The 55,369-nt window shown below is 66.3% G+C and carries 57 protein-coding genes, 1 tRNA gene and 1 pseudogene (1 of these 59 running past the window's edge); 29 read left to right on the top strand and 30 right to left on the bottom strand.

The features are described 5' to 3' along the window. From ACHQ4I_RS16180 to ACHQ4I_RS16145, 8 genes are all read right to left on the bottom strand, one after another. Positions 1–327, bottom strand: the beginning of a protein-coding gene (locus ACHQ4I_RS16180) for an SMP-30/gluconolactonase/LRE family protein (RefSeq protein WP_420772523.1). Its footprint begins 624 nt before the window's first position; 327 of the gene's 951 nt are visible here — the first part of the coding sequence; the start codon lies at positions 325–327; its stop codon lies beyond the left edge, outside the window. Next, the gene (locus ACHQ4I_RS16175) at positions 324–1,178 is read right to left on the bottom strand and encodes an SDR family NAD(P)-dependent oxidoreductase (protein ID WP_420772522.1); all 855 of its coding nucleotides are present in this window, start codon (positions 1,176–1,178) and stop codon (positions 324–326) included. The genes ACHQ4I_RS16180 and ACHQ4I_RS16175 overlap by 4 nt, the downstream gene beginning before the upstream one ends. Then, a complete protein-coding gene (locus ACHQ4I_RS16170; protein WP_420772521.1) occupies positions 1,175–2,389 on the bottom strand; it encodes an alpha/beta fold hydrolase in 1,215 nt (404 codons plus the stop codon). The genes ACHQ4I_RS16175 and ACHQ4I_RS16170 overlap by 4 nt, the downstream gene beginning before the upstream one ends. 150 nt (positions 2,390–2,539) lie before the next feature. Next, on the bottom strand, positions 2,540–3,289 hold the full coding sequence (locus ACHQ4I_RS16165) for an ABC transporter permease (RefSeq protein WP_420772520.1): 750 nt from the start codon (positions 3,287–3,289) through the stop codon (positions 2,540–2,542). After that, positions 3,286–4,041, bottom strand: a complete 756-nt coding sequence (locus tag ACHQ4I_RS16160) for an ABC transporter ATP-binding protein (RefSeq protein ID WP_420772519.1) — start codon at positions 4,039–4,041, stop codon at positions 3,286–3,288. The genes ACHQ4I_RS16165 and ACHQ4I_RS16160 overlap by 4 nt, the downstream gene beginning before the upstream one ends. Further along, the gene (locus ACHQ4I_RS16155) at positions 4,038–5,696 is read right to left on the bottom strand and encodes a fatty acyl-AMP ligase (protein ID WP_420772518.1); all 1,659 of its coding nucleotides are present in this window, start codon (positions 5,694–5,696) and stop codon (positions 4,038–4,040) included. The genes ACHQ4I_RS16160 and ACHQ4I_RS16155 overlap by 4 nt, the downstream gene beginning before the upstream one ends. Continuing rightward, positions 5,693–6,772, bottom strand: coding sequence for an alpha/beta fold hydrolase (locus ACHQ4I_RS16150; RefSeq protein WP_420772517.1), 1,080 nt, complete (start codon positions 6,770–6,772; stop codon positions 5,693–5,695). Before ACHQ4I_RS16150 ends, ACHQ4I_RS16155 begins: the two co-directional genes overlap by 4 nt. A gap of 37 nt (positions 6,773–6,809) precedes the next feature. Further along, positions 6,810–8,051, bottom strand: a complete 1,242-nt coding sequence (locus ACHQ4I_RS16145) for a cytochrome P450 (protein WP_420772516.1) — start codon at positions 8,049–8,051, stop codon at positions 6,810–6,812. Between the two features lie 380 nt (positions 8,052–8,431). Between ACHQ4I_RS16145 and ACHQ4I_RS16140 the strand changes: the two genes are divergently transcribed. After that, a complete protein-coding gene (locus tag ACHQ4I_RS16140; protein ID WP_420772515.1) occupies positions 8,432–9,031 on the top strand; it encodes a TetR/AcrR family transcriptional regulator in 600 nt (199 codons plus the stop codon). Between the two features lie 271 nt (positions 9,032–9,302). Here the strand turns inward: ACHQ4I_RS16140 and ACHQ4I_RS16135 are convergent, their stop codons facing one another. The 4 genes from ACHQ4I_RS16135 to ACHQ4I_RS16120 form a co-directional block, all read right to left on the bottom strand. Continuing rightward, the gene (locus tag ACHQ4I_RS16135; protein ID WP_420772514.1) at positions 9,303–10,682 is read right to left on the bottom strand and encodes a DUF1731 domain-containing protein; all 1,380 of its coding nucleotides are present in this window, start codon (positions 10,680–10,682) and stop codon (positions 9,303–9,305) included. Between the two features lie 83 nt (positions 10,683–10,765). Further along, entirely contained in the window at positions 10,766–11,680 is a 915-nt protein-coding gene (locus ACHQ4I_RS16130) for a M23 family metallopeptidase (RefSeq protein ID WP_420772724.1), read from the bottom strand. A gap of 412 nt (positions 11,681–12,092) precedes the next feature. Continuing rightward, positions 12,093–12,341 carry a hypothetical protein gene (locus ACHQ4I_RS16125; protein ID WP_420772513.1) on the bottom strand — a complete coding sequence of 83 codons (249 nt, stop codon included), beginning with the start codon at positions 12,339–12,341 and terminating at the stop codon, positions 12,093–12,095. 318 nt (positions 12,342–12,659) lie between these two features. Further along, on the bottom strand, positions 12,660–13,886 hold the full coding sequence (locus tag ACHQ4I_RS16120; protein WP_420772512.1) for a M23 family metallopeptidase: 1,227 nt from the start codon (positions 13,884–13,886) through the stop codon (positions 12,660–12,662). 528 nt (positions 13,887–14,414) lie between these two features. Here ACHQ4I_RS16120 and sucC point away from each other — a divergent pair. Continuing rightward, complete coding sequence (gene sucC / locus ACHQ4I_RS16115; RefSeq protein WP_420772511.1) at positions 14,415–15,581, top strand: ADP-forming succinate--CoA ligase subunit beta; 1,167 nt, start codon at positions 14,415–14,417, stop codon at positions 15,579–15,581. An 11-nt stretch (positions 15,582–15,592) separates the two neighbouring features. After that, positions 15,593–16,507, top strand: a complete 915-nt coding sequence (gene sucD / locus ACHQ4I_RS16110; RefSeq protein ID WP_420772510.1) for a succinate--CoA ligase subunit alpha — start codon at positions 15,593–15,595, stop codon at positions 16,505–16,507. A gap of 59 nt (positions 16,508–16,566) precedes the next feature. Here the strand turns inward: sucD and ACHQ4I_RS16105 are convergent, their stop codons facing one another. Next, positions 16,567–17,508, bottom strand: coding sequence for an undecaprenyl-diphosphate phosphatase (locus ACHQ4I_RS16105; protein WP_420772509.1), 942 nt, complete (start codon positions 17,506–17,508; stop codon positions 16,567–16,569). 88 nt (positions 17,509–17,596) lie between these two features. Then, a complete protein-coding gene (locus tag ACHQ4I_RS16100) occupies positions 17,597–18,184 on the bottom strand; it encodes a Uma2 family endonuclease (protein ID WP_420772508.1) in 588 nt (195 codons plus the stop codon). A gap of 327 nt (positions 18,185–18,511) precedes the next feature. Between ACHQ4I_RS16100 and ACHQ4I_RS16095 the strand changes: the two genes are divergently transcribed. The 5 genes from ACHQ4I_RS16095 (at position 18,512) to ACHQ4I_RS16075 (ending at position 25,292) form a co-directional block, all read left to right on the top strand. Continuing rightward, complete coding sequence (locus tag ACHQ4I_RS16095) at positions 18,512–19,552, top strand: DUF5336 domain-containing protein (RefSeq protein ID WP_420772507.1); 1,041 nt, start codon at positions 18,512–18,514, stop codon at positions 19,550–19,552. Positions 19,553–19,700: 148 nt separating this feature from the next. Next, a complete protein-coding gene (locus ACHQ4I_RS16090; protein ID WP_420772506.1) occupies positions 19,701–21,200 on the top strand; it encodes a cell division protein PerM in 1,500 nt (499 codons plus the stop codon). Positions 21,201–21,357: 157 nt separating this feature from the next. After that, the gene (gene purN, locus ACHQ4I_RS16085) at positions 21,358–21,990 is read left to right on the top strand and encodes a phosphoribosylglycinamide formyltransferase (protein ID WP_420772505.1); all 633 of its coding nucleotides are present in this window, start codon (positions 21,358–21,360) and stop codon (positions 21,988–21,990) included. Continuing rightward, positions 21,987–23,561 (top strand): bifunctional phosphoribosylaminoimidazolecarboxamide formyltransferase/IMP cyclohydrolase, encoded by a 1,575-nt coding sequence (gene purH, locus ACHQ4I_RS16080; RefSeq protein ID WP_420772504.1) that lies wholly within the window; start codon positions 21,987–21,989, stop codon positions 23,559–23,561. Before purN ends, purH begins: the two co-directional genes overlap by 4 nt. Before the next feature lie 159 nt (positions 23,562–23,720). Next, positions 23,721–25,292 (top strand): family 20 glycosylhydrolase, encoded by a 1,572-nt coding sequence (locus tag ACHQ4I_RS16075; RefSeq protein WP_420772503.1) that lies wholly within the window; start codon positions 23,721–23,723, stop codon positions 25,290–25,292. On the opposite strand, the gene ACHQ4I_RS16070 is transcribed toward ACHQ4I_RS16075, so the two are convergent. After that, complete coding sequence (locus tag ACHQ4I_RS16070) at positions 25,289–25,744, bottom strand: hypothetical protein (protein ID WP_420772502.1); 456 nt, start codon at positions 25,742–25,744, stop codon at positions 25,289–25,291. The two genes, ACHQ4I_RS16075 and ACHQ4I_RS16070, sit on opposite strands and share 4 nt — an antisense overlap. Before the next feature lie 251 nt (positions 25,745–25,995). Between ACHQ4I_RS16070 and ACHQ4I_RS16065 the strand changes: the two genes are divergently transcribed. Further along, a complete protein-coding gene (locus tag ACHQ4I_RS16065) occupies positions 25,996–26,565 on the top strand; it encodes a LysM peptidoglycan-binding domain-containing protein (RefSeq protein ID WP_420772501.1) in 570 nt (189 codons plus the stop codon). 64 nt (positions 26,566–26,629) lie between these two features. Here the strand turns inward: ACHQ4I_RS16065 and rpsR are convergent, their stop codons facing one another. The 4 genes and pseudogenes from rpsR to rpmB form a co-directional block, all read right to left on the bottom strand. Continuing rightward, entirely contained in the window at positions 26,630–26,884 is a 255-nt protein-coding gene (rpsR, locus tag ACHQ4I_RS16060) for a 30S ribosomal protein S18 (protein WP_355176510.1), read from the bottom strand. 33 nt (positions 26,885–26,917) lie between these two features. Continuing rightward, positions 26,918–27,223, bottom strand: a complete 306-nt coding sequence (gene rpsN / locus ACHQ4I_RS16055; RefSeq protein ID WP_420772500.1) for a 30S ribosomal protein S14 — start codon at positions 27,221–27,223, stop codon at positions 26,918–26,920. Then, positions 27,223–27,393 (bottom strand): 50S ribosomal protein L33, encoded by a 171-nt coding sequence (gene rpmG, locus ACHQ4I_RS16050; RefSeq protein WP_420772499.1) that lies wholly within the window; start codon positions 27,391–27,393, stop codon positions 27,223–27,225. Before rpmG ends, rpsN begins: the two co-directional genes overlap by 1 nt. 175 nt (positions 27,394–27,568) lie before the next feature. After that, positions 27,569–27,784, bottom strand: a pseudogene (gene rpmB, locus ACHQ4I_RS16045) (50S ribosomal protein L28); the annotation flags it as partial. Between the two features lie 140 nt (positions 27,785–27,924). Between rpmB and mrf the strand changes: the two are divergent. Genes mrf through rpmF form a run of 3 tightly spaced genes read left to right on the top strand, consistent with a single transcriptional unit; the run spans position 27,925 to position 29,700 of the window. Then, positions 27,925–29,244 (top strand): ribosome hibernation factor-recruiting GTPase MRF, encoded by a 1,320-nt coding sequence (mrf, locus tag ACHQ4I_RS16040; protein ID WP_420772498.1) that lies wholly within the window; start codon positions 27,925–27,927, stop codon positions 29,242–29,244. Beyond that, positions 29,241–29,522 carry a type B 50S ribosomal protein L31 gene (locus ACHQ4I_RS16035; RefSeq protein WP_420772497.1) on the top strand — a complete coding sequence of 94 codons (282 nt, stop codon included), beginning with the start codon at positions 29,241–29,243 and terminating at the stop codon, positions 29,520–29,522. Before mrf ends, ACHQ4I_RS16035 begins: the two co-directional genes overlap by 4 nt. Before the next feature lies 1 nt (position 29,523). After that, positions 29,524–29,700: a 50S ribosomal protein L32 gene (gene rpmF / locus ACHQ4I_RS16030; protein WP_420772496.1), complete on the top strand. Its 177-nt coding sequence runs from the start codon at positions 29,524–29,526 to the stop codon at positions 29,698–29,700. Between the two features lie 275 nt (positions 29,701–29,975). Here rpmF and ACHQ4I_RS16025 read toward each other — a convergent pair whose 3' ends face one another. Then, positions 29,976–31,001, bottom strand: a complete 1,026-nt coding sequence (locus ACHQ4I_RS16025) for a glycoside hydrolase domain-containing protein (protein ID WP_420772495.1) — start codon at positions 30,999–31,001, stop codon at positions 29,976–29,978. Positions 31,002–31,127: 126 nt separating this feature from the next. On the opposite strand from ACHQ4I_RS16025, the gene ACHQ4I_RS16020 reads away from it, so the two are divergent. Next, the gene (locus ACHQ4I_RS16020; protein WP_420772494.1) at positions 31,128–31,940 is read left to right on the top strand and encodes a VOC family protein; all 813 of its coding nucleotides are present in this window, start codon (positions 31,128–31,130) and stop codon (positions 31,938–31,940) included. Positions 31,941–31,966: 26 nt separating this feature from the next. On the opposite strand, the gene ACHQ4I_RS16015 is transcribed toward ACHQ4I_RS16020, so the two are convergent. From ACHQ4I_RS16015 to ACHQ4I_RS15995, 5 genes are read right to left on the bottom strand one after another with little or no spacing between them, the layout of a single operon-like run. After that, positions 31,967–32,776, bottom strand: coding sequence for an MHYT domain-containing protein (locus ACHQ4I_RS16015; RefSeq protein ID WP_420772493.1), 810 nt, complete (start codon positions 32,774–32,776; stop codon positions 31,967–31,969). Beyond that, positions 32,769–33,410: a GTP-binding protein gene (locus tag ACHQ4I_RS16010; RefSeq protein ID WP_420772492.1), complete on the bottom strand. Its 642-nt coding sequence runs from the start codon at positions 33,408–33,410 to the stop codon at positions 32,769–32,771. Before ACHQ4I_RS16010 ends, ACHQ4I_RS16015 begins: the two co-directional genes overlap by 8 nt. Further along, positions 33,400–33,774, bottom strand: coding sequence for a DUF742 domain-containing protein (locus tag ACHQ4I_RS16005; RefSeq protein ID WP_420772491.1), 375 nt, complete (start codon positions 33,772–33,774; stop codon positions 33,400–33,402). The genes ACHQ4I_RS16010 and ACHQ4I_RS16005 overlap by 11 nt, the downstream gene beginning before the upstream one ends. A 7-nt stretch (positions 33,775–33,781) precedes the next feature. Then, positions 33,782–34,189, bottom strand: coding sequence for a roadblock/LC7 domain-containing protein (locus ACHQ4I_RS16000; RefSeq protein WP_420772490.1), 408 nt, complete (start codon positions 34,187–34,189; stop codon positions 33,782–33,784). Then, entirely contained in the window at positions 34,186–37,032 is a 2,847-nt protein-coding gene (locus ACHQ4I_RS15995; RefSeq protein WP_420772489.1) for a sensor histidine kinase, read from the bottom strand. The genes ACHQ4I_RS16000 and ACHQ4I_RS15995 overlap by 4 nt, the downstream gene beginning before the upstream one ends. 348 nt (positions 37,033–37,380) lie before the next feature. On the opposite strand from ACHQ4I_RS15995, the gene ACHQ4I_RS15990 reads away from it, so the two are divergent. The 9 genes from ACHQ4I_RS15990 to ACHQ4I_RS15950 all read left to right on the top strand — a co-directional run bounded on the left by ACHQ4I_RS15990 (position 37,381) and on the right by ACHQ4I_RS15950 (position 45,463). Beyond that, positions 37,381–38,067 (top strand): response regulator transcription factor, encoded by a 687-nt coding sequence (locus ACHQ4I_RS15990; RefSeq protein WP_420772488.1) that lies wholly within the window; start codon positions 37,381–37,383, stop codon positions 38,065–38,067. A 7-nt stretch (positions 38,068–38,074) separates the two neighbouring features. Next, positions 38,075–39,556: a HAMP domain-containing sensor histidine kinase gene (locus tag ACHQ4I_RS15985; protein WP_420772487.1), complete on the top strand. Its 1,482-nt coding sequence runs from the start codon at positions 38,075–38,077 to the stop codon at positions 39,554–39,556. 70 nt (positions 39,557–39,626) lie between these two features. After that, on the top strand, positions 39,627–41,057 hold the full coding sequence (locus ACHQ4I_RS15980) for a S1C family serine protease (protein WP_420772486.1): 1,431 nt from the start codon (positions 39,627–39,629) through the stop codon (positions 41,055–41,057). Between the two features lie 80 nt (positions 41,058–41,137). Beyond that, positions 41,138–41,632 (top strand): MogA/MoaB family molybdenum cofactor biosynthesis protein, encoded by a 495-nt coding sequence (locus ACHQ4I_RS15975; protein ID WP_420772485.1) that lies wholly within the window; start codon positions 41,138–41,140, stop codon positions 41,630–41,632. Then, positions 41,632–41,820: a hypothetical protein gene (locus ACHQ4I_RS15970; RefSeq protein WP_420772723.1), complete on the top strand. Its 189-nt coding sequence runs from the start codon at positions 41,632–41,634 to the stop codon at positions 41,818–41,820. Before ACHQ4I_RS15975 ends, ACHQ4I_RS15970 begins: the two co-directional genes overlap by 1 nt. A gap of 507 nt (positions 41,821–42,327) precedes the next feature. Further along, positions 42,328–42,996, top strand: a complete 669-nt coding sequence (locus ACHQ4I_RS15965) for an MspA family porin (RefSeq protein WP_420772484.1) — start codon at positions 42,328–42,330, stop codon at positions 42,994–42,996. A gap of 63 nt (positions 42,997–43,059) precedes the next feature. Continuing rightward, positions 43,060–43,731 carry an MspA family porin gene (locus ACHQ4I_RS15960; protein WP_420772483.1) on the top strand — a complete coding sequence of 224 codons (672 nt, stop codon included), beginning with the start codon at positions 43,060–43,062 and terminating at the stop codon, positions 43,729–43,731. A 309-nt stretch (positions 43,732–44,040) separates the two neighbouring features. Beyond that, on the top strand, positions 44,041–44,715 hold the full coding sequence (locus ACHQ4I_RS15955; protein WP_420772482.1) for an MspA family porin: 675 nt from the start codon (positions 44,041–44,043) through the stop codon (positions 44,713–44,715). 76 nt (positions 44,716–44,791) lie between these two features. Beyond that, positions 44,792–45,463: an MspA family porin gene (locus ACHQ4I_RS15950; protein ID WP_420772481.1), complete on the top strand. Its 672-nt coding sequence runs from the start codon at positions 44,792–44,794 to the stop codon at positions 45,461–45,463. Between the two features lie 134 nt (positions 45,464–45,597). On the opposite strand, the gene mscL is transcribed toward ACHQ4I_RS15950, so the two are convergent. The 4 genes from mscL to ACHQ4I_RS15930 all read right to left on the bottom strand — a co-directional run bounded on the left by mscL (position 45,598) and on the right by ACHQ4I_RS15930 (position 47,908). Beyond that, positions 45,598–46,002, bottom strand: a complete 405-nt coding sequence (gene mscL / locus ACHQ4I_RS15945) for a large conductance mechanosensitive channel protein MscL (protein ID WP_420772480.1) — start codon at positions 46,000–46,002, stop codon at positions 45,598–45,600. A 109-nt stretch (positions 46,003–46,111) separates the two neighbouring features. After that, positions 46,112–46,801, bottom strand: coding sequence for an SAF domain-containing protein (locus tag ACHQ4I_RS15940; RefSeq protein WP_420772479.1), 690 nt, complete (start codon positions 46,799–46,801; stop codon positions 46,112–46,114). Positions 46,802–46,954: 153 nt separating this feature from the next. After that, positions 46,955–47,251 carry an FmdB family zinc ribbon protein gene (locus ACHQ4I_RS15935; protein WP_420772478.1) on the bottom strand — a complete coding sequence of 99 codons (297 nt, stop codon included), beginning with the start codon at positions 47,249–47,251 and terminating at the stop codon, positions 46,955–46,957. A gap of 69 nt (positions 47,252–47,320) precedes the next feature. After that, the gene (locus ACHQ4I_RS15930; RefSeq protein ID WP_420772722.1) at positions 47,321–47,908 is read right to left on the bottom strand and encodes a 5-formyltetrahydrofolate cyclo-ligase; all 588 of its coding nucleotides are present in this window, start codon (positions 47,906–47,908) and stop codon (positions 47,321–47,323) included. A gap of 86 nt (positions 47,909–47,994) precedes the next feature. Here ACHQ4I_RS15930 and ACHQ4I_RS15925 point away from each other — a divergent pair, with 86 nt between their 5' ends. The 5 genes from ACHQ4I_RS15925 to ACHQ4I_RS15905 all read left to right on the top strand — a co-directional run bounded on the left by ACHQ4I_RS15925 (position 47,995) and on the right by ACHQ4I_RS15905 (position 52,763). After that, positions 47,995–48,951: a UTP--glucose-1-phosphate uridylyltransferase gene (locus tag ACHQ4I_RS15925; RefSeq protein ID WP_420772477.1), complete on the top strand. Its 957-nt coding sequence runs from the start codon at positions 47,995–47,997 to the stop codon at positions 48,949–48,951. Between the two features lie 206 nt (positions 48,952–49,157). Next, complete coding sequence (gene glp / locus ACHQ4I_RS15920) at positions 49,158–50,417, top strand: molybdotransferase-like divisome protein Glp (protein WP_420772476.1); 1,260 nt, start codon at positions 49,158–49,160, stop codon at positions 50,415–50,417. Positions 50,418–50,429: 12 nt separating this feature from the next. Continuing rightward, entirely contained in the window at positions 50,430–51,089 is a 660-nt protein-coding gene (locus ACHQ4I_RS15915) for a GNAT family N-acetyltransferase (protein ID WP_420772475.1), read from the top strand. A gap of 358 nt (positions 51,090–51,447) precedes the next feature. Next, a complete protein-coding gene (gene sepX, locus ACHQ4I_RS15910; protein WP_420772474.1) occupies positions 51,448–52,554 on the top strand; it encodes a divisome protein SepX/GlpR in 1,107 nt (368 codons plus the stop codon). A gap of 136 nt (positions 52,555–52,690) precedes the next feature. Then, a tRNA-Ala gene (locus ACHQ4I_RS15905) sits at positions 52,691–52,763 on the top strand. Positions 52,764–52,922: 159 nt separating this feature from the next. Here ACHQ4I_RS15905 and ACHQ4I_RS15900 read toward each other — a convergent pair. Then, positions 52,923–54,140 (bottom strand): epoxide hydrolase family protein, encoded by a 1,218-nt coding sequence (locus tag ACHQ4I_RS15900; protein WP_420772473.1) that lies wholly within the window; start codon positions 54,138–54,140, stop codon positions 52,923–52,925. A 103-nt stretch (positions 54,141–54,243) separates the two neighbouring features. Between ACHQ4I_RS15900 and ACHQ4I_RS15895 the strand changes: the two genes are divergently transcribed. Beyond that, positions 54,244–54,813: a CGNR zinc finger domain-containing protein gene (locus tag ACHQ4I_RS15895; protein ID WP_420772472.1), complete on the top strand. Its 570-nt coding sequence runs from the start codon at positions 54,244–54,246 to the stop codon at positions 54,811–54,813. 116 nt (positions 54,814–54,929) lie between these two features. Continuing rightward, a complete protein-coding gene (locus ACHQ4I_RS15890) occupies positions 54,930–55,238 on the top strand; it encodes a hypothetical protein (protein WP_420772721.1) in 309 nt (102 codons plus the stop codon). The last annotated feature ends 131 nt before the right edge of the window (positions 55,239–55,369 follow it).

Here is a 55,369-nt window from a genome sequence, read left to right as displayed (position 1 = left end):
GAGCATCGGCTTGCCGAACGCTGATTCGGCGAGCGGACGCACCGCACCGGTCGAGATGGTGATGGCCAGCAGTCCGCGGGCGGAGGCGGTGGCGATGAGTTCGTCGTCACCGTGTAGCTCCAGACCCAGGGTGCGATCCGGTGTGCGGGCGATGGTTTCGATCGTGCGGCCGTCATCGGTGATGCGCAGGATGCGTCCGTCGGCCAGGCCGGTGTAGATGCGGCCCGCGGAGTCGACGACGATATCCTCCGGCCCGCTGCCATTGATCGGAATAGTCCGCGGTGCGGCGAATTCCATTCCGAGCGCCTTCGCTTTCGACAATGTCATCCTCGGCCCCGCTGTTCGGCGACACTGCGGAAGAAGCTCGTTATCCCCAACCATACGAGCAGCCGCGACGATAGCGCGGGGAACAGTTCCCCGAGTGCCAGCAGTGGCCGCATCGGCCTCGAATTGACCAGGATCTCGGGTCGGCCGGTCAGCACGGCGTCGAGTACGGCATCGGCGCACGCCGTCGCCGTCGCGGTGCCGAAGGTACGTGGCGCGCGCAGGCCCGCACGCTGCATCCGGACATACATTCCGTCGCTCGCCTCGGTAATGAAGCTGGGACACACCACGCTGAAAGAGACCGGGCGACTGTGGAATTCGGCCCGCAGTGAGCGCGCGAGCCCGACCAGTCCGGCCTTGCTCGCGGCGTAGGCCGCCCCGTAGGGGTTCGGTCCCTTACCGGACAGCGAGGAGACGAGAACGATACGCCCGCTGCCCCGTTCGAGCATGCCGGGCAGCGCGCTGCGCACCACGAGCATCGGCGCGAGCAGGTTGACGCCGATGGTCGCCTCGAGTTCGGCGCGGACGTGTGTGGCGTAGCCGGCGTAGATCTCGATGCCCGCATTGCTGACCACCACGTCCAGTGGCCCGAGCGCTTCTTCGGCCCTGGGGACCAGCCCCTCGGCCTCCTCGGCTCGGCTCAGGTCGGCGACCACGATTTCCGCGCGAGATCCGGATCGGCCGAGTTCGTCGCGCAGCGTCGTCAATGCGGCGCGATCACGTCCCGACAGCACCAGGCTCGCGCCTTGGCGCGCGAGCGTAACGGCGATCTGCCTGCCCAGCCCACCCGCGGCGCCGGTGAGCAGAATATTCTTGCCCTGCAATGTGATTCGATCGTTGGATGCAGCGCTCATCGGACTGCCTCCGAGTTGTCGGCGTGCTGCGGATCGACAGTGGCGAGCCAGGCGAGGACCGTGCGGGTGACGAGTGCGAGGTTGCCGATCTGACAGTGACTGCTCGCCGATTCGGCCGCGGTGAACAGCCGGGTGGTCACCGAGCGCGCGCTGGTCAGTGCGCGGGCTTGCCGGTGCAGTTGGCGCACGGGCACATAGTGATCGTCGGCGCCCGCCAGCAGCAATACGTCGGCGGTGACTGCGGCGGAGATGCGGCGCGTTGTGGTGCTGCGTGCCGCGGCGAGGAAGTCGTAGGGGTCACTCGCTCCGGTCACGTGCAATCCCTGGGCGAGCCCCCACTGCGCGATCGGCCGCCGGGCCCGCACCCTGGCGAGCGCGTTGACTACCCGCCGGGCCCGCAACGTCAGCAGCAGACGGAGCAAAGGTGTTGTGCCGTGGCCGATTTGGCGTCCGACGACCTCGAGTTCGTCGTCCAGGATGTCGTAGGCGATGACGCGGTGAATTCTGGGCTCGAAGGCCGCGGCGCGAATGACAAGGCCGCCGCCGAGTGAGATGCCGATGGCGGTGACGTCATCGAGTCCGTAGTGGTCGAGTACCGCGCTGACGGGCTGCTCCCATTCCGAAATAGACGGCAGGCCACCGTCTTCCAGCGTGCTGCCCTGTCCGGGCCCTTCGAATGCGATGACCCGATATCCATGTCGCACGATGCCGGTGAGGATCGGCAGGAACTCCTCGATATAGCTGTCGTAGCCACCGAAGACGATGATGTCGCCCAGCGCGGGCCGATCCGGCCGCAGGTCGTAGCAGGACATGCCACCCCCGTTGTACGGAATCCGTTCGGGCACAATGGCATAGCTCTCGCGCATGGCGGTGAGGAAACGCATGCGGGCCGGTGTCTTGCGGTGATCCTGCGGCGACATGAAGAACTCCGCGGCTCGGTCGTAGTAGGCGGCGGCCAGCGGCCTGTTCTGGCCACGGGCTCGCGCGGCCAAGGCCAGAAAGGCGTCGATCCACTGCGGATAGGAGTGGGCCGCGTGAGCGGTGGCCATGATTTCGTCGTAGCTGTCCGGGCCGATCCAGTTGAACCATCGATTGCATTGGAAGTTGATGCTCGTGTCGGGATGGAATCGGTGGTATCCGACCGGAGGCGAATAGTCCGCTCCCACCGGTTCGGTCGGCTCGGGGGATATCGAAGGTGCGGCCATGCTCATGTCGGCTCCATCGGCGCAGGGGTATCTGCGTCAACGGTAGAAGCGCGAGTCGCTGTAACGCAAGGGTTACTGCGTTACAACGTCCCTGAGTTAGGTGGTCATCTGCTTTTTGTCCTCCATTTCGTGCGATCAACCTTGCGATCGTGCGGACTAGTCGGCGGTTCGGCGCAGCGTGGACGCACCCGCGAATACCGCCCCGATGGCGAAGAGGGCGACGACGATGACCGAATGCCACATCGTCCAAGTGGTGCCGGGGTGCACGCTGACCTCCTGCAACGCATCCACCGCATACGGCAACGGCAGCCCGTTGCTGATCGTGTGCAGCCAACCGGGCATGCGGTTTCGTGGCACGAGCAGGCCGCATACGAACAGCTGGGGAATCAGCACGATCGGCGTGAACTGCACGGCTTGGAACTCACTGCGGGCGAACGCGCTGAAAAACAGCCCCAGCGTGACGCCCAGTATCGCGTCCAGGATCGCGATCGCGAACACCAGCAGCGGACTGCCCTGGGTGTGCAGGTGCAGCAGCTCGAACGCGACCACCGTCACCACCGTGGCCTGGGCCATCGCGGCCAGCGAGAACGCGGTGCTGTAGCCGGCGAGCAATTGCAGTTTGGTCAACGGGGTGGTGAAGATCCGTTCGAGGGTGCCATTGGCGCGTTCGCGGCGCATACAGATCGCGGTAATGGCGAACATGACCGCGCACGGCAGCACTCCGAGCTGGATGACGGCGAGTCGATCGAATGGCCTTCGCCCGTCCAAACCCCTTGGCTGCAACGACAATACGTAATACAGCAGTATGGTGAGCACCGCGGGTACCGCGACGATCATGAATACCGAGCGTCGATCGCGACGCAGCTGGCCGAGGATGCGGACCACGGTGGCCGAGTAGATTCTCATAGCTCCGCCAACAGGTGTGGCTGGGTGGTGCGTTGGATCAGAGAGAGGAAGGCCTCCTCCAGATCGGTGGTGTGCGTGTCGGCGCGCAGTTGATCGGGGGTCGAGTGCGCGAGCACCGCGCCCTCACGCAGCAGTATCAGGTCATCACAACGGGCGGCCTCGTCCATGACGTGGCTCGAAACCAGGATGGTGGTGCCGCGCTCGGCGAGTTCGCTGAAATGCGACCACATCTCGATCCGCAGCACCGGATCGAGGCCGACCGTTGGTTCGTCCAGGATGAGCAGATCCGGGGAGGCCACCAACGCGCAGGCCAGTGATACCCGGCCGCGTTGGCCACCGGAGAGCGTGCCCGCCAACTGGCGGGCCTGCCCCGTGAGACCGACCGCGGCGATCGCCTCGTCCGCGGCCGCGCGTTCGACGCCGTAGAGCGCGGCGAAGTAGCGGACGTTCTCGATGGTCGTGATGTCGGGATAGATACTGGGGCTCTGCGTGACATAGCCGACGCGTTTGCGCAGCGCGCGGGAACCGGCCCGCAGGCCGAATACCCGTACTGATCCGGCGGCGATCGGCTGGGTGCCGACGATGGTGCGCAGCAGGGTGGTCTTACCGCACCCCGACGGACCGAGTAGGCCCGTCACGATGCCCGGTGTCACGGCGAGCGTGATCGAGTCGAGCACGGTGTGTCCGCCTCGATTGACGCGCAGCGCAGTAATGTCGATCGCCGGAGAACGCGAAGCATGCGTGGTCGTCATGGTTTTGCGTTCCCTTCCGGCGCGAGCGTGGTGACCAGTTCAGCGGCCGCGCGACGGCGCGGTTTGCCCGAGGGCGTCTTCGGCAGGGTGCGCGGAGCGACGACGAAGACCTGGCGTGGGCTGTAGCCGACCTCTCTGCGCACGGTCCTGGCGATCTGAGCCTGTAGTTGCCCGGCCCGCTGCGGGTCGTCGGCGTGCATGGATTCGGCGATGACCGTGAAGCTTTCGCGGACCTCGCCCGCATCGATGCGGACGGCGACGGCATTGCCCGCCCGAACACCGTCGACCGTGCAGACGACGCGTTCGATATCGGTGGGATAGAGGTTCTTACCGCCGATGATGATCACATCCTTGACGCGTCCACAGACGTACAGTTCGTCCGCTTCATCGCGATAGCCGAGGTCACCGGTGTCGAGCCAGCCGTCGGCATCCTGTGCGGGCACCCGGCCGTCGACGGTGACATAGCCGCGGGTCACCATCGGACCGCGGACCTGGATCCGCCCGATGTGCCGGGCGGGCAGCGCCATCCCGTCGGCATCGGTGATCCGGACTCGCATACTCCGCACCGGTCGCCCGCACGAGACGATCGACCGGGTCGAACCGTCGGTGCCGGGCACCGCGCGGCCGTGCGTCTCCAGGTCCTCGCGCGCCACCACATCCACACCGGGAGCCTGCCGGGGCGAGTCGAAGGAGGTGCACAGGGTGGTCTCGGCCATGCCGTAGGCGGGGACCACCGCTTCCGGAGCGAGCCCGAAACGGCTGCCCGCGATCGTCATTCGCTGTATGTCACGGGAGTCGATGGGTTCGGCGCCATTGAGCGCGACCCGTAGTGAGGACAGATCGAAGGCGCCCTCCGGAGCGGATTCCAGACAGCGGGCCAATAACGCGTAGGAAAAGTTGGGCCCGGCCGTCACGGTCCCGCCGTAGGTGCTGATCATCTCCGGCCACAGCGCGGGGCGGCGCATGAACCGGTCCGGCGTGGTGGCGATCAGTTGCGCGCCGATCTGCATCGGAATCGTGAGGAATCCGATCATGCCCATGTCGTGTGACAGCGGCAGCCAACTGACCACCACATCGCGCTCGGGAACGCACTCGGCGGCGGTGACAAGCGCGGTGGTGTTCGCGGCCAGATTGGCATGGGTGATCTCGACGGCCTTGGGGGTGCCGGTGGATCCGGAGGTCAGCTGAAGCAGTGCGATGTCCTGCTCGCCGACATCGAACGGCGCGACGGGTGAGCCGTCGCGGAGTGTCTCGATGGCGATCACCGGCAGTTCACCGTCGCGCAGCCGCGCGGCCGCGCGGTCGAACGGCGCTCCGACGACCACTGTTTCGGCATCGATCATGGTGAGGGCGGTCGCGATATCGGCGAACCATTTGTTCAGGTCGGTGCGCGCGGTCGGTTGGTGCAGCATCGTCAGCGCCGCCCCGCGCATCCAGATCGCTTGTGCGAGTGGGGCAACGTCGGCGGGATCGGCCGCGAGCACCCCGACTGTCGTCCCCGGGCCGACACCCGCGCTTGCCAGCGCGCCGGCCATACACCGCGCCTGGCGGTGGATTTCTTGCCAGGTTGCGCTGCGGGAGCGATTGTCGCCCACCGTGATCAGGCCGCGGCTGGCGTCGGCCGCGTGATACATCGCCTCGGTGAACTCACTCATCGGTGGTCCACCAATCGGTCGTCGTGAGCCGCCGGACCGGTCCACGGGACGCCGTCGAGCCGCGCGCGGACGAAGGCGACCGCGTCATCGACCGTGTTGATCTCGAGGTCCTCATCGCCGAGTGCGGTGATGCCGAGTTCGTCCTCGCAGGCCAGGATCAGCTCGACCGTGCCCAATGAGTCCAGGCCCAGGTCATCGAGCGCCTTATCGCCCGCGACCTCCTCGAACGGCTGGTGGGTGTAGTCGGCGATCAACGTGCGCACCGCCACTTCCACATCGATCTCGGCCGCGCCGCCGGCCGGTCGGTCCAGCGCCGAGTCGAGGAAGGAGAGCAATTCGGTGGTCAGCAGTGCCGGTTGTTCGATCATCGGCGAATGTCCGGAGCGTGGGATCGCGACGAACCGGGCCTTCGGGAACGAGGCGGCGGCCTCGGCCCATGCCTGCGGTGGACTGATCTCGTCCTCGGCGCCCCAGGCGAGCAGGGTCGGGCAGGTGATCAGGCTGAACATATCGCGTGCGTCGTAGTCGCGGGTGTTGCGCAGCGCACGCACCACTCCCAGCTTGTGCCGGTTCTCCTTGACCACCTCGAAGAAGCGATCGATGAGTTCCTCGGTGACCAGTGACTTGTCGTAGAACAGCTGTGCCGCTTGCTGATGGGCCAGACTCTTGGTCAACGAGCGCATCGAGGACACCACTCGCGGGCGGGTGTTCTCCCCGAGGCCGGGCGAACCCGAAAGCACAAGGGCGCGTACGGCTTCGGGCCGTTGGTAGGCGAGCTTCAGTGCGACGAGACTGCCGAGGGAGTTACCCGCGACCACCGTCGATTCGGTGAAGATATCCGCCATGACGTCGCCGAACGCGGTCGTGAGTTCATCCGGATCGGCGACCCGCGGGTGTACGCCGAGCGGTGCGGAGGGCAGCGCAACGCGGTAGCCCGCGCGCGACAGTTCGACCGCGACCGGTTCCCAGATCCAACCGCCGCCGAGCATGCCGGGTACCAGGAAGATGGGCGGCAGCTCCTTGGTGCCGGGGTAGAGGTCGATACTGACGTCGTTCACGATGATCTGCTCGGGCATGGATTCCTCCTCGAGATGTGGGTGGTGCCCGTAAGGGTCATCGGCGTCGTTGGACGAGGACCGAATAGGGGTCGGGGGCCCGAAGCACGAACTTGTGCGTGGGCTTCGGCTCGCCGTCGTCAGTGGCAGCGAAGGTGTATCGGCGTCCAAGGGTGGACAGAATCAGGTGGGCTTCGGCCAGGGCGTAACCCGAACCGATGCAGAATCTGGGCCCGCCACCGAACGGGATGTAGGCGTAGCGGTGCCCTGGCCGATGCCCGCCAGGCCGGAACCGGCCGGGGTCGAAACGATCGGCATCCGCCCAAAAACCCGGATGCCGGTGCAGCAGAAACGGACTGATCGTGATGCTGGCGCCCGCCGGGATGGTCAGCTCGCCGACGCGGTCGGCGGCGATGGCACGGCGGCCGATCACCCAGGCGGACGGATACAGCCGCAGCGTCTCGTCGAAGATCGCCTTGGTGAACTTCTTCTCGTCACCTGCGTCCAGTTCGCGCTGCCACTCGCGATACGTGGATACGTTGCGGCCCAACAGAATCCATGCCCAAGTGAGTGAGTTCGCGGTGGTTTCGTAACCAGCGAGCAGCAGTGTGACGATCTGGTGTGCCACCGCGTCACCGGGATGACCGGGATCCGCCAGCACTGCCTCGAGGGCGGGGCCTCGGCTGTCGTCATCGATCCGCGCGACGGCGCGCCGAACCGCGTCGAACAATGCTTCGCGCGGATCATGCTGTACCGCTGGACATTCGGTGGGCAACAGGGAGGCCGATGCGTCGAGCAGCGCGCCGATATCCGTGCAATGCGCCATGAATTGCGCGTGGTCCAGGCCGAAGAGCGCTCGGGTGGTGATGCCGAGTGTCACCTGGCCCATCTCGGCGGTCAGGTTCACCGGCGCTCCGGTCTCGGCCGCGTGATCCATTCGCTCGATCGCCGCCGCCAGACATTCGTGCGCCGCGTCGAGCACCCGAGGGGTTTCCTTGAATGCCGGATTCACCACCGTGCGCTGGTGGCGCCATCGCTCGCCGTCGGCGGTCAAGATCCCATCGGCCACCCTGGTCTTGAAAAACCGGTTCGGACCAGTGTCTTTGGTGTAGTTGTCCCGATTGGTGCCGAGCACATGCTTGGCGTAGTCGGGGTGGTTGAGCAACACATTTCGCTCGCCACCCGCGGTGAAGGACACCGCGTCGCGGCCGCTGCTGGCCAGTCGCAGCAGGCGCCATGCGCGGTCGCCGACCGCTGTGGGCGATGTGTTCGTGCGAGTCGATCCGTCGAGAGACGTCATAGCGAGATCCCCTGCCAAAACTCGTATCGAGCTGCCAAATCTCGTTTCCAAGACCGCTACTGCGCGGTAACTTGCGATATGACGATAGGAGCGATCTGGCGCCTAACGCAATAGCCATGCGATCGTCGTCACACTCTTGCTCGTCATCGGGGTTGTGAAGCATCAAGTGTGCGATGCTGTCCAGATTGTGACAATATCTGAATAGTCTTGTAGGACTAGGTATTACGGTCACAGATCGACCGCAAGGGGGCGGTCCTCTTGATAACGGCAAAGGCGCTGACGGTCCAGTGTTGGACTAACGACCGTTTAGTTTCTATTGCGAGGGGTCTTGCATTACATAGCCTCGAGGCAACGCGAGAAATACTGTATTGTTCTCTGTCATGACGGTGGACGTGGGCTACGGCAGCCCTCGAGGTCGGCATCGGCGCGGTGCGGCGGTGCGCCAAGCCATCCTCGGCGCGGCGGTGGGCGTTTTGGCTGAGCTCGGGCCCGCGCGATTCACCATCCCGGAAGTCGCCCGTCGCGCGGGAGTACACGAGTCGTCGGTCTACCGAAAGTGGCGTACCCGAGAGGATCTCGCGGTCGAGGCGCTACTCGGTCACCTCGCCGTCGAGCTGCCGATTCCGGACAGCGGATCGCTGCGCAGCGACCTGACGATCTTCCTCGGCGATCTCGGCGCCTACCTGCAGACTCCGCTCGCCCGTGCCTTCATGTCGATGTCCCTGGTCGCGGTCGAGGATCCCGAACTCGATCGAGCGCGGGAGCGCTTCTGGCGGACCAGACAGGAGAATGGCTCGGTGATGGTCGAGCGGGCGCAGAAACGAGGTGAGGTGCGTGGCGACGTCGACCCGCTGATCGCGATAGAAACCGTGCTCGGCCCCGTCCACGCCCGCGTCATGCTCACCCGCCGCCCCATCGACGCCGCCTTCACCAACGGCCTCATAGACGTAGCGCTCGCCGGACTCTCACCTCGCGACTGATCGCTGCCGGGACTACCTTTCTGCCACTCGCGGGACCGCCCCACTCCGCGCTGCACCGAGTTCTTCGCCCGCGCACAGGCGTTCGACGCCGATGTAGACGCAGTCAGTGCCGACATCCCGACGCCGCCATTCCCACCGCAGGTCTTCGAACCCGTACTCGACCTGCTGGCGCGACTCGCAGTAGTCCGGCACGGCCAGCTAGCGGTCCTGCGCGCGGAGCCGAGCAGAACGCGCACCCAGAACAATCGCGGCTTTCTGATCGGTCTGCGATTCAGTGGGGCAGGAGGTTGGTGAGGGCGTCGTCGAGGGTGGGGTAGCGGAAGGTGAAACCTGCTTCGCGCAGGACTGTACTGGTGGCGTGGCGGCCGGTTAGGCCGAGGGCTGGGTCGGAGCGGAGTAGGACTGCGCCGATTGCGAGGAGGGCGGCGGGGGTTGGTGGGGCCGGTGGGCGGTGCAGATGTTTGCGCAGGGCGGCCATCAGGTCGCGGTTGCGGACCGGGGAGTCGGTGGCGGCCACCAGGATTCCGTTGGGGAGGGTGAGGTTCGGGTCGAGGCCGAGGGCGGCGCGGACGATGGCGAGCCAGTCTTCGATGTGGATCCAGCTGAACCATTGTTCGCCGCTGCCGACGCGCCCGCCCAGGCCCGCTTTGGTCAGTTGGGCAAGGCGTTTCAGTGCGGGGGCTCGGGGGTCGAGGACGATCGAGGTGCGCAGGATGGTCGAGTGGGTGGCGTTGGCGGCGTCGAACGCGCGCTCCCACGGCTCGGCCACGCCGGTCATCTGGGGCAGACCGATGGGCAGCGGAGTCGTTTCGGTGCAACGGATTTCGCCCGCATCCGACCAGATCGCCGTGGTGCTGGCCTGGATCCAGTAGTCGATCGGTGCTTCCAGAGTGGCGGCTGCGGCGACGAGCGCGTGCGTCGAATCCACTCGGCTGCTTCGCAATTCATCGATATTGCGCTGCGTCGGGCGGACATCGACCAGCTTGCCCGCCAGGTTGATGAGGGCGGTCCGACCCGAATTCTTCAGCGCGCCAACCCATTCACCGACAGTCTTGCCATCCCATTCGATCTGAGTGAACGGCAGTTGCGGATCGCGTCGCCGGGTCAGGATGGTCACCCGCTGCCCGCGGCAGGTCAGGTCGGCAGCAATCTGCTTGCCCAATGCGCCAGTGCCACCGGCGATTACGACATTCAACGCGGTTTGCGCCGGAGTGATCCCGGCCAGTTGGGCCAGCCGCGCGAAGCCGACCCGACCGTCCTGCTGCAGCAGCGACCCGACCACCGCGCCGGCGACCGCCGCCGACGCACCGGTGAACGTCAGCCGCTGCGTCACCTCGGTCCCGCCATCTTGCGGCGTCAGCGTCCACGACATCCGCATGCGTCCGGCAGGCTCGGGCTGCTCGATGGTCAGCGCACGCTGCGGCTCCACCGCGGTGATGACGAACGGCGGCGCGGTCCGACGATGCATACCCCCGAAAATTCGCCCCCGAGGCACATAGTCACCGGAGGTCCCCACGGCCACCGGCCCATGCAACCGCACCGATGCCACCGCCGAATTCCACTCCGGCCACCGCATCGGATCCCCCAGCACCCGCCATACATCTTCCGCTGGCAGTGCAATGAATTGCGTGTACTTCGTCGTACTCCCCATACCCAAAAGCTATCCCGCCCGCGCCACGTCGGGAAGCGTGCCATTGATCACCCCCGCTGCGGGCCTCGGGGCTGCCGGTGGGATCAGTCGCGTTCGGTGCCCAGGCTGATGCCTCGGGTGGCCAGCCAGGGGAGGGGGTCGGTGCGGTCGGTGCCGTTGAGCCAGACCTCGAAATGGCAATGCGGGCCGGTGGATTCGCCGCGATTGCCGACCGTCGCGATCTCGTCACCCGCGAGGACGTGCTGGCCGACCGAGACCAGGGCGGTGTTGATATGGCCGTACACGGTGATGGTGCCGTCGTCGCCGCGCACCCGGACCCACATCCCGAATCCTTCGGCGGGACCCGCATCGATGACGGTGCCGTCCTCGACCGCGTAGATCGGCGTGCCGATGGGTGCGGCGACGTCGACACCGCCGTGCAGCACACCCCAGCGCTGGCCGAATCCGGACGTGAAAGTGCCCGAGGTGAATTTGGTGAAGAGCGGCCGCAGTTTCGCTTCCGCTTCCGCCGCCAGATCCTCGGCGAACTTACTGCCATTCTGCAACATATCGCCGTACTGCCCGAGGTTCGTCGGCGTCGCGATATCGAGAAGTTCCGGAGCCGCGGGAAGATCGGCGCTCACCGGCTCCGCTGCCCGCTGCTGCCCGACGGCCTGGAATTCGGCTGTGTCCGGCGCCCTCTCAGCGGTCACCAGATTCTGCCCCACGGCGACAATCGCCCCCACCGCAACCGCGATAACCGCCGCCCGCCCCCTCAGCCCGCTCGGCGGTGCGGGCACCCGATGCGCACCACCCCGCCGCTTCCCCCGCACCGGTCGATCCGAGCCGGCCCAAGGCTCCGCGCGCTCCACCGCGTCGCCTTCCCAGGCATTACCGGAACCCCAAGAGCCGCGAATGTTCCCAGAGCCCGTGTCCCATGCGTCGTAGCTATCTCCGGCACCGCCGTACCGCCACGGGTCGCCGCTGCTCCAGGGCTCATCGGCCCGTGCGTCACTGATGCTTCGGGCCTCGGTGCGCCGTGTGTTGCGAGGGCTGGGAGAGTTGGTGTGCCAAGCGTCGCTGATGCTGCGTGGGTCGGTGCCCCACGCGTAGTGGGTGTTTTCGGAGCCGGTGTCCCATGCGTAGTGGGTGTTTTCCGAGTCGGTGTCCCAGGCGTCGCGCGTGTTTCCGGAGTGGGTGCCCCAGGCCTCGTGTGTGACTCCGGAGTCCCAGGCGTCGTGGGCGTCTGCGGAGTCGGTACCCCAGGCGTGGTCGACGCTGACAGTGTCGGTGCCCCAGGCGGCGTTGGCGCTGACAGAGTCGGTGCTCCATGCATTGCCGGTGCTTCCGGAATCGCTACTGCGCCACGCGGCGTAATGGTTCTGGACCGCGTAGTGGTTGTAATCCCGGTCCGCGGCATCATCGCGGCCGTCAACGGCCATGCCAGCTGTCGTAGCCCTGGCTCGCGCCGAGGCCCTGGAAATAGTCCGGTCCGCCGTCGTAAGCGATATGCCTGTCGTAGTTCTCGACACTGTTGTCGAACGGCGAAACCGCCTGCGGCCAAGGCTCTCCCACTCGCCAGAATTCGGCATTGCCGTTGGAGATTTGCTGAAAATTATCTTGATAATGCTGAACGGGTGTGCCGCGTCCCTCGGAACCGCCCGGATGGCCCTGCCTCATCGCTGCTACCGCTCCACACCGCCGCGACGGCCGAAATATCGTGAACACGAAGAAAGTTCGAAAGTTGCTGGTCTTCGGATGTTGAGCCATGCGCTCGGGATGTTCACAACGCGCATTCAGGTTTTCATCCTCCGGTCACAGTCACTGATGGGGCCATCGGTCCATCGACGGTAACGAATCGGTTGCAGCCCTGTGTTCGGGTGTCCGATGAATCCTGTTGCCCCGAAACGGCTTTGGCTCCGCCTGGGGTGTAGGGCGCAAAACGGGCGGCACACCGCGGTGTGCCGCCCGTACGAAAACTCATGTCGCGCTGAATTTCTAGTCGCGCTGCGGACCCAAGCTGATGCCCCGAGTCGCCAGCCAGGGCAACGGGTCCACCTTGTCGACGCCGTTCAACCACACCTCGAAATGGCAGTGTGGGCCGGTGGAGAAGCCGCGGTTGCCGATGGTGGCGATCTGGTCGCCCGCCAGGACGCGCTGTCCCTGCGACACGGTGGCGGTGTCGATGTGTCCGTAGATGGTGACGGTGCCGTCGTCGTGCAGCAGTCGAACCCACATGCCGAAGCCGGAGGCCGGGCCTGCTTCGATCACCGTGGCATCGGCTACGGCGTAGATGGGGGTGCCGATCGGGCCCGCGATATCGACGCCGAGGTGCTGCACACCCCAGCGGGCGCCGAAGCCGGAGGTGAAATTGCCCGCGGCGAACTTGGTGAACAGCGGGCGGAGCTTCGAGGCCTCCTGCGCCGCCATATCATCGGCGAACTTCTGGCCCTTTTGCAGCATGTCGCCGAACTGGCCGAGGTTGGTCGGGGCCGAGACATTGAGCACCTGCGGCGAATCCGGCGCGGCGTTGGGGTCGGCGACGCTGACCGACTGCGCGGCGATCTCGTGGATCTGGCCCCCGGCCTCGTAATCGACGGCGTGCGACGGCTGTTCGGGTGAGGCGAAGGCGGCCTGTCCGGCGGCGACCACCGCACCCGCGGCGACGGCCACGACCGCGGCGCGGCCCTTGAGCGAAGCGGGCGGTGCGGGCATCCGGTGCGCGCCGCCACTGCCGCGGTCACGGCGGGCCGGGAAGACGGTGGGAACGGCCGGATATTCCGAATCCTCGGAATCCCAAGCGGAGTCGTCGCCGTCCCAGGATCCGTCGGCGTCCCAGGACCCGCCCGCCTCCGGCGTCCAGGACGCCTCGGAGTCGGGGGTCCAGGAATCGTCACTCTCGGATGTCCAGGAATCTTCGGACGCCCAAGCGCCACCATCGGACCAGGAATCACCCTGCGCCCAGGATTGCGACTGCGCCCACGAATCGGACTGCGGCTGCGAATCGGACTGCGCCCAAGAATCGTTCGCACCCCAGGAATCGTCGTGTTCATACCCGGCCGCGGCAGGTGCGGCGTACCGATGCCCCTCGGCCGCGGATCCCCGCGAGCCGAACGGATCTACCGCCGCACTGGAATGCCTACTGAAGCTCTCATCGTCATCGGAACGATAACGATGTCCGGAGTGAGCGCGATTATCGGAAGCGAGGGTAGAGCGATGGTTCATCGGTGGTGCCACATCATCGAGCGAGAGATCACGGTGTCGAATCGCCTACCCAGAGGCGCTATGGAACGGCTCTCCGTCTGCGGAGTGCTCTGCTGCGTCAAGCTTGCCGTCCTCCTAGTCGTGACCGTGTTGTGACATCGACCTCAATAACGGTAACGAAACGATTGCGGGGTCCGCAAGCGCTGCGTGCGATCAATCCAAACATGTGAGATTGATCACGGTAACGCACCGGAATATCTCACTGTGATCGGGGGACGCAGGTGAGGCTGAACGACGACGAACCGTAGTAGAAGGCCATCGGTCAACCGGTTCGGCGGCTCTACCTGGCGCGCCGTCAGCAACCTACTGGCGAGTAGCCTTGGCCAGGCGTTTTGCCGCCCTGGGCGGCGGCCCGTGACCTGCGCCACTTAGGATGAACGTGGCCGTTTGGCCCTCCATGTGACTGGTTAAAGTCCGACCCGACCCGCTTCCGACGTCGGGCCGCCAACAAAGACGTTGTCATCACAACGCAGACGAGACGGTGAGTACATGGATCTCTTCGAATATCAGGCGAAGGAGCTCTTCGTTAAGCACGGAGTGCCTTCGTCCGAGGGCCGCGTCACGGACACGGCCGAGGACGCCCGCGCGATCGCGGCGGAAATCGGCAAGCCGGTGATGATCAAGGCCCAGGTCAAGGCCGGTGGCCGCGGTAAGGCCGGTGGTGTCAAGTTCGCCGCCACCCCGGACGACGCGTTCACGCACGCGCAGAACATCATCGGCCTCGACATCAAGGGCCATATCACCAAGAAGATCCTTGTCGCCGAGGCCAAGGACATCGCGGAGGAGTACTACATCTCCTTCCTGCTGGACCGCTCCAACCGCACCTACCTGGCCATGTGCTCGGTGGAAGGCGGTATGGAGATCGAAGAGGTCGCCGCGACCAAGCCCGAGCGTCTCGCCAAGGTGCCCGTCGACGCCGTCAAGGGTGTCGATCTCGCGTTCGCCCGCTCGATCGCCGAGCAGGGCCATCTGCCCGCCGACGTGCTCGACGCCGCGGCCGTCACCATCCAGAAGCTCTGGGAGGTGTTCATCGGCGAGGACGCCACCCTGGTGGAGGTCAACCCGCTGGTCCGCACCCCCGAAAACGAGATCCTCGCGCTCGACGGCAAGGTGACCCTCGACGAGAACGCCGAGTTCCGGCAGCCGGGTCACGCGGCCTTCGCGGACAAGGACGCGACCGACCCCTTGGAGCTCAAGGCCAAGGAGAACGACCTCAACTACGTCAAGCTCGACGGTGAGGTCGGCATCATCGGCAATGGCGCCGGTCTGGTCATGTCCACCCTGGACGTCGTCGCGTACGCGGGCGAGAACCACGGCGGCGTCAAGCCCGCCAACTTCCTCGACATCGGCGGCGGCGCCTCGGCCGAGGTCATGGCGGCCGGTCTGGACGTCATCCTGGGCGACGCGCAGGTCAAGAGCGTATTCGTGAACGTCTTCGGTGGTATCACCGCGTGTGACGCGGTGGCCAACGGCATCGTGAAGGCACTGGAGATCCTCGGAGCCGAGGCGAACAAGCCGCTGGTCGTCCGTCTCGACGGCAACAAGGTCGACGAGGGCCGCAAGATTCTCGTCGATGCCGCGCACCCGCTGATCACGCTCGCGCAGACAATGGACGAAGGCGCCGACAAGGCCGCCGAACTGGCAGCGGCCAAGTAAGGAAACCGGAAATGTCTATCTTCCTCAACAAGGATTCCAAGGTCATCGTCCAGGGCATCACCGGCGGTGAGGGCACCAAGCACACCGCGCTGATGCTGAAGGCCGGCACCCAGGTCGTGGGCGGTGTCAACGCGCGCAAGGCGGGCACCACCGTCGCGCACACCGACAAGGACGGCAACGCGATCGAGCTGCCGGTCTTCGGCACCGTCGAAGAGGCCATCAAGGCGACCGGCGCCGACGTCTCCATCGCGTTCGTGCCGCCGAAGTTCTCCAAGGACGCCATCATCGAGGCCATCGACGCGGAGATCCCGCTGCTCGTGGTCATCACCGAGGGCATTCCGGTGCAGGACACCGCCTACGCGTGGGCCTACAACGTGGAGAAGGGCAACAAGACCCGGATCATCGGCCCGAACTGCCCCGGCATCATCACCCCCGGCGAGTCGCTGGTCGGCATCACCCCGGCCAACATCACCGGCAAGGGCCCGGTCGGCCTGGTGTCGAAGTCCGGCACCCTGACCTACCAGATGATGTACGAGCTGCGTGACTTCGGCTTCTCCACCGCCATCGGCATCGGCGGCGACCCGGTCATCGGCACCACCCACATCGACGCCATCGAGGCGTTCGAGAAGGATCCCGAGACCAAGCTGATCGTGATGATCGGCGAGATCGGCGGCGACGCCGAGGAGCGGGCCGCGGCCTACATCAAGGCCAACGTCACCAAGCCGGTGGTCGGCTACGTCGCGGGCTTCACCGCCCCCGAGGGCAAGACCATGGGCCACGCGGGCGCCATCGTCTCCGGTTCGGCCGGTACCGCCCAGGCGAAGAAGGACGCGCTCGAGGCCGCGGGTGTGAAGGTCGGCAAGACGCCGTCCGAGACCGCCGCGCTGGCGCGCGAGATCCTGGAAAAGGCAAGCGTCACCGCCTGATCCGCTGATTCGCACGAAGGCCGCCTTCCGGTTCGCCGAAGGCGGCCTTCGTCGTTCTATCAGAGGAAGTGGACCACCGAGGCGATGCCGAAGGCGAGGCTGTAGATCGCGAACGGCAGCAGTGAATTCGACTTGAAATAGCGCTCCAGGAAGCGAACCGCCAGGTAGGCGGCGCCGCCCGCGACCATCGATCCGACCAGGACCTGACCGAGGATGCCCTCGCCCTGCGGACCGGCGAGCGTCGGCAGCTTCAGCAGGCCAGCGGCCAGGATGACCGGGGTGGCCAGCAGGAAGGCGAACTTCGCGGCGTCCTCGTGGTCGAGGCCGCGCAGCAGGCCGCCGACCATGGTCATGCCGGAACGGCTGATGCCGGCGAACAGCGCGCCGGTCTGCGCGGCGCCGATGATCAACACGTCCTGGACCGATAGATCGCCGAGGCCGGTCTCCTCTTCGGCCGTCGCCACGAAGTATCCCTCTTCGATGGCTTTGGCCCGCGCCTCGGTCTCGGCGAAGCGGCGGCCGTAGTCGGCCAGCGTCGGCTGGCTGCGGCGGCGCAGCACCTCGCCGGTGATCAACACGACTCCGTTGAGCGTCAGAAACAGGCCTGCCGCAAGGGGTTTCGCGAACAACGTGCGCAATGGATGTTCCAGCAGCAGCCCCAGAACGCCGACCGGCACGGTCGCGAGGACCACCAGCCAGGCCAGGCGTTGGGTCGAGGTCTCGATCCGCCGGGTGTGCAGAGTGGTGAGGAAGCCGGTGACGATATCGACCCAGTCGTGCCAATAGAACACCAGCAGCGCGATCGCCGTCGCGACATGCAGGCCGACCACGAAGGCCAGATACGGTGTGCCGGAGTCGGAATCGCCCTGGGTCACCAGATCGCTCCAGGACCCACCCAGCCAAGCGGGCACCAAAACGGAATGACCCAGGCTGGAAATCGGGAACAGTTCGGTTATGCCTTGAAGTGCGCCGATCACAACGGCTTGGGTATACGTGAGCATCGCCTGACAGCTTGGCACGCTGAACCCGTGGCGGCCCGCCCAGAATCAGACCTGTGTCCGTTTTGAAATGGTTGTCGGAGTTGCGGTTTCAGTCTCGCCGACGCGGGCCTACCAGGGCATCGAGATCGATGACGAGCGGAAACGGTGCTTCTTGGCGCACGAGGCCGGTGGACCTGGGGGTAATCCGATATTCGCCCGCGTCCACGTCCAAGGTGTAGACCGTCAGGCCGACCGATTCCGGGTCGACGATGTCGATCACCCAGTAGTGCTCGATGCCGTTGGCGGCATACTCGCCCGCCTTGATCGAATAGTCACGAACCGCCGATTCGTCGGACGAGGCGATTTCGATGGCCAGGGCGATCTGCTCGGGCCGGATTCGTATCTGTTCATCGATGTCGGGCGGGGCGACGACGACGTCGGGAACCCTACGGGGTGAAGGACCTTTGGGCAGCTCCGCCTCGACCTCCGAGAATGCTTCCCATTCCGGGGGCAATTGTGGGTCGAGCTGTATGAGCAGTCGCTTAATGGCGCGGCTGTGTGGTGGCGCAGGGCGAGCGTTCACGAGCAAGAGTCCGTTCTCGATCTCGTAACGATGGCTGGTGTCGACCGGCAGAGCGTCGAATTCTTGCACGCTGATCGGCTGCCCGTGCGGGATCGGCAACATGTGCGCTGTCATGGTCCGCCTCCGTGCTGGATCGCCCTTGTATTCGGTTCAGTTCACATCATTGACTGTACTGAACTGAAGGCGATTGCCTGTGCCGCCGAGGGGCATCGAAGGGGTTTCGGCCCGGAACGCCCGACGCTGGCCGAAACGCGTTCCCATCTGAGGTGGTAGCGCAGAATTGTTATCGGCGGGCACAGATTCGCAGAGGACCAGCGTAGACGGTGTTTTTCGGTCGCCTGGCCAGTTTGTTAAGGGTGACCTGGGTCAGCGAGTGCAGTAGCGTCAGAAGGGATCCAAGCCGTCAAGACTACGTACGACTCGACCTAGGAGACGACGACCATGTCATACCCGACCGGGGGCTCCGGGTACAACGCACCCGCGACGCCACCCGCACCTTCCAGCACCGGCCAGTCGGCTGGCACCGGCACCGGGTCCACCGCAAAGGGCCTGCCGTATTTCCTGGTGGTCGGCGTCGCCGCGCTCGGTGTGATCAATTTCCTGCTCGGCTTCGTTCCGTTCTTCGGCGGGGATTCGCAGTCCCGGCGTAGCGACGGTGTCACACTCAGCCTCTTCCAGTACTTCGGCGGAGGCGGGCTGCTGGCGATCCTGCTGCTCGGCGGCCTGCTCGCCGGACTTTCCTTGCTGCCCAAGCAGAATTGGACCGGCGCCGCGGCCGCGGCATCGGCGGCTGGCTTCCTCGGCACACTGTTCCTGGCCTTCACCACGACCGAAGATCTTCTGAAGGTCGAGCTGAAGTGGGGCGCCTACCTGCTGCTCTTCCTGGCCTTCGTGCAGACCGCCGTCGCGGTGGTCGCGGTGCTCTTCGAATCCGGCATCCTGACCCCGCCCGCGCCCAAGCCCGCAACGCCACAGGGCCCGCCGAGCGGTTTCGGCGCCGGCGGTTACGGCCAGCAGGGCGCATTCGGCCAGAGTCAGCCCGCCGCCTTCGGCCAGAGCCCGAGCCCCTACGGCCAGAGCCAGCCGGGTCAGCCGTCCTACGGCCAGCCGGGATACGGCAGCCAGACCGGCCCGCAGTACCAGTCGCAGCAGCCCTACGGTCAGAGCCAGCCGAGCCAGCCGTCCTACGGTCAGAGCCAGCAGCCGTCCTACGGTCAGCAGCCCTCCTATGGTCAGCAGCCCGGATACGGTGCGGCACAGCAGGGTTCGCCCTACGGTGCCACGCCCGCCGCGCAGCCGCGCCCGGATGAGAGTGCCACCCAGCACTTCGGCACCCAGCAGCAGCCCGGACAGCAGTACGGCGCACCGGGTTTCGGCCAGGGCCAGCCGGGGCAGCAGAACCAGCCCTTCGGCGGTGAGACCGGTTCGGACCCGTCCTCGGACGCCACCCACGCGTTCCGTCCGTCGGAGGACAACAAGTAGTTTCCGGCTCTCCCGGCGCGCCGCACACCGGGTCGGCGCGCCTGACCCGCTCGCGCCGGGAGAGCTGCCACGCTGAATTTCTATGAGCTCCCCGAGATCCTCTCTTGTTCGCCGGACCACCGAGTCCCGCGGCGCGCCGGAATCCTCGGTGCGGAGCGACCGATCGACGCCACCGCGCGGTTCCCACGCCGACGGTCTCGACGAGGCCGGGTTTCTGTCGCTGACCCCGGAGCGCGCCCGCGTGCTGCTCCTGGTCGCCGCCCGCCCGACGACCTATGCGCTCGTCGCCATCACCGTCCTGATGCTGGCCGCCCTGCTTTCCTCGGGGAGCAGCATGACGGGTACCTCGGGTGCGATCGCGGCGGGTTGGCTTGTGGCACACCAGGTTCCGCTGGTGATCGGCAAGACCTCGCTCGGCCTGCTTCCGCTGCTGCCGACCGGACTGCTGGTCTGGCTGTCCGGCCGCGATTGTGCCCAGGCGGTCGAGCCGGAGAGTTCGCGCGCCGAGCTCGGCTGGATCGTCGGTGCGGCGCTGGCCGGTCCGCTGCTGGTCACGGCCGTCTGTCTGGCGGTCGCCGAGGACGCGTCCGGCGTGGTCGCGCTGCAGCCGCCGAATACCCTGGCCGCCTTCGTCTGGGTCGGCGGCCTGCATTTGGTCGCCGCGGCGGGCGGCATCGCGAGCCGCAACCGGCGCAGGCTTTTCACGCTGCTGCGCCTGCCCGACTGGGCGATCGCGGGCACCTTCGGCGCTGGCCGGTCGGTGCTGCGCCTGCTGGCCTGCGCCACCGCGGTCGTCATCGTGTCCTTCTTCGCGCACTGGTCGCGTATCGGCGATACCTATCAGACCGCGGGCAATGCGGTGGGCGCGATCGGCTTGACCCTGCTCGCGCTGGCATACCTGCCGAATGTGGTGCTCGCGGCGGTCGGTGTGGTCGTCGGCTCCGGCGCGCAGTTCGGGGATGCCTCGATCGGCGTGTTCTCGGTTGTCGGCGGGCCGATTCCGGCCGTTCCGGTCATGGCGGCGGTGCCCACCGGACCCGCCGAGGGCTGGTGGCCGGTGCTGCTGCTGATCCCGGCGGCGGTGGGTGTGCTCGGCGGACTGGATATCGGACGGACCTCGAATGACCGAGCCGCCGCGCCGTGGGCGACCTTGACCTCGGCCGGGGTGGCCACTGTCGTGCTGGTGCTGCTGGGCGCGGTCGCGGGTGGTGACCTCGGCACGTTCGGACATATGGGATTGGACCTGCCGATCTTCGCGGCGGTGACCTTCGGCTGGTTGGCCGTCGCCGGTTATGTCGGCCTGATGTTCGCGCGCTGGTTCGTCGTCCCCATCGGCGCACCGGTCATTGATTACGACGACGACTATTTCGAAGACGACCACTACGACGACGATCATGACGACGACTACGACGATGGCTACCACGCGAGCGATCACTACGACGAATACGACTACGACGACGAATACGACTATGACAACGACAACTACGACGACCCCGATCTCGACGTAGAACTCGACGGCGAACTGGTCGAGGAGCAGGACGCCATCGCCACCTCCCGCGCCGCGGGCAGCTATACCATCCCCGACATCATCGATGCCGAAGTGGTCGAGGCGGACCTGCCGGAAAGTGACCCGGTGGACGGTCGTTAGGCTCTACTCGGCGGTGTCGCACCGCATCCCCCTTCGACCGATACGCAGGAGTAGACCGCTGAGTTTGCCCACCCCGCCGACTCCGTCGGCTGCCGTCCCCCGGCGCTTGCCCACCCCGCCGGCTGCTGCCCCCCAGGCGTCCCCGAATGCCCCATGGGTGCCCGGCCAGGCCCCGGCCACCGTCGTCGTGCTGGCCTCCGGCACCGGGTCATTGCTGCACGCCCTCATCGAGGCCGCGGCCGCGCCGGACTATCCGGCGACCGTCGTCGCCGTCGGGGTCGACCGGGTCTGCCAGGCCACCGAACACGCGGCCGCCGCGGGGATTCCGGCCTTCCGGATGGCAGTGAAAGACTTTCCCGATCGCGCCGCCTGGGATGTCGCGCTGACCGATGCGGTCGCCGCCTACGAACCCGATCTGGTGGTCTCGGCCGGATTCATGAAGATTCTCGGCCCGGTCTTCCTGGCCCGCTACGGCGGCCGGATCATCAATACCCACCCCGCGCTGCTGCCCGCATTCCCCGGCGCGCACGGGGTCCGCGACGCGCTCGCCTACGGGGTGAAGGTCACCGGTTCGACCGTGCACCTGGTCGATTCCGGCATCGACACCGGACCCATCCTCGCGCAGGAAGCGGTGCCGGTACTGAACGGCGATGACGAGGACACCCTGCACGAGCGCATCAAGGTTGTCGAGCGACGGTTGCTGGCGGAGGTTGTCGCCGCCGTCGCCACCAGAGGCATTGTCTCCGACGGACGAAAGGCAGTAATTCCAGATGAGCGGGTACTTCGGTGAGTGAGCGTAAGGGGATTTCCAGGGCGCTGATCAGCGTCTACGACAAGACGGGGCTCATCGAGCTCGCGACCGGGCTGCACGGCGCCGGGATCGAGCTGGTGTCGACCGGTTCGACGGCGGGCAAGATCGCCGACGCGGGCATTCCGGTGACCAAGGTCGAGGATCTGACCGGATTCCCGGAGACCCTGGACGGCCGGGTCAAGACCCTGCACCCGCGGGTGCACGCGGGCATCCTCGCCGACACCCGCAAGGCCGAACACGTCGACCAGCTGGTCGAACTCGGTGTCGAGGCCTTCCAACTCGTCGTGGTGAATCTGTACCCGTTCGCCCAGACCGTGGCCAGCGGCGCGAGCAACGACGAATGCGTCGAGCAGATCGACATCGGCGGCCCGTCCATGGTGCGCGCCGCCGCCAAGAACCACCCGTCGGTCGCGGTGGTCGTCGACAGCGGCGACTACGACGACGTGCTCGCCGCCGTGCGGTCGGGCGGTTTCACCCTTGCCGAGCGGACCGCGTTGGCGGCCAAGGCATTCCAGCACACCGCAAGCTATGACGTCGCGGTCGCGAGCTGGATGACCAGCGTGCTCGCCCCCGCCACCGAGTCGAATGAGGCTGCCGCACAGCAGTTCCCGAGCTGGATCGGCGGCAGCTGGGATCGCGCCTCGGTGCTGCGCTACGGCGAGAACCCGCATCAGGCCGCCGCGCTCTACACCCAGAACGACGGCACCCAGGGGCTGGCACAGGCAAAGCAGTTGCACGGCAAGGAAATGTCGTACAACAACTACACCGATGCCGATGCCGCCTGGCGCGCCGCCTACGACCACGCGGCGCCAGCGGTCGCGATCATCAAGCACGCCAACCCCTGTGGCATCGCGATCGGCGCGGATATCGCCGAGGCGCACCGCAAGGCGCACGCATGCGATCCGGTCAGCGCCTACGGCGGCGTGATCGCGGCCAACGGTGAGGTCACCGTGGAGATGGCCGAACAGGTCGCCGAGATCTTCACCGAGGTGATCGTCGCACCGTCTTATGCCGACGGCGCCGTCGAGGTACTGCAGCGCAAGAAGAACGTGCGCATCCTGGTCGCCGAGCCGCCGCGCCGCGGTGGGGCGGAACTGCGCCCGATCAGCGGCGGCGCGCTGCTGCAGCTGCGCGACATCCTCGACGCACCGGGCGACAACCCGGAGAACTGGACCCTGGTCGCGGGCGAGGCGGCGGACCCGGAAACCCTCGCCGACCTCGAATTCGCTTGGCGCGCCTGCCGTGCCGTGAAGTCCAACGCGATCCTGCTCGCCCACGATGGCGCCTCGGTCGGCGTCGGCATGGGCCAGGTCAACCGGGTCGACGCGGTCGGTCTCGCGGTGCAGCGCGCCGGTGACCGCGCCAAGGGTTCGGTCGCCGCATCGGACGCGTTCTTCCCATTCTCCGACGGCCCGCAGCAGCTCATCCAGGCCGGAATCCGGGCGATCGTGCAGCCCGGCGGTTCGGTCCGCGACCAGGACACCATCGACCTGGCCCGGGAAGCGGGAGTCACCCTGTACCTCACTGGTTCTCGCCACTTCGCTCACTAACTCACCCACATAGGTCGGGCGCCACCCGCTCCCGCCGAGCACCCGCCGACGGTAGTCAAATGGTGGCTGTCGACGGCGCCTACGGTCGATGGTCCTCACCCCGCCTGCGATGCGGCGGGGTGAGGCGGTGCGGCGCGTCCGGTTTCATAGAGTGGCCGCATGTCGAATCGTGCGGTGGTGGCTTCTGGGGTGGTCGCCTTGCTGGTTACGGGGGCCGTTCTGGGTGGTGGGGCGTCGCCGGTTCGGGCCGAGCGGTTCGCACCGCCGACGGTTCCGTCGGTGCAGCGCTGGGTGGCCGGTGGGACCGGATTTACGCTCGGCGCGCATGCACGAGTGGTGTACGAAGGAGACGGGCTGCGTGACGCCGCCGTCGATCTCGCCAACGGCTTGCGCACTCTTACCGGCAATGATGTTGTGGCACAGTCCGGTTCGTCCGGCGGCCCCGGCGACATCGTGCTGCGAAACGGTCCGCTCGACAATGCTCCGAACACTGCGGAGGCGTACCGGATAGCAGTGGGCGACACCCTCGACCTACAGGGCACCGATACGGCGGGAACCTTCTACGCCACCAGGTCCGTACTACAGATGTTGCACGCAGGCCCCACGATTCCCGGCGGCACCGTGACGGATTGGCCCGACTACCGCGAACGCTCCCTCATGCTCGACGTCGGCCGCGAATACATGCCGGTGGATATGTTGCGCGAACAAATCCGCCGCATGGCCCAGCTCAAAATGAACCTGCTGCACCTGCACTTCTCCGATACTTTCGGCTTCCGTCTCGAGAGCGCACGGCATCCGGAAATCACTGCTTCGGAACATTATTCGAGACAAGACATCCGCGATCTGATCGACTACGCCGCCCGCTATCAGGTCGAGATCGTGCCCGAGGTGGATTTCCCGGGCCATATGAACGGGATCCTCGCCGCACATCCCGAGCTGAAGCTGCGCAGCGCGAGCGGGACCGTCTCCGACGCCGCCATCGATATCGCGAACCCCCGCAGCTACGACCTGATGCGCGACATCCTGGAGGAGTTCCTTCCGCAATTCCCGGGCCGCTATTGGCATCTCGGCGCGGACGAGTTCCTGCTCCAAGGCGCCCGCGTGGTGTCCTTCGACGAATACCCGCAACTGGGCGAATACGCCCGCGCCACCTACGGACCGCAGGCCCAGCCGGTCGATGCCTACCTCGGCCTGATCAACTGGGGCGCCGATATCGTGCGCGCACACGGCAAACGCCCGCGCATCTGGAACGACGGACTGCACACCGGCGAAGGCACGATCATCCCCGACCGCGATATCGTCGTCGACTTCTGGAGCCGGGCGGGCATCCCGCAATTGCCGCTTCCGTTCTTCGGAATCGCCCGCACCGCACCGGATCTCATCGACGCCGGCCATCAGGTGAAAAACGCCGCCTTCACGCCCACGTACTACGTGACCGGCGGACCGGCCAGCATCGGAAACGTCCCGCCCGCGCTGGCCTACGAGCTCTGGGACCCAACGCTTTTCGTGGACGGTATCCGACTGACTTCGCGACAGAACGCGAGCAGCCTGGGCTCCGGCTTATACGTCTGGTGCGACGACCCGACCGCGCGGACACCCGCACAGATCGCCGCATCGATCACGATGCCCCTGCGCGTAATGGCGCAAAAGACCTGGGGTCCAGCCGAATCCGGCAGCTATCCCGAATTCGCCGCCTTATCGGACGCGATCGCCGAACCCGTGCCGGGTTAGGCCGCGCTGAGCACCTGTCGGTTCCCCAAGGGCGCCTTCAGTGGCACTTCGAGGGTCCCGAATACCGCGATCATCGTGCACATCCGCCCGACCGCGTCGGCGCGGGTCCCGGAGCGCAACTCGACGGTGACCGTCGAATCCGTCTCTTGCACACTCGCATCCACCCCGTAGCACTCGGGCGATCCGATCTCGAAGTTGACGGCGATCCGATCGTCGGCCACCCGCGACCACGAGGTGAACGGAATCGGATGCGCGCCGACAATGGTCGGATCGGCGACGAACATCCGGCCCGCGTCGGCTGGCTTCCCTTCGGTCGGCGTGGTCTTCGCCGAACTGGTCGTCGTCTTGTCTTGCGCGCCACCATTATCGGAGCCACCGCACCCGGTGACGGCAAGGCCGACGAACAAAGCGACGGCGACTGCGGCGGGCCGAACTCCCGACATCCGATACATACCGACCACCCTAGTAGACGCGCCGACACGCCGAGAAGAACGTACTCAGCAACCCGTGAGAACCACCGCGTAGGTTGTGCGACAAGATGATAGAGCGATAAAGCCCACACAGTGAACTTTTGGCTAAGCCTGCGCGTAATACCTCCGCCCTGGCCGCTCGCACAGTACATTCGGGGCCGATACGCGCCAATATGGGTTCGCGGCGCGTGTCGAGTCAGATGCTTGGCACAGTGAAATTCGAAAGGAACAACGTGGGCGACACGCTGCGCGTAGGTGAAGAACTCGGGCTCGGCCAGTCTCTGGTGGGCGGTGCGTACACCCTGACCCTGCAGGCCGATGGCAACCTGGTGTTGTCGGAACCGGGTGGAAATGTCGTGTGGTCCACACTGACTCATGATCAGGGTGTCGAGCGGGCCGTCCTGCAGGAGGACGGCAACTTCGTGCTCTACAAGGGTGCGGACGCGGCCTGGGCCACCGAGACCAATGGCCGGGAGGCGGACCGGCTGACCGTGCAGGCCGACCGCAATGTGGTGCTGTATGGCAAGGACGGCAGCGCGCTGTGGGCGTCGGACACCAACACCGACACCCCGCTGCCCGCCCCGGAGCCGGAGCCGATCGCCGAGCCGGTCGCCGCGCCCGCCGAAGAGGTACCGCCCCCGCCGCCCGCTGTGCAGACCTACACGGTCGAGCCGGGCGATACCCTGTGGGCCATCGCCGAGCGCTTCTACGGCGACGGCAACCGTTACCAGGAGATCGCGAATGCCAGCGGCATCGACAACCCGGACTTGATCAACCCCGGCCAGGTCCTGACCATCCCGTAGGGATCACCGAATGACCAGGGCCCCCGAAGCATCGCTGCGGGGGCCCTTCTTCGTCGGTCGGTGTCTACCGGCTGGTGAACGGCAACAGTGCCATTTCGCGGGCGTTCTTCACCGCGACGGCGACCTGGCGCTGCTGCTGCGGGGTGAGACCGGTGACCCGGCGGCTGCGGATCTTGCCGCGGTCGGAGATGAAGGTGCGCAGCAGATTGATGTCCTTGTAGTCGACCGTCTCGACGCCCGCCGCAATCAGCGGGTTCTTCTTCGGGCGACGGGCCTGCTCGGCGCGAACCTTCTTCGAGGGTGCTCGCTTGACTGCCATATGACGGGTTTCCTTCTCGAGATCAGTGGTTGTCTACCAGCTCGATTTGTGCAAACCGGGGAGTTCACCCCGATGGGCCATCTCGCGCACACGTACGCGGGAGAGTCCGAACTTTCGGAGATGACCGCGCGGTCGTCCGTCCGCGGCGTCCCGATTGCGCAATCGTACCGGACTGGCATTACGGGGCAGCCGCTGTAGCGCCGACTGTGCCGAGGCGCGGTCCTCCTCGGACGTAGTCGGCCTGCGGATCAGCTCTTTGAGCTCCGCGCGACGCGTCGCGTAACGGGCGACGACCTCCTTGCGCTGCTCATTGCGGGCGATCTTCGACTTCTTGGCCATCAGCGCTCCTCGCGGAAGTCGACGTGCCTGCGCAGCACCGGATCGTATTTGCGCAGCACCATGCGGTCCGGATCGTTGCGCCGGTTCTTCCTGGTGACGTACGTATATCCCGTTCCCGCAGTGGATTTCAGCTTGATGATCGGCCGGATCTCGGTCGATTTCGAGGCCATGGCGCTCCCGTCAGATCTTGTCGCCGCGTCCACGGCTGTGCTTGTCGGACCGCTTCGCTTCGCTCCCGCGGCTGTGCTTGTCGGACCGCTTCGCTTCGCTCCCGCGGCTGGGTTTCTTGGACCGCTTCGCTTCGCTCTCGCGGCTGGGTTTCTTGGACCGCTTCGCTTCGCTCTCGCGGATGTGGGCGACTACCGCCTCGATCCCGTCCCGGTCGATGGTCTTGATGCCCTTGGCGGAGACGGTCAGCGTGATGCGCCGGTCCTCGCTGGGCAGGTAGTAGGTCTTGCGCTGGATATTGGGATTCCAGCGTCGGCTCGTCCGCTTGTGCGAGTGCGATACGGACTTGCCGAATCCCGGCTTGCGCCCGGTGACCTGGCAGTGGGCCGACATGGGCTTCCTCCGTTCGGGGATGGCAGCCGGCGGAGCCGGCGGGGTGGGTCGAGTAGTTGACAATCATTTTCGACAACGGCCGTTCGACAATGTACCGTTAGACAACAGCAAATGAAAATCGTTATCGAAAGGAGCCTGCGGTGGATCCCGCGCTACCCCCACCCGGGCGGCAGTCCGATCGGCGAACGCCCGTCGTGGTGATCGCCGGATCCTCCGGACCGGCCGCGGCGGGTGTAGACCGACTGGCCGCGGCGTTGCGCGAGGCGCCCGGCACCGCCACCATTCGCCACAACCTGAGCGGGCTGCGCGAGGGCATCGTGCACCGCACGGTGCGCATCGGCGAGCAGGTGACCTCGACCGTGCTCGAGCTCGCACACGGCTGCGTCTCCTGCACCCTGCGCATCGATCTGCTGCCGCTGCTGTGCGTGCTCGCCGCGCGCGATTCGGTGAATCGCATTGTGCTGGAGTTGGATCCGGCGTTCGAGGCGGAGTCGGTGAGTCAGGCGATCGACAATATCGTGGTCACCGGCGTGGTCGGTCGCGTCGACGGTCCGGCCGGTCGCGATGTGCGGGTCGAAGCCGTGCTCACCTGTGTGGACGCACCGAGCTGGTTGGCCGACGCCACCAGCGCGGACACGCTCGCCGAGCGCGGTTCGGCGACTGCCGACGACGACCGGACGGTGGCCCAGGTGGCGGTCGGTCAGGTCGACTTCGCGGATGCCGTTGTCGCACTGGGCAATACCGGTGACGCCATCGATCAGGCGCGACTCGGCGCGATACTGTCGCGGCTGGTGCCGGGGGCGCCCGTGGCCTGGGTCGACGATATCGATCTCTTCGCCGCGGCCGATGTCGAGGAACTGCTCGCGCGCATCCCGGCCGACTCTCGGCGCGGTCGCATCTTCGACGCACACGCACCGCTGCTGCGCGGCCAACCGCCGCTGGGCGCCGAATATGGTGTGGCCCTCATCGAATTCGCCGCGAGCCGCCCGTTCCATCCGGCTCGCCTGCACGAAGCCCTCGATGTGCTCTTCGACGGCGTCGTGACCGCGCGCGGACGGATGTGGCTGGCCACCCAGCCGAACGAGGTGGTGTGGCTGGAGTCCGCGGGCGGCGGATTGCGCGTCGGCGGCGCGGGGCCGTGGCTGGCCGCCATGAGCTCGAGCGAGCTGGCACAGGCCGATCCCACGCGCCGGGCCATGGCCGCGCTGCGCTGGGACGAACAGTTCGGCGATCGAGACATCTCGCTGGTGATCCTGGCCCACGACGCGGACCCCGCCGAGATCCGTCGGGCCCTGCACTGGGCGCTGGTCGAGGACGACGAACTGCGCCTGGTGGAACGCGCACCCGAGCGGGTCGCGCAGTGGGAAGACCCCTTCGGCGAATGGCACGCCGACCCCTGTGAACCCACTGGCCTGCCGATCGACGGACAGGCGAAAAGCCCGAGAGGAGAAGCGAAGTGAAAGCTGGAATACATCCGGACTACCACCCGGTGGTGTTCGAGGATTCGAGCACCGGAAAGCGGTTTCTGACCAGGTCCACCGCGACCAGCACCCGCACCGTCGAGTGGGAGGACGGCAACGCCTACCCGATGCTGGTCGTGGACGTGACCTCCGATTCGCATCCGTTCTGGACCGGCGCGCACCGCGTGCTGGACACCCAAGGCCGGGTGGAGAAGTTCGAGCGCAAATACGGCAAGCGGACACGGACAACGTCGCGGCCCGGACGAGGGGAGGGCTGATATGGCGGTGCCCAAGCGCCGGATGTCCCGGTCGAATACCCGCAGCCGCCGCTCGCAGTGGAAGGCGACCCCGCCGGACCTGGTGCCGGTCAGTGTCGGTGGTGTCGTGCACAAGGTGCCGCGTCGTTTGGTGCAGGCGGTGCGGCGCGGGCTCATCGATCCGGAACGGATTCGATAGCGCGCTCGAACGGACGGCGGCCCGGCAGAAATATCTGCCGGGCCGTCGCGCACTGCTGGCAATCTGATAGCTAACGATGTGATCCGCACCACATGGTGATCTTTCGGTGGCTCCGATTGCGTCCGGGTAGCTCACAGGTCAATTACGTACTGAGAGTTGGTTTTTCGTGTCCGTAAAAGTCCTGTCGCAGTGATGATTTCGTGCTGTCGTGCCGGTACCCTCATCCGGGAGGGCGGGTTCTCGAGATCCGGTTCGCCGGAACTCCGAGAACCCGCTCATCGCCAAACTTCCGGCCTCTCTGCCGATTTCTCCGCCTCCCGGCTTCCGGGCAAACCCGGCAATTCCGGCAATAACGACTCCAAGCGGGCCAGCTGCTCGCCGACGAAGTCGGCCGGACCCTCGATCAGCGAGAACGGCCACGGCCAGTGTCGCCCGCCCAACCGCTTGATCGCCTCGACCAGATCCGCGGTCGTGGCCTCGAGTTCGCTGACCTCCGTACGCAATTCGCCGACTTGCGTGCGCAGATCCGCCGATTCGGCCTCCAACTCCTGGATCCGCTGCAGCGCCGCCGCCACCCCGTCGACCAGGGTGCGGTTGTGGCCCTGCGCATCGGCGCCCAGCTGCGGCCAGCCGGACAGGCCGGGGCCACGCAGCTGGATCTGGATATCGCGCAGTACGGCGTCTTGTTCCGGCGTCACGTCCGGTTCCTCCTGTACAACGTCCCACTGGCCGAAATCTATTGTCTCGGCCTCGTTTACATCGCACAGCACGCCGCCGACGACCACCTGCCGCGATGTCTGATGGATATTGCGCCTGGCCTCGACATTGGCGCCGGACCAGGCATCGCTCTGCCACGACCATGCCGCGGCGCCGGCATCCAGCGCCCGGCTGATCGACCAGAACCCCCCGTAGATACCGACATTCGCGGCACCGAGCACGGAGGCCGCGCCCGCGAGATAGGCATTCATAGCGAGCTGGTCCTGCGGCGTCGAATCGAAATCCGCGGAGAAGTAGATCGGCCGATCCGACCGCCCGCCACAGCGCAGCACCTGTGCCAAACCCGCACGGGCGTCGACGATTCCGGCACCATAGCCGTCCAGCATTCTGGTCGCGGTGGTTTCCCAGTTGGACACGATGGAGATGCCGTGCGCGCCTAGATCATCGGCCTCGACGGGAGTCAGCTGCTTGCCGGGCAGCGTCGGACCGCCGACGGAGAGGTAGCGCACCACGAAGTCGAATCCGGCCGCTCGGATCGCCGCGGCGCCGGGACGTCCCGCGGCATAGTCCAGACCGAAACGCATATCTCCCACTGTAGGTGGGACGTCGGACTGAAATCGGCGGCATTGCCGAACCCGCCCAATCTGTCGTCGGCCGGTGGTTGACTGGGGCCATGGAGGTGCCCATTCACTGAGAAACGGAGATGACCGATGCCCACACGCAACGAGGCATGGCCCGAGGGAACACCGGCCTGGATCGACTGTCAGGTCGACGACCCGGCGAAGGCCGCGCAGTTCTACCAGGAGTTGTTCGGCTGGGAGATCCAGGACGGCGGCCCGGACGCGGGCGGCTACCTGATGGCGATGAAAGCCGGTGCGGCAGTGGCCGGAATCGGCCCGAAACCCGATTCGATGGCGGATATGCCATCGGTCTGGACCACCTATTTCGCGGTCGCCGACGCCGACGCCACCGCGGCGAAGGTGCTGGCCGCGGGCGGCCAGTTGATCATGCCCACCTTCGACGTGATGGAGTTCGGCCGGATGTTCGTCGCGACCGATCCGGTCGGCGCGGTCTTCGCGGTCTGGCAGGCCGAGCAACACAACGGCGCCGCCGTGTACAACGAACACGGCGCCTACGGCTGGAACGAACTGCACACCCGCGATATCGAGGCGGCCAAGAAGTTCTATGCCGACGTATTCGGCTTCCACTACACCGAATTCGACTTCGGCGACGCGGAGTACCAGGTGTTCACTCCGCCGACCAGGACCGAGGGCGTCGGTGGCATCGCCGACGAGTCCGGCAAACCGGCGGACGGCATGCCGTCCTACTGGCTGGTGTGGTTCCAGCACAACGACGTGGACGCCGCGGTGGCCGTGACACCGGAACTGGGCGGCAAAGTACTACAGGCGATTTCGGATTCACCCGCCGGGCGCTCGGCCGTCATCGCCGGTCCGCAGGGCGAGGCGATCGGCATCATCGACCCGAGCAAGACCGTCGGCGAGATGCCAGCGCCCAAGGCCTGACAAAGGCAGGACAGGCTCGAGTCGGCTCAGCGCACCGACTGGAGCTCGGATCGGCGCGCGGCCTCGATCACCGCGGCGGTCTCGCGCCGGTCGGGCGCGATGAGCACCGCGGTGATCGGCACCGTCAGTGCCAGCGACCCGATCACGAACATCGGAAAGACGAATTCGAACAGCGTGAGTCCGTCCGGCGTCTTCGCGGCCGAATCAACGGCAGGATCGATGGCAGCGATGCCGGCGTAGTACGTGCCCGCCACACCGACGCCGAACAACAGCACCGTCGCCGCGCGCGCGAGCGGGAAGGGCAGCGCTTGGAACGACCACAGCGTCCCCACCCCGGTCACCAGCGCGACGACGACCGCGACGGCCGCAAGCCACGGGGAGATGTCGATCGAACCCTGAATGCGGATGGACCCGAACCCGAAGTAGAGCGTCAAGGCGAAGCCGAGGCCCATCACCAGCCCGCCCGGGATCAGCCGGGCCAGCTGCAGGCGGCGGCCGATGACGATCAGGGCGGCGAATACCGCGACGAACGCCGTCACCATGGCCGCGATCATCCGGCCGCCGTCGAAACGCACCGCGGTGCCAGGTATATCCAGGCCGAGCAGCGCCACCGAGGTGGCCAGCCAGACCCCGACGCCGCCGAGCGACACCGCGGCCGAAGTCACCCACACCAACCGGAACCGGGACGAGCGCGCGGCGTGCAGCACACAGGCCAGCCCGACCACGGCGCCGAGCACCGAGACACCGAACGAGAGCGCGGAGACCCAGTACCCCATGGAGAACTGGTCCACCGCGGCGCCGCCGTTCGCCGCAGCGAACAACCGGACGTCATGCATGTCGTGCGGTTCCTTCCAATTCGAGCGCCTTCAGTTGGGCGATCGCATATTCGGTGACGGCCGCCAGCGCCTGGCGGACTTCCATGGCATTGCGCGCGTCGATATCCACGATGGGTACCCCTTCGCGCACCGAAAGCGCTTCGCGCAGTTCGGCGATCGGGAAGCGGGGCGCGTCCGGGAAGCGGTTGACCGCGATCAGGAACGGCAGCTTGCGCGCCTCGAAGAAGTCGACCGCGGCGAAGCTGTCCTCGAGCCGCCGGGTGTCGATGAGCACCACCGCGCCGATGGCGCCGCGGATCAGGTCGTCCCACATGAACCAGAACCGGCGCTGCCCCGGCGTGCCGAACAGGTAGAGCACCAGGTTGCCAGGCAGGATGATGCGGCCGAAATCCATGGCGACCGTGGTGGTTTCCTTATCCGGGGTATCGGCGAGATCGTCGATACCGTCGGAGAAGCGGGTCACCATGGCCTCGGTGCGTAGCGGGACGATCTCCGATACCGCGCCGACAAAGGTCGTCTTGCCGGCGCCGAAGCCACCGGCGACGACGATTTTGGTCGAGGCGACGCGGGTGTCGGCGTCACCAGGCCCGGGGTTGCCGGGTTGTCCGTAGTTCCCAGCAGTCTTATAGGGCACGGAGTCCACGCAAAGTCCTCTCCATAAGGGAACGGCGCTCGTCGAAGCTTGCCTCTTCGGTCAGGGTCGAATGCACGCGCAGGGCGCCGTCGACGACGAGGTCGCCGACCATGACCCGGACCATGCCCAGCGGTCGATCCAGGTGGGCGGCGATCTCGGCGACCGAGAGCCGGTGCGTGCCCAGCCGCAGGATCTCAGTGCGCAGATCGCCCGCTGGCCAATCGAGATGCGCAGTGTACGACAGCGTTTCGATAACCGCTTCGAGCGGTAGGTCGACCGCGGGTTCGGTGCGCCCAGAGGTCAGGGCATACGGTCTGACACGGGTTGTCGGCCGGTTGGGCCCTTGGCCGAGTGGACTCGACATCGTTGGATCAGACGGCTGTCCGGGCGGTGGCCGTGACCACCGTGCCCACACGATCGACGAGCAGGGCCATTTCGTAGCCGATGCGGCCGATATCGTGCGACTTATTGGCGAGCACGGCCAGATGCGATCCGTTGCCGACGCTCATCACCAATAGGTAGCCGCGCTGCATCTCCACGATCGACTGCATCACCTTGCCGCCGTCGAACAGCGAAGCCGCGCCGGTGGCCAGGCTCGCCAGCCCGGCGGTGACCGCGGAAAGCTGTTCGGCCCGGTCGGCGGGTAGGTGCGGGCTGGTCGCCTGCAGCAGGCCGTCCGCCGTCACCAGCACCGCATGCGACACCCCGGGGACATCCTTGGTGAAGCGGGCAACCAGCCAGTTCAGATTCTCGTCCGTGGTGCTTTTGGGGTCGGTCATACAAGCCCTCCGTCGTTGTACTGCGCTTCGGCCCGCCCGCTGCGGACCCCACTGAGATGCCTGGTCAGGTTGTTCCGGATCTCCTCCGGATCACGTACGCCGGGTTCTTCCGCCGGTGCGAGGCCACCGGGCACCAGCTGCGCTCCCGGTCGTCGGATCGGCAGTCCGCCGACGGTGCGTGCCTCGGCAGTCGGATGGCTGGCCTGTTCGGCGGCCGTCCAGCCCTCGTCGGCGGGTGAACTCCATGCGGACGGCGATGGCGCCGCCGCCGCGGGCTCGACCAGCCACTCTGAGACCATCCGCTGATAGATCGGGGTGGGCGTTTCGCCCTGGACCGGTTGTAGTCGGGTCGAGGTGGTCGTGCTGGATTCGGCCGGTACGGGCTGTAGTCGAGTCGAGGTCGCCGTCGCGGGTTCCGGTGCGGCGGCGGGCCTTCGGGTCGGCAGCGAAGGCCGCACGGCCTGCGGCGTGATGGGCTGCGGACCGGTGAGGTGCGCCCCGGCGGACTGCGAATCAGCGAGCTGCGATTCGGCGGGCTCGCGGGAGACGGTCGGCGTCGGTCCGGTCGTGGCGGGTTCGTCGGGTTGTTCGGCCCACAGGTCGGTGACGGCGCCGAGGGGCACCTGCGGTTCCACGTCGATCACCGAATTCGACCCGGTGGCAGGCTCGTTCGTCGAGTTCGGCGACCCGAACGGGGTGAGGCGCGGCCGGTCGCCATCGCCCCGGCCGTTGGCCGGACGCTCTGCGAATACATCGACCGAGGTTTCGGTGTGGTCGTCCCCGGGTACCGATACGTCGGGTGTGTCCGCAACGCGCATGGCCGGGCGACGTTGCGGCAGACCGGAACTGGTGACGGCGAACCGCGACGGCTCGCGCTGCGGCAGGCTCGGCACCGGCACCAGCGTGCGCGGTGGCTGTTGCTGCTGCGGCGCGGGCAGTGCGGCCATGATCGGCGCCTCGATGGCCCGCTGGTTCGGATTGGTCGCGTCGAGCGGCGGGGCGACCAGCGCGCCGGGCAGGTGCACGCTGGCGGTGATGCCGGGCTGCTGCGCCATGGTCGAGGTGCGGCGCAGGCTCACCGTGATGGTGTGCCGCTTGGCTAGTCGGCCGACGACGAAAAGACCCATGCGGCGGGCGGTTTCGACGGTGACCTCACCACCGGAGGCGAGCCGGTCGTTGGTGAGCTGCAGATCCTCGAGCGACATGCCGAGGCCGCGGTCGGTGATCTCGATCAGGTAGCCGCCGTCGACCGCGCGCGCCACCATCACCGCGACCGGTGTGGTCGGCGGGGAGTAGCGCAGCGCGTTATCGATGAGCTCGGCGAGCAGATGCTCGATGTCGACCGCGGGTTCACCGGCGACGATGCCGTCGGGCACCGCGCCGATCTCGACGCGCTGGTAGTCCTCCACCTGGGAGACCGCACTCCAGAGCATGTCCGACAGCGGCACCGGATGCAGCTGGCCGCGGCGCAGCGCGGTACCGGCGAGCACCAGCAGGTTGTCGCCGTTGCGGCGCATGCGGGTGGCGAGGTGGTCCAGGCGGAACAGGCTCTGCAGCCGCTCGGCGTTGTCCTCGTCGTGTTCCAGATCCTCGATCAGCGCCAGCTGCTGCTCGACGAGGGACTGGCTACGACGGGAAAGGGTTTCGAACATATTCCCGATCTGCAGTCGCAGTCGGGCCTGATCGGCGGCGAGATTGAGCGCCTGCTCGTGGATTTCGTCGACGGCGCGGGCGAGCTGGCCGACCTCGTCGGTGGTGTGCACGCCGACCGGGGTGATCTCCGGGGTGGCGCCACCGCTGCGCACCACGGCGAGTTCGTCGGGCAGCTTGACGTGCGCGACCTCGAGTGCGTCGCGGCGCAGCCTGCGCACCGGGACGACCAGGGTGCGCGCGACGGCGAGGGCCAGGGCCAGACCGGCGAGCAGCATGCCGATGACGATCGTGGTTTCGCGCAGCGCGCCGGTCTGCGCCTCGGTGGTCCGATTCGCCAGCGCCCGGTCGATGGTGTCGGCGAGGGAGTTGGTGGTCTTCTCGTAGGTGTCCGCGCTCACTTGCAGCGAATCCAGCACGGCCGGATTCGATGTCGGGTCACCCGCGTTCTGGCTGAACGCGCCGAGGCGAATGCCGACGGCGTCGAGCAGTGGACGCATATTGGTCGCATTTTCCGGGAGGATGACGCCGTAGGTATTGACCATGGTCATCTCGGCGCCCGCCGAGGTGAGCACCTTCGCGCGCACGCTCGGATTGCGGCCCGCGTCGGGGGAGCCGATCATCATGCGCTGCTGGGTCAGCACGCGCCGCGCATTCTGCAGCGCGCCGATCTGCAGGAAGTACCGCTGGATGACGAGGTCCTCGACCGAGGGGGAGAGGGCGAACGCGTTGCCGATTCGGACCGCGATCTCGTCGGCCTGTTCACCGACCATCACCGGCGATCCATTGCGCAGACTATTGCGCATGGTGGTGCCGGTGGCGACCGCCGAGGCCAATTCGGAGGTGACCCGGGTACTCACCTTCGTGGTGTGCATTCCGGCCTCGAGATCGGCGAGCGCTTGGTCGAATTTGGTCAGCGCCGCGTCGGTCGCGGGGTCGGCGGTGTTACCCCAGGAGGAGGTTGCCGCGACCGCGAGTTGTTCGGTGGCCGTACCGAACTTGACGATCGGGCGAATGATGATGACCTGTTCGGTCGCCGCATCCAACTGTGACATGGTGCGCAGTTCGTTGTTGATGCGCAGGACGGCGAAGACGGTGGCCAGCAGCACGGGCAGCACCAGCACGATGCCAACCTTGCGAGTGACCGACCAGTTGGACAGACTGAATTGCCAGGACCGCGGTGCAGCTTCCATCCGCTTCCGTTGCCTCCGCTTCACGAGCTTGCACGAGTGCCCCCGGATGGCGCGTGGCTGTTCGGTTTTGATTCAACCCGCTGAGAACCAACTAGAGGTCTTCTTTTTACCGCAGGGAACATACCGCGCAGAGTGACCAACGGCAATCTGGGGCACCCACTCTGTAATTCGCTCGAATATGGCTACTCAGAACGGGTTTCAGCGTCCAAAAAGGTTGCGTTTTGGATCGAGATCTGTACGTGATCACAAACCTGCTGGTCACTCGACCAGTCCCTAGTGGGTGTGCTGACGGCGTGTCGGGCGCCGCCCTCTCAGTCGGCTCTCAGTCGATGCGGTCAAACTGGTGACATGCGCATTCTGGTAGTCGACGACGATCGTGCCGTCCGGGAATCGCTGCGCCGGTCACTGACCTTCAACGGCTACTCCGTCGATCTCGCGGTCGACGGAGTGGACGCGCTGGAGAAGGCAACCACGCAGCGACCGGACGCACTCGTACTCGACGTGATGATGCCGCGGATGGATGGGCTCGAAGTTTGCCGGCGGTTGCGTAGTACCGGAGACGATCTGCCGATTCTGGTTTTGACGGCGCGAGATTCGGTTTCGGAACGGGTAGCCGGACTCGATGCCGGTGCCGATGATTATTTGCCGAAACCATTCGCACTGGAGGAATTGCTGGCGCGATTGCGCGCGTTGTTGCGCCGCAGGGCCGCCGATCCCGGCGAGGTTTCCGAGACCATGACGTTCGCCGATCTGTCGCTGGATCCGGTAACCCGCGAGGTGACCAGAGCCGACCGCTCGATCAGCCTCACCCGCACCGAGTTCTCACTGTTGGAAATGCTGATGGCCAATCCGCGCCGGGTGCTGACCCGCAGTCGCATCCTCGAGGAGGTCTGGGGCTACGACTTCCCGACCTCCGGCAACGCGCTCGAGGTCTACATCGGCTACCTGCGCCGCAAGACCGAAGCCGAGGGCGAGGTCCGGCTCATCCACACCGTGCGCGGCGTCGGCTACGTACTCCGCGAGACACCCCCGTAGGCGGGTCATGGCACGCACGATCCCGAAGCGACCGGTGGTCGCCACGCTCGGTCAACTCCCGCCGGATCCGGCGGAGATGCGCCCGCCCATGCCCCTGACCAGATCGGTCTCGCTGCGCTGGCGGGTGACACTGCTCGCCGCGTCGGTGGTGGCCGTCGCCGTCGCGGTGGTTTCCATTGCGGCATACGCGATGGTGGCGCGCTCGTTATACGACGATGTCGATTCGCAGTTGAAGGCGCGCGCGGCAACGATGATCGATAACAACTTCGACAGCCTGGGGTTCCAGTCGATCGTGATCGCCGGCCTGTACTCCAATGATGTGGGCGTGGCACTGATATACGGCAACCACAAGCCGTATATGCCACCGCAGCAAACGATCCCGCCGGTGGGCACCCAGGAGCTCGCGGTCGCGGACGGTGAGTTGCCCTCGTCCCTGCGCACCGTGAGCAACCAGCGGGTGCTCGCCATGCCGACCCATTCCGGTGCGACGCTGATCGTTTCGCAGCGATTGCAACCGACCCGCGAGGTGTTGGACCGGCTGGCCTGGTTGCTATTCGTCGTCGGCGGTTGTGGCGTCGTCTTGGCTGCGGGCGCCGGTACCGCGGTCGGTCGCACCGGCCTGCGCCCGATCGGACGGCTGACCGCGGCGACCGAGCGAGTCGCGCGCACGGACGACTTAACGCCGATTCCGGTTACCGGCGATGATGAACTCGCAAGGCTTACCGAGAGTTTCAACACAATGTTGCGCGCACTCGCCGAATCGCGGGATCGCCAACGCAGGTTGGTCGCGGACGCGGGACATGAATTGCGAACGCCGCTGACATCTTTGCGCACCAATATGGAACTGCTGATCGCCTCCAGTCGTCCTGGCGCGCCGCAGATTCCGGAACAGGATATGGCCGAACTGCGCTCGGATGTCATGGCCCAGATCGAGGAGCTGTCCACCTTGGTCGGCGATCTGGTCGACCTGGCCCGCGAGGACGCACCCGAAACCGTCTACGACCGAGTCGATCTCGGCGAGGTGGCCGAGCGGGCGCTGGAGCGCGCCCGGCGCCGCCGTGGTTCGATCGAATTCGTCGCGGAGCTGCGCCCGTGGTTCGTCTACGGGCACGAGGCGGGCTTGGAGCGCGCGATTCTCAATGTCCTGGACAACGCCGCCAAATGGAGTCCGGCCGGTGCCCAGGTGACGGTGACCATGCGCGAGACCGGGCGCGGGCTGCTGGAACTGGCCGTCGACGATGCCGGTCCCGGCATTCCGTCCAACGAGCGTGAGCTGGTCTTCGAGCGGTTCTATCGGACCACGGCCTCGCGGTCGATGCCCGGTTCCGGACTCGGACTCGCCATCGTCAAACAGGTGGTGACCAAGCACGGCGGCACCATCACGATCGATACGTCACCGCGCGGCGGCGCATTGATCCGTATCGTGTTGCCGGGTGAAGGTGATGGCGGGCCCGTACCGGGTACGCCCGCCGATATCTCGGAAAACTGATAGCACGGTCTCAGTCCGCTCTCAGTCGTCGACGCCAAGCTGGTCGAGGACCTAAGGAGATACGAGAAACATGACCGAGGATTCGAAGGCCGGTTTGCCGCCGCAGCCGGATAACAGCAATGCCGCCGGCCCGCATCCGACCCAAGACATCCCGGCAGTGCAACCGGGCCAGCCGGATCAGACGTACACGCACTCCGGATACGTGCCCCAGGAACCACCGCAGCATCCCTCGATTTGGCAGCAGCGTATGTCGCACAACCCGACCCAGCCCTTTCCCGGCCCCGAAGCGGGCCCGGAATTCACCCAGCCGTCCTATGCCCCGCCCGCCCCACCCGGCGGGCCGTATCCGGGCGCCGCACTCGGCGCGCAACCGTACCCGGAACCCGCACGCCGCCCGGTCCGCACCGGCCTCGTTGTCGGCGCGGTAGCGCTCGCACTCGTCAGCGGTGGTGTCGGCGGTGTGGTCGGCTCGCTGGCCACCCGCACCGATGACGGCCGCGCCACCGTGACCAACGCCCTGGACGCGCCGAAGCCCAACGTCAGCAATGTCACCAACGCGCCAGCCGGTTCCACCCAGGCAGTGGCGCAGAAGGTATTGCCGAGCGTGGTGATGATCAAGGTCGCCAGCAATCGCGCCCAGGGCGAGGGCTCCGGTGTGGTGCTGTCCTCGGACGGGCTGATCCTCACCAATAACCATGTCGCCTCCGGCGGTGGCGCCAACGCCAAGATGGAGGTCGCCTTCTCCGACGGCAGCACCGCGCCCGCCACGCTGGTCGGCGCCGATCCGGTCTCCGATCTGGCCGTCATCAAGGTCCAGGGCAAGGACGGATTGACCCCGATCGAGCTGGGCACCTCCGCGAATCTCGCGGTCGGCCAGCCGGTCATCGCGGTCGGCTCGCCGCTTGGGCTGGCGGGCACGGTGACCACCGGCATCGTCTCCGCGCTCAACCGCCCGGTCTCCACCAACGGTGAGGGCACACCGAGCCAGGTGCAGCCGGTCATCGACGCGATCCAAACCGACGCCGCGATCAACCCGGGCAATTCCGGTGGCGCACTGGTCGACGGCAACGGCAAGCTCATCGGCATCAACACCGCCATCGCCAGCCTCGGCGGCAGCGAGGCGACCGGTCAGCAGAGCGGTTCGATCGGCCTCGGCTTCGCCATTCCGGTCGACCAGGCCCGCCGGGTCGCCGACGAACTGATCAAGACCGGCCACGCCACCTACGCCCAGATCGGCATCAAACTGCGCCCGCAGGACAGCGTCGCCCGGGTGCTCGAGGCGACCCCGGACGGCCCGGCCGCCAAGGCGGGCATCCCGGCCGGATCCATCATCACCAAGGTGGACAGCCGGACCATCGACTCCGGCGACGCCCTCATCGCCGCGGTCCGCTCGCACCAACCAGGAGACAAGGTGAAGATCACCTACACCGATGAACAGGGCAATAACCCCAAGACGGTCGAGGTGACCCTGTCCGGCGCGGCCGCGGACGGTGGCCGGTGATGCGGGTACTGCCCGGCGGATTGTCGGCGCGACCGGGAGCCGACGCCCACCTCGTCGGTCTGGACGCTACGGTTACCACTATGGAAATCGATGCTCCTGTGGCGGGGCGTGCTCTGGTGGTGGTCGTCGACGATCGAACGGCGCATGGAGGTGTGGACTCGCTCGGGCCCCTGGTCACCGAGCTGCTCACCGAGGCGGGTTTCCTCGTGGACGCTTCGGTGTCCGTACAGGCCGATGAGGTGGAGATCCGCAATGCGCTGAACACCGCCGTGATCGGCGGCGTCGATCTGGTCATCTCCGTCGGCGGCACCGGCATGTCCCCGCGCGATGTCACGCCGGAGGCCACCTCGCAGGTGCTGGACCGGGAACTGACCGGAATCAGCGAGGCGCTGCGCTCCTCGGGCCGGGTCGCCGGCTCGCTCGACGCCGGTCTCTCGCGCGGTCTGGCGGGTATCTCCGGCAGCACGTTGGTGGTGAACCTGCCGGGCAGCCGGTCCGCGGTCCGCGACGGGATGGCAACCCTGGGTCCGCTCGCCAGCCGAGTGATCGGCGAATTGTCCGGATTGGACGAATAATCACCGCCACCAACTCCTCTGACGACCCTCGCCCGGCGCAGCGCCGGGCGAGGGATGCCGCGCGTCTGGCACGAATCTTCGGTGACGTTCTCCCGGAGACGACCGGTGACGAGCGTGGTGCGGATGCCGATACCGGATCGTTATCCGACGACTGGCTCCGCTCGCAAGTCCCGCCACATCACGGCTGATTGTTCATCTACGGTCTAGCCACGTATCACCGTTCGATGTCGCGGCGTCGTCCATTGCGAATCCCTCACTCTGAAATTTGCCTCGACTTTAAGTACGGCCCTGTCTCGTAGTTGCCCTCGGCATTGATGTGACTGGTGTCATCTTTTGGACCGCTTCGACTGGAACCTCTTTCTCGTTTATGCACGTCAAGCAATATAAACATCTGAGATAGTGTGATCTAGATCACATTGATCTTTACAGAAACTTACGTTGCCAGACCGTTACTGACGGTTTAATCTCGCCACGAGCCACCCACGCCGCTGGACCTCGCGGGCCCGGGTACGGCACGTACGTTTGCCGACTCGGCGGAACCTGGCTCGGTTCCGATGCCAGCTCCGCACGTTGCGCCGAAATAACAGCCGGTTACACATCGGCAACAAACGGGGCACAAACTGAGCTGGGCCTGAGAGGACCACCGTCCAGCCTCGATGGTCGAGGCTGACTGTTAGAACCTGATGAGGGGAAGTATGAGCGAGAACCGCACCCTGCGCCGCGGTGCCCGGATCGCGGGCGTCGGCGCTGCCGCGGCCGTGGCCCTGGGCCTGCTTTCGACCGGTGCTGCCAATGCCGATACCTTCGTGCCGTTGCCGGACGGTCAGAAGGTTGGACCCGACGTGACCCTCACCCGCAATGGTGAACACGCCCTGATCTCGCCGTCGCTGGCGGCCAACGGTGCCGGCCGTGTGGTCTGGGTCTCGGGCAACGCCATCGCCGATGTGTCCGTCACGCCGGAAGGCACGGTCGGCCCGAACAACGGCGCCTCCGGCGCCCCGGGTACCAACAACTCCTCGACCCACGGCGCATCGCAGCTGAGCACCGGCTACATCGTCGGCTGCCAGGTCAGCATCGCCAGCGACGCCATCTCCGCCGGTATCTCCGGTGGCATCAACCTCTCGGGCGGTTCGCTCGGTGGTTCGATCGGCCTCAACCTCGGCCCCGGCGAGGTCAAGTTCGTTCAGATCGACTACAAGGACATCCTGAAGCCCGGTGTCTACTCGGTCGAGTATCAGGATGCCGAGATCGAGATCCAGGGCTGCGCGGGCTACGCCCAGGCGCGTTCCTACACCGTCGTCGAGATCATCGGTGACCACTACTCGAAGACCACCCTCTACGGGCAGCCGTTCAGCATCGGCTGATGTCGGTCGAATCCAACGAACACTCTTCTCGCACAAGCGAATCAACCCTCGAGGGATAAAAGCATGATCAACCGTAAGAACGTGGCACGGGTGGCCGGTGTCGGCGCCGCTGCCACCGTCGCCCTTGGCCTGTTCTCCACCGGCGCCGCCAACGCCGATACCTTCGTTCCGCTGCCGGGTGGCTCGATCACCAAGACGCTGTCCGACGGAACCGTCGTCACCATCAGCCTGACCGGCGAATCCGCCAACATCAACCCGTCCATGGGCTCCACCCCGCTGCACCGCAACGCGTGGGTGTCGGGTAGCGCTCAGGTTTCGGTGTCCGGTGACGGCGGCGGCTCGATCTTCCCGGGCTACACCGTCGGCTGCCAGGTGAACATCGCCGGTGGTGGCGCCACCGGTGGCGTCGAAGGTACCGCCGACTGGAGCGACGGGCAGAGCATCAAGCCGGGCATCGGCGCGACCAGTGGTGGCAACCTCACCCTCGGCCCCGGCCAGTCGCAGTCGTTCTACGTGCTCGATCTCGAGCAGGCCGACGACTTCGGCAATGAGGCGCACAAGAAGCGCAACAAGTTCAAGAACGGCAGCGGCTCGGTCACCTGGGCCGACGAGACCATCGGTCTGTCCGGCTGCGCCGGTTACGCCCAGGCTCGTGCCTTCGTCAGCGTCGAGGTGGAGACCGATAACGTCATCACCTGGACCACCCTGTGGGGCCAGCCGTTCAGCCTCGGCTGATCGGCAGGGGCATCGCACCCTGAAATACGCAAACGGGCTCGCCGCATTCGCGGCGGGCCCGTTTCGTTGTGAAACCCCTTGGTGCCCACCAGAATTCGCAGATCGTAGCGGATCGAACGGTAACATGTGCGAAATCTCACAGGAATTCGGTGGAAACCACTAACATTGGGCGCACCCAAGATCGTCCACCGACGAGATTGCGGGCAATCCGCTTGATGGCCAAGGTATTTCCATCGCGCGGTATCCGCATGAAAGGGTCTTCGACCTCGGTACCCCGAGGTCGTCCGCTAGAACCTGATGAGGGGAAGTATGAGCAAGAACCGCATCAGCGGTCTGCGTCGAGGTGTCCGCATCGCGGGCGCCGGTGTCGCCGCCGCTGTGGGAATGGGCCTGCTTTCGACCGGCGCCGCGAACGCCGATGTCTTTGTGCCGTTGCCGGACGGCCAGAAGCTGGGCCCGGGTGTGACCGTCAGCCGGACGGGTGAGCACGCCTTGATTTCGCCATCCTTGGCCGCGAATGGTGCGGGCCGAGTCGTGTGGGTCTCGGGCAACGCGATCGCCGATGTGTCCGTCACGCCCGAGGGCACTGTCGGTCCGAGTAACGGCGCTTCCGGAGCGCCGGGTACCAATAACTCCTCGACGCACGGCGCTTCGCAGCTGAGCACCGGCTATATCGTCGGATGTCAGGTGAGCATCGCCGATAACGCGATCTCGGCGGGCGTTTCCGGTGGCATCAACCTCTCGGGCGGTTCGCTCGGTGGTTCGATCGGCCTCAATCTCGGCCCGGGCGAGGTCAAGTTCGTTCAGATCGATTACAAGGACATCCTGAAGCCGGGTGTCTACTCGGTCGAGTACCAGGATGCGGAGATCCAGATCCAGGGCTGCGCGGGTTATGCCCAGGCGCGTTCCTACACCGTTGTCGAGATCATCGGCAACAACTACTCCAAGGTCACCCTTTACGGAGCGCCGTTCAGCATCGGCTGACCGCGGTGGGATCTGTCAAATCTCTACTCGCCGAATCGAACTCATCGAACTCAATCCGCTAGGGGTAGTAACCATCATGATCGATCGTAAATATCTGGCACGTGCGGCCGGGCTCGGCGGCGCCGCCGCCATGGCACTCGGCCTGCTGTCCACCGGTGCGGCCAATGCCGACACCTTCATTCCGCTGCCGGGCGGACAAATCGTCAAGACGCTGTCCGACGGCACGGTTCTCACGATCCGGCTGGTCGGCGAATCGGCCAATATCAGTCCGTCCATGGGCGCGACGCCGGTGCACCGCAATGCCTGGGTGTCCGGTAGTGCGCAGGTCGAGGTGACCGATGGCTGGAACGGTGCGATCTTCCCGGGCTATGTCGTTGCCTGCCAGGTGAATATCGACGGCGGCGGCGCGGAAGGCGGCGTCACCGGCGGTCTCGACTGGAGCGACGGTCAGAACGTCAAGCCGAAGGTCGGCGCCACCAGCGGTGCCAACCTGAGTCTCGGTCCCGGACAGGCGAAGTCGTTCTACGTGCTCGATCTCGAGCAGGCCGACGACTTCGGCAACGAGGCGCACAAGAAGCGCAATAAGTTCAAGAACGGCAGCGGTTCGGTCACCTGGTCCGACGAGACGATCGGCCTGAGCGGCTGCGGTGGCTATGCGCAGGCGCGCGCGTTCGTCAGCGTCGAGGTGGAGACCGACAATGTCATCACCTGGACGACGTTGTGGGGCCAGCCGTTCAGCCTAGGCTGAGCATTTCTGCTCCGATAAGTGAACGGGCCCGTCGCGGTGCGGCGGGCCCGTTTGCGTTGTGGCGCAAGCGAATTACCGTAAGTGATTGCGGCAGCGGCGAATTCGGTTTGCGTTTCGAGCGCAGGGGAATTCGGTCAGAACTCGTGTCGTCCACCCGCGCTGCGCTGGCTGTCGGCGAGCAGGTCGCGGATCTCGACCAGCACCTCGGAATCGGTGAGGGTGGTGTCCTTGGCGCTGAACCGCTTCTTCACGCGCAGTGCGGGCAGCACCAGCACGAAGTACAGCACTGTGGCGATGAGCACGAAGTTGACGACCGCGGTGATGATCGGACCGACCTGCACGAAGGTCGCCGGCTTATCGGCAACCAACCGGAAACCGAGGCCGAACTCATCCGGCTTGCCGAAGACGGCGAGTATCGGATTGACGATGCCATTGGTGACCGCGGTGATGATCGCGACGAACGCGGTACCGATCACCACGGCTACTGCCAGGTCGACGACGTTTCCGCGGAGTAGGAATTCCTTGAAACCCTTGAGCATTGCCGATATCTCCTCTTCGGGTGGGAGCTGACTCGTTGTGCTCGGCGGTTCGGGATGCCGTATCGACCGATGCTAGTTGATCTTGATGGCAAATGCTCGGCAACAATCGTCAATGAAAGACGACGGTTAGGGCGGTGCGTAGCGAAGCGGCGGCCACCACGGTGGCGTGTTCGGCATCCATCGCGACCAGCACGACTCGCTCGGGCGCGCCGCGCCGGTCACCCGGGCCGGACACCAGGACGACCGCGGCATCGAGTGCGAGCAGCCGGGCGGGCCGGGTGCTCTGACCGCTCTGCTCCTCCGCCGCCACGACGTCCACCCGGTCGCCCGCGCGCAGGATCTCCGCGACCGCGGTATCGGCCAGCCGGATGGGCACGATGCGGGCATCATGGGCGCCGGTGGCGGCCGCCGCCAGCCGGGGCCCGACGACGCGCAGATCGGTGAACACCTCGCCGGTGCGCATGGCGCCGGTCAGCGTGGCGCCGACCAGGATGGCGATATCGTCGACCGCGCCGGCGGGCAGCGTGGCGGATTCGTGCGGTGTCGAGCGCAGATCGGCGGCCTCGAGCAGGTGACCAGGCGACAGATCGCGTCCGGCGACCACGACGTCGGTGCGTTCGCTACCTGGATCGCCGCGCAGGAAGAGGATGACCGCGAGTGCGGTGAGTGCCGCCGCGAGTAGGCGCCGGGCGAGCAGACCGTCCGCCCACGGCGGTCGGTTCCCGATCGCGAAGCGCAGGGAGTCGCCACGGCCGAGTTCGGCGAAGAATCGGGTCTTGCCCAGCGGGAGGGGAGCCATGTCCGGAGCCTATGGCCACAATCACAGCGACTCGCCCGAGAAAAGCGGCGTCTGTGGATAACAACAGCCCTGGGGATAACTCCCCTGGGGGATGGCAGGCCGGCGGAGCCGGCCGGGGTGGGTAAGTACAGGGCTGCTTTTACCAGGTGAAACTCAGCTGGCGACGGCCGTGCTAGCGGCGGGGGAGCTGCTGGACGATCCGGAATCCGAACTCGACGCGGAGCTGCTGGAGCCGCTGTCCGACTTGGCGGGCTCGCTCGCCGTCGACGCGCCGCCGCGGCTGTCGGTGCGGTAGAAACCGCTGCCCTTGAACACGATGCCGACCGAGTTGAACAGCTTGCGCAGCTTCCCGGAGCACTCCGCGCAGACGCTCAGCGCCTCATCGGTAAAGGACTGAACGATGTCGAAGCGGTTGTCACACTGGGTGCACGCATATGAATAAGTTGGCACTGGATCCTCCGCAGGGTTCGTCAATCTGGCACTCTACAGCCGACAGTGCCAACACCGCCAATCGGCATTTCATTCCGCATCCCGATCGCCGCCCAAACGTTGCAGGCCGCCGTGCGGTGTGAGGGCCCAGCCCATGCGCAGATCGTGCGGTTCCTCGGGCAGCCGATCGAGCAGTTCGTCGTCGCGAACGACCGCGATCAACCGCGCCGACGCCCGGGCCGCGCCAAGGGTCCGGTCGTAATACCCGGCGCCCCGGCCGAGCCGGACGCCGCGGCGGTCCACCGCCAGCGCCGGGACCAGGATCAGCTCCGCCAGCGTGATCGCGTCGGCCAGTACCTCGCCCGCCGGCTCCAGCAGCCCGAACCTGGCGCGCCGCAAGGCATTCGCGCCGGTGAATTCGGCCCATCGCAGCGGTCCCGGCGGTCCGGTGACCGGCAGCAGCACCCGCGCACCGGCCGCGCGCAAAGCCGCCAGCAGGTCCAGCGACCCGGGTTCCCCGCGGACCGGGACGTACGCGCACACCCATTCGGGGAGGTCCAGCGCGGCGGCATTGTGGGCCAGCTCACGTGCTTCGGCTTCATGCTCGGCGCCGGACATCGCGGCCCGTCGAGCCTTAATTTCCGTCCGCCAGGCATGTTTGTCACGCTCGACGGGCATCTCCACAGTGATCACCTTAAGCTCACCGGGACCCGAGTCGGCGTTACGGCCGCTTCGGGCCGGTGATGGATGGATAGGGTAGGTGCATGACAGCAAAGGCAGGACAATCCGCGAATGGCGCGGTCGTGGCGTGTTTCCGCACGGCCGTCGTGCCTGCGGCCGGACTCGGGACGCGGTTCCTGCCCGCGACCAAGACGGTGCCCAAGGAGCTGCTGCCGGTGGTGGACACTCCCGGTATCGAGCTGGTCGCGACGGAGGCCGCCGATTCCGGTGCCGAGCGGCTGGTCATCGTGACCTCGCCGGGTAAGGACGGCGTGGTCGCGCACTTCGTCGAGGATCTGGTGCTGGAGAGCACGCTCGCCGAGCGCGGCAAGTTCCATCTGCTGGAGAAGGTGCGCAAGGCGCCCGCGCTGCTGGATGTCACCTCGGTGGTCCAGGAGGAGCCGCTCGGCCTCGGGCACGCCGTCGCACAGGCCGAGAGCGTCCTCGATGACGACGAGGACGCCATCGCGGTGCTGCTGCCCGACGATCTGGTGTTGCCGTGCGGGGTGCTCGATGTGATGAGCCGGGTCCGGCGCAAGCGCGGCGGAACTGTGCTGTGCGCCATCGACGTTCCCAAGGACGAGGTCAGCGCCTACGGTGTCTTCGACGTCGCGCCGGTGCCCGATGCGGTGAACCCGAATGTGCTGCGGGTCAACGGAATGGTGGAGAAGCCGGCACTGGCCGAGGCGCCGTCGACCTACGCGGCCGCGGGTCGATACCTGTTGGACCGCGCCATCTTCGACGCGCTGCGCCGCATCGAACCCGGCGCGGGCGGCGAGCTACAGCTCACCGACGCGATCGCACTGCTCATCGAGGAGGGCCATCCGGTCCATGTGGTGGTCCACCGTGGGTCGCGCCACGATTTGGGCAACCCGGGCGGCTATCTTCGTGCTGCGGTCGATTTCGCTTTGGAACGAGAGGAATACGGCCCCGCCCTGCGGGAGTGGCTGCAGCATCGACTCAGTTCGGACTGGGACCCTCAGCTGACGACCTACGACTGATAGGGGCGGGCGTCGGGTTTCGCCGATAGTGGACCGTCGGGTACGAATGATGGTTCACAACGGTGTGAGCGACGGGCTCGGAGGCGGTAGCTTGCGTAACCACGTAGAGCCCCGGGAAGCACCGCGGATCGGGCAGAGCCGTCGCGTGCGGGTTCGGTTGCGCGGTCGCGGAATCGGATCGGTGCGAAGAGATCAGGAAGGGCTGGATGCGCTCGGTTGAGGATCAGCAGATCAAGGTGACAGCTGCGGCGGTCGCGCCCCGGCCGGTCCGGGTCGCGATCTCCGAGGCCCAGGGCCTGCTGTGTGCCGAGGATGTCGTCACCGAGCGGCCGCTGCCCGGATTCGATCAGGCCGCCATCGACGGCTATGCGGTACGCAGTGTCGATGTCGCCGCCGCCGGTACCGATATCCGCAACGAGGACGACGAACTGGTCGATCTGACGCTGCCGGTGGTCGGCGAGGTGGTCGCCGGTTCCAAACAGCCGATCCGCCTGCAGCCGCGCCAGACCGTGCGGGTCGACACCGGTGCGCCGCTGCCGACGCTGGCGGATGCCGTGCTGCCCTTGGATTTCACCGATGGTGGCCGGGCCAGGATCAAGGTGTACGAACCGGTGCGATCCGGCGACTATGTCCGGCGCATCGGCGACGATGTGCAGCCCGGCGATGTCGCGGTGCGCGCGGGCACCATCATCGGCCCGGCGCAGGTGGGTCTGCTGGCCGCGGTCGGTCAGGACAAGGTGCTGGTACATCCGCGGCCGCGGTTATCGGTGATCTCGGTGGGCGGCGAGCTGATCGATATCGATCGCACACCGGGACCCGGACAGGTCTACGACGTGAACTCCTACGCGCTGGCCGCCGCCGCGCGCGACGCGGGCGCCGATGTGAACCGGGTCGGCATCGTGAGTTCGGATCCGCGGCGGCTGCGTGATGTGGTCGAGGGACAGCTGGTTCGCTCCGAGGTCGTGGTGATCGCGGGCGCCATCGGCGGATGGGCCTCGGAGCAGGTGCGCGAGGCGCTCGAGGGCCTCGGCGAACTCGAAATCGCCCGGGTGGCCATGCATCCCGGCTCAGTACAGGGTTTCGGCCGACTCGGGCGCGACGAGGTGCCGACGTTCCTACTGCCGTCGAATCCCGTTGGCGCACTGGTGGTTTTCGAGGTCATGGTGCGTCCGCTGATTCGAATAGCGTTGGGGCGCAGACATCCGATGCGCCGGATCATCCGGGCCAGGACGATCACGCCGATCAGCTCGATGGCCGGGCGCAAGGGCTATCTGCGCGCGCAACTCATGCGCGATGAGGCCACCGGCGACTACCTCGTGCAGCCGCTCGGCGGCGGCACGGGCGGCTCGTCGCATCTGCTCGCCACGCTGGCCGAGGCGAACAGTCTGATCGTGATCGACCCGGACGACACCGAGATCAGAACCGGTGACGAGGTCCGCGTCGCATTTCTCGCACAGCGCGGCTGAGGCGTGGAGACGATGAACGTGTTCCGGGTCACGCAGCATCCCGGATGGCCCGCGCACCTGGGGCCGGTGCGCGTCGCGGCGGGGCAGGTGACATTGCGTCCGGTGCGGTTGCGCGACGCGGCGACCTGGAGTCGGATCCGATTGCGCGACAGGGCACATCTGGAGCCGTGGGAGCCGACCGGGCGCGGCGCATGGGAGACGCGCAACCACGCGTCGAATTGGCCGTCGCTGTGGTCGAGTCTGAAGGCCGAGGCCAGGCGCGGGGCGATGATTCCGCTCGTGATCGAGGTCGATGGCGCGTTCAGCGGGCAGTTGACCGTCGGCAATATCGTGCGCGGCGCACTGCGTTCGGCCTGGATCGGCTATTGGGTGGCCAAGGATCTAGGCGGTCAGGGCGTGGCGACGGCGGCGCTGGCACTCGGGTTGGATCACTGTTTCGGGCCCGTCGGATTGCACCGGGTGGAGGCGACGGTGCGTCCGGAAAACCTGGCCAGCCAAGCGGTTCTGCGCAATGTCGGTTTCCGCGAGGAGGGGTTGCTGAAGCGATACCTCGACGTGGATGGGGCCTGGCGCGATCACCTGTTGGTCGGCATCACCGTCGAGGAGGTGGCGGGCACCGTCGTCGACCGGCTGGTGCGCGACGGCAGGGCCACACTACCGAATTCCGGATAGCTGCACGTTCGTACCGTTTCCGACGCGCCCGGCTGCGTGGACGCGCGGCAATAATGGTGGAAGTGTGACAGGTGTGGCGTATGTGCACGGCGCGCCTGACCGAACTTGGTGCGACACGGAATTAACCTACGGACGTCGGGGGTGCGTCCTGCGCCACCGGCAGCGACCGTAGCGATTGCTTGCGCGTCGCTCGAAAGGATCAGCCTGTGAGGCGCTCGGTGCCAGTGCCGAATACGCCTTGCGGCGACCGGACGTCCGTCCGTCCGAGGCGTTTTGCGGCGAGCGAACGCACCGCGACGGGGCGCGGTACGACCCGGTCGAACGGACGATGCGGCGGGGACGGAGGTGCTGAGGCGAAATGCCGAATTCGATCCTATGGATTGGTCTGGTCGTGCTCTGGGTATTCGTGCTGTTCCCGATCCTCGCCGACCGCCACCCCAGGATCCGGCAGACAACCGACGCGGCGCTGGCGACCCGCGTATTGCACCGCGGAGGTTCCAAGCGGCGCACGAAGAGTGGACCGGCCGCCGGTCACGACAGCGATCCGGATTACCGGCCGACCCGAGTGCAGAGAAAGCTTTCCCACAGCGATGATGCGGAGGACCGGATGACCACACCGGCCGACGAGCAGGTCACCGAGGACGACAATCCCGCGGACGACCCGTCCGAAATCAGGTCCGCGGCATCCGATTCCGAAATCGACGATCGGGACGGCGAAGTCGACGAGCTCGATCGGGCCGATGACGAATTCGATGATGCGGATGGCGAATTCGACGACGATGCTGGTGAACCCGTCGATATCGATTCCGATGATGACGAGATAGCAACGGCCCGAACGCCTGCGAAGCAACGGGCGACGGCCGATGATGACCTGGTGGCGGCAGAGCACACCGAAACGACCGGTGCCCGGATCCCCCCGGCCCGGACGGCGTCGCCCGCTCGTGTCGGCGAATCCGACTCGGACGACCCGGATTTCGTGCCCACTCGGCGCGGCCGCGGCGGCTTCGATCCGGAGGCCGACGCCATCGCGCGTGCGGCCCGCTACACCTTCCGTCAGCGCGCGGTACTCGGCCTGATACTGGCCGCCCTCACCTTCGGTGGGCTCGCCGTGGCGCTGGGGCCACTGTTCTGGTGGGGCTGCGGCGGCTCGAGTATCGTCCTGGTGACCTACCTGGCGTACCTGCGCAAGCAGGTGCGGATGGAAGAGGAGATCCGCCGCCGTCGCCTCGCCCGCCTGGCCCGCAGCCGTGGCGAACAGGTCGAGGACGAACGCCGAGCCGAGCAGCGCGCCCAACAGCGCGTCATGGACCGCGATACCGCCCGCGCCCTACGCCGCCGCTCCGCCCTCATCGAGGCCGATGACGAAGACCCGATGTTCCAACACCTGGAAACCTTCGACGCCGCCACCGCCCGCGCCCTGCGCCGCGGTCACGGCGGCGATCTGCGCCGAGCCGCAGGCGCTTGACCATCCGGTTGGGCCGATCCGGACATCGCATCCACTAGCGTCGCCCGCCCCTACATCTGCCCAGCTCAACCACACGATTCGGAGTCTGCCCACCCCGCCTGATACAGTGTCACAGCGCGGTTCCCCGGAGCCGCACGGGGCTATAGCGCAGTTGGTAGCGCGTCTCGTTCGCATCGAGAAGGTCAGGGGTTCGATTCCCCTTAGCTCCACTCACTGAAGAAGCCGTAGGTCATCAACCTGCGGCTTCTTTGTTGTATGGCATTGTGTGAACACATTGCGGTGGTTGTGTGTTGTTTGTAGCCGGGCCGAGCATTCGGCACACAGCTCAGATCCTCGGACTAATTCCGCGTCTCGGCACCCAGCCGCGTTCACCGATTAGCGGCCAGCACTGCCGCGAGGCCTTCTTGCAGGTCCTTGACGAAATACTCGGGAACCTCGAGCGACGGGAAATGTCCCCCGATTTCGGGCGACCTCCATCGGACGATCTGTCGGTACCGCTGCTGTGCCCAGGGCCGCGGACACTTATCGATGTCTCTGGGATACATAGTGATTGCGGACGGGACGTCGACCCGAAGTTCGGGGTCGAGCGAGTTGTGGCTTTCGTAGTAGATGCGGGCCGCCGATGCGCCGGTCCGCGTCAGCCAATACAGGGTGACGTCGTCGAGAATGCGGTCTCTGGAAATCGTCTCGAACGGGCTGTCTTCGGTATCGCTCCACTCGGCGAACTTGTCGAGGATCCAGGCAAGAAGCCCGACCGGTGAGTCGACGAGCGAGTAGCCGATGGTCTGCGGTCGGGTCGCCTGTTGCTTCGCGTACGCCGCGCGGTGGCGCGTCGGCGATCCGCCCCAGAAATCGCGGGTTTCCTCGGTCCACTTGCGCTCGACCGCCGTCAGCCCGTCCGTTGTCAACCCGGGCGGTCCCTCCGCGAACGTTGTGTGGATGCCGAGAACGTGCGCCGGGAACCTGGCGCCGAGAACTGTGGTGATATTGCCGCCCCAGTCGCCGCCGTGGGCTGCGAACTTGCTGTAGCCGAGCCTTCCCATCAGTTCCACCCATGCGGCCGCGATCTTTTCGGTTCCCCACCCGGTGGTGGTCGGCTTGTCGCTGTAACCAAAGCCTGGCAGCGATGGAACCACGACGTGGAATGCTGGCGCGTCTGCATCTTTCGGATCTGCCAGCTCGTCTACTACATCGATGAACTCGGCAATGCTGCCTGGCCAGCCGTGCGTCAAGATCAGGGGAGTGGCATCTGCGCGCGCGGATCGACGGTGCAGGAAGTGGATTCCCAGACCATCAATGGTCGTGTGGAACTGACCGATTCGGTTGAGGCGCTCTTCGAACGACCGCCAGTTGTACCCGGTGCGCCAGTAGTTCACGACATCGACGAGGTCGGCGAGGGGAACACCCTGTTCCCATCGGCGAGGGTCGGGCGCGGCGCGATAGACCGTCTCGGCCTCCGGTAGCCGCGCTGCGGCCAGTCGCGCGCGCAGATCCTCGAGGTCGGCATCAGTTGCGTGGGCTTCAAATGCTTGCACGTCGACGGAGTCGGGCGTGAAAACCGGATTGAGGTGGCCGAGTGCGGGCATGAGACCTCCTGGTCATCGCGGAACCGGCTACGGCCTATCGTGAACCGGCTAAGACGGTTCTAACATGCCTCTGTGCAAGCCCGCAACCAGCTAAGGTGGTTCCATGCCTGCTGGGTTCCCTGACTTTCGCCTCGGTAACGTGCTAGCGACCAGCTTCACAGCGACTCTGACGGAGCGTCGTGGCGACCCTGTGGAGCGCATTCCCACGCCGCAGCGACTCGTCGACTGGCTGGCAGTGAACGGCCTGTCCGTGGACTCCTGCACCACCGCCCAGCTCGAACTCGCACGGGAACTGAGGGAATCTATTCACGCCGCCGCAACAGCGGCCGCGATTCAAGACGCTCTCCCTGCGTCTGCTGTCCAAGTCATCAACGACTGCAGCATTCAGGGGCGGGCCGCGCCTATCCTGACGCCCGAGGGCAATCGTCAATGGCGACTCAGCTCGACTTCCTGCGTAGAAGATGCCCTAGGCGTAATCGCCGCCGACGCAATCAGCATCATCGCAGGCGAACGAGACGGAAAATTGGCCTTGTGCGCATCGCCAACCTGCCGGGCCGCCTTCTTCGACACCAGCCAAAGTCGCACCCGCAAATGGTGTGACATGAACACGTGCGGGAATCGTCAGAAGAAGGCGCGCTTCAATGCCAACCAGCGCAAGAACACCAGAAGCTGACTAATGCCGCATACCGAGCGAACAACCCAGCCGACCCTTGGCGGATTTCAGCTTCTGCGACCCCCAAAAGTACTGGCACGAACCGATTTGCGGCACTTCTGCTTGACTGAGTGGCGATGAGCGACACTGAGATCGTGCTAGCGGCAACCGGCGTCAGATACGGGTCAGAGTTCGACGAAGCGGCCTTTTTCGAGTGGCTGGACAAGATTCCTGCCGTGCGGTCATACAAAGGTGAGCTGCGAACGCTCTACATCAACGTCGATGCCGCGGCCGATGACGAATCCGTATACGAACTCGTATCCCTGTTCCATCGATACCACGTCGACATGTCGCAGTTGCGGGTGTTCGACACGGAGCGGATCGGCGAATGGTTTCGTAAGCCCAACAGTTACTGGTATCAGTCCGTCTTCGGCACGTCGAGCTAGTCGCCTGGAACGTGAATGAAACGCTCCGACGTGGGGCCCTTCTGCGCTGTGGCGGGCTGGCGCTTCGAGCCATTCCCGCCTGCGACGCGTAAGACGCGAAGCCTCTTGGTGACGACCGACCTGGCTGTCAA

The sequence above is a fragment of the Nocardia nepalensis genome, assembly GCF_048910785.1.
GTDB classification, from domain to species: Bacteria; Actinomycetota; Actinomycetes; order Mycobacteriales; family Mycobacteriaceae; genus Nocardia; species Nocardia nepalensis.
The sequence above is the reverse complement of the archived record's forward strand: the minus strand, read 5'-3'. Positions and strand labels throughout refer to the sequence as shown.

Coding starts and splice junctions, on each gene's coding strand:
- ACHQ4I_RS16140 (WP_420772515.1), top strand. CDS start 8,432: ATGACGGTGGACGTGGGCTACGGCAGCCCTCGAGGTCGGCATCGGCGC.
- rpmF (WP_420772496.1), top strand. CDS start 29,524: ATGGCGGTGCCCAAGCGCCGGATGTCCCGGTCGAATACCCGCAGCCGC.
- ACHQ4I_RS16125 (WP_420772513.1), bottom strand. CDS start 12,341: ATGAGGCAGGGCCATCCGGGCGGTTCCGAGGGACGCGGCACACCCGTT.
- ACHQ4I_RS16170 (WP_420772521.1), bottom strand. CDS start 2,389: ATGAGCATGGCCGCACCTTCGATATCCCCCGAGCCGACCGAACCGGTG.
- ACHQ4I_RS16105 (WP_420772509.1), bottom strand. CDS start 17,508: ATGCTCACGTATACCCAAGCCGTTGTGATCGGCGCACTTCAAGGCATA.
- ACHQ4I_RS16095 (WP_420772507.1), top strand. CDS start 18,512: ATGTCATACCCGACCGGGGGCTCCGGGTACAACGCACCCGCGACGCCA.
- ACHQ4I_RS15975 (WP_420772485.1), top strand. CDS start 41,138: ATGGAAATCGATGCTCCTGTGGCGGGGCGTGCTCTGGTGGTGGTCGTC.
- ACHQ4I_RS15960 (WP_420772483.1), top strand. CDS start 43,060: ATGATCAACCGTAAGAACGTGGCACGGGTGGCCGGTGTCGGCGCCGCT.
- ACHQ4I_RS16160 (WP_420772519.1), bottom strand. CDS start 4,041: ATGACGACCACGCATGCTTCGCGTTCTCCGGCGATCGACATTACTGCG.
- ACHQ4I_RS15895 (WP_420772472.1), top strand. CDS start 54,244: ATGCCTGCTGGGTTCCCTGACTTTCGCCTCGGTAACGTGCTAGCGACC.
- rpmG (WP_420772499.1), bottom strand. CDS start 27,393: ATGGCCTCGAAATCGACCGAGATCCGGCCGATCATCAAGCTGAAATCC.
- sepX (WP_420772474.1), top strand. CDS start 51,448: ATGCCGAATTCGATCCTATGGATTGGTCTGGTCGTGCTCTGGGTATTC.
- ACHQ4I_RS15955 (WP_420772482.1), top strand. CDS start 44,041: ATGAGCAAGAACCGCATCAGCGGTCTGCGTCGAGGTGTCCGCATCGCG.
- glp (WP_420772476.1), top strand. CDS start 49,158: ATGCGCTCGGTTGAGGATCAGCAGATCAAGGTGACAGCTGCGGCGGTC.
- ACHQ4I_RS16075 (WP_420772503.1), top strand. CDS start 23,721: ATGTCGAATCGTGCGGTGGTGGCTTCTGGGGTGGTCGCCTTGCTGGTT.
- ACHQ4I_RS15915 (WP_420772475.1), top strand. CDS start 50,430: ATGAACGTGTTCCGGGTCACGCAGCATCCCGGATGGCCCGCGCACCTG.
- ACHQ4I_RS16020 (WP_420772494.1), top strand. CDS start 31,128: ATGCCCACACGCAACGAGGCATGGCCCGAGGGAACACCGGCCTGGATC.
- sucD (WP_420772510.1), top strand. CDS start 15,593: ATGTCTATCTTCCTCAACAAGGATTCCAAGGTCATCGTCCAGGGCATC.
- sucC (WP_420772511.1), top strand. CDS start 14,415: ATGGATCTCTTCGAATATCAGGCGAAGGAGCTCTTCGTTAAGCACGGA.
- rpsN (WP_420772500.1), bottom strand. CDS start 27,223: ATGGCCAAGAAGTCGAAGATCGCCCGCAATGAGCAGCGCAAGGAGGTC.
- ACHQ4I_RS16100 (WP_420772508.1), bottom strand. CDS start 18,184: ATGACAGCGCACATGTTGCCGATCCCGCACGGGCAGCCGATCAGCGTG.
- ACHQ4I_RS16145 (WP_420772516.1), bottom strand. CDS start 8,051: ATGACGTCTCTCGACGGATCGACTCGCACGAACACATCGCCCACAGCG.
- ACHQ4I_RS15925 (WP_420772477.1), top strand. CDS start 47,995: ATGACAGCAAAGGCAGGACAATCCGCGAATGGCGCGGTCGTGGCGTGT.
- ACHQ4I_RS16000 (WP_420772490.1), bottom strand. CDS start 34,189: ATGACCGACCCCAAAAGCACCACGGACGAGAATCTGAACTGGCTGGTT.
- ACHQ4I_RS15990 (WP_420772488.1), top strand. CDS start 37,381: ATGCGCATTCTGGTAGTCGACGACGATCGTGCCGTCCGGGAATCGCTG.
- mscL (WP_420772480.1), bottom strand. CDS start 46,002: ATGCTCAAGGGTTTCAAGGAATTCCTACTCCGCGGAAACGTCGTCGAC.
- ACHQ4I_RS15900 (WP_420772473.1), bottom strand. CDS start 54,140: ATGCCCGCACTCGGCCACCTCAATCCGGTTTTCACGCCCGACTCCGTC.
- ACHQ4I_RS16150 (WP_420772517.1), bottom strand. CDS start 6,772: ATGCCCGAGCAGATCATCGTGAACGACGTCAGTATCGACCTCTACCCC.
- ACHQ4I_RS15950 (WP_420772481.1), top strand. CDS start 44,792: ATGATCGATCGTAAATATCTGGCACGTGCGGCCGGGCTCGGCGGCGCC.
- ACHQ4I_RS15980 (WP_420772486.1), top strand. CDS start 39,627: ATGACCGAGGATTCGAAGGCCGGTTTGCCGCCGCAGCCGGATAACAGC.
- ACHQ4I_RS16175 (WP_420772522.1), bottom strand. CDS start 1,178: ATGAGCGCTGCATCCAACGATCGAATCACATTGCAGGGCAAGAATATT.
- ACHQ4I_RS16165 (WP_420772520.1), bottom strand. CDS start 3,289: ATGAGAATCTACTCGGCCACCGTGGTCCGCATCCTCGGCCAGCTGCGT.
- ACHQ4I_RS15995 (WP_420772489.1), bottom strand. CDS start 37,032: ATGGAAGCTGCACCGCGGTCCTGGCAATTCAGTCTGTCCAACTGGTCG.
- ACHQ4I_RS16120 (WP_420772512.1), bottom strand. CDS start 13,886: ATGAACCATCGCTCTACCCTCGCTTCCGATAATCGCGCTCACTCCGGA.
- ACHQ4I_RS16070 (WP_420772502.1), bottom strand. CDS start 25,744: ATGTATCGGATGTCGGGAGTTCGGCCCGCCGCAGTCGCCGTCGCTTTG.
- rpsR (WP_355176510.1), bottom strand. CDS start 26,884: ATGGCAGTCAAGCGAGCACCCTCGAAGAAGGTTCGCGCCGAGCAGGCC.
- ACHQ4I_RS16155 (WP_420772518.1), bottom strand. CDS start 5,696: ATGAGTGAGTTCACCGAGGCGATGTATCACGCGGCCGACGCCAGCCGC.
- ACHQ4I_RS15985 (WP_420772487.1), top strand. CDS start 38,075: ATGGCACGCACGATCCCGAAGCGACCGGTGGTCGCCACGCTCGGTCAA.
- ACHQ4I_RS15965 (WP_420772484.1), top strand. CDS start 42,328: ATGAGCGAGAACCGCACCCTGCGCCGCGGTGCCCGGATCGCGGGCGTC.
- ACHQ4I_RS15930 (WP_420772722.1), bottom strand. CDS start 47,908: ATGCCCGTCGAGCGTGACAAACATGCCTGGCGGACGGAAATTAAGGCT.
- ACHQ4I_RS16025 (WP_420772495.1), bottom strand. CDS start 31,001: ATGCGTTTCGGTCTGGACTATGCCGCGGGACGTCCCGGCGCCGCGGCG.
- ACHQ4I_RS15940 (WP_420772479.1), bottom strand. CDS start 46,801: ATGGCTCCCCTCCCGCTGGGCAAGACCCGATTCTTCGCCGAACTCGGC.
- ACHQ4I_RS16015 (WP_420772493.1), bottom strand. CDS start 32,776: ATGCATGACGTCCGGTTGTTCGCTGCGGCGAACGGCGGCGCCGCGGTG.
- ACHQ4I_RS16135 (WP_420772514.1), bottom strand. CDS start 10,682: ATGGGGAGTACGACGAAGTACACGCAATTCATTGCACTGCCAGCGGAA.
- ACHQ4I_RS15890 (WP_420772721.1), top strand. CDS start 54,930: ATGAGCGACACTGAGATCGTGCTAGCGGCAACCGGCGTCAGATACGGG.
- ACHQ4I_RS16005 (WP_420772491.1), bottom strand. CDS start 33,774: ATGTCGAGTCCACTCGGCCAAGGGCCCAACCGGCCGACAACCCGTGTC.